At 67.6% G+C, this 43,068-nt stretch carries 30 protein-coding genes; 19 read left to right on the top strand and 11 right to left on the bottom strand.

The window, feature by feature from the left end; translation table 11 throughout:
* The 4 genes from V6M37_RS04925 to gabD form a co-directional block, all read left to right on the top strand.
* A partial coding sequence (locus V6M37_RS04925; protein ID WP_332671408.1) for an NYN domain-containing protein occupies positions 1 to 1,581 on the top strand: 1,581 nt, incomplete at its 5' end.
* A gap of 223 nt (positions 1,582 to 1,804) precedes the next feature.
* Entirely contained in the window at positions 1,805 to 2,965 is a 1,161-nt protein-coding gene (locus tag V6M37_RS04920; protein ID WP_332671407.1) for an HD-GYP domain-containing protein, read from the top strand.
* A 10-nt stretch (positions 2,966 to 2,975) separates the two neighbouring features.
* Complete coding sequence (locus V6M37_RS04915; RefSeq protein ID WP_332671406.1) at positions 2,976 to 3,392, top strand: bacteriohemerythrin; 417 nt, start codon at positions 2,976 to 2,978, stop codon at positions 3,390 to 3,392.
* A 262-nt stretch (positions 3,393 to 3,654) separates the two neighbouring features.
* A complete protein-coding gene (gene gabD / locus V6M37_RS04910) occupies positions 3,655 to 5,115 on the top strand; it encodes an NADP-dependent succinate-semialdehyde dehydrogenase (protein ID WP_332671405.1) in 1,461 nt (486 codons plus the stop codon).
* Positions 5,116 to 5,141: 26 nt separating this feature from the next.
* Here gabD and V6M37_RS04905 read toward each other — a convergent pair whose 3' ends face one another.
* The gene (locus V6M37_RS04905) at positions 5,142 to 6,053 is read right to left on the bottom strand and encodes a LysR family transcriptional regulator (RefSeq protein ID WP_332671404.1); all 912 of its coding nucleotides are present in this window, start codon (positions 6,051 to 6,053) and stop codon (positions 5,142 to 5,144) included.
* Between the two features lie 358 nt (positions 6,054 to 6,411).
* Here V6M37_RS04905 and V6M37_RS04900 point away from each other — a divergent pair, with 358 nt between their 5' ends.
* The 5 genes from V6M37_RS04900 (at position 6,412) to V6M37_RS04880 (ending at position 15,418) form a co-directional block, all read left to right on the top strand.
* Complete coding sequence (locus tag V6M37_RS04900) at positions 6,412 to 7,599, top strand: acyl-CoA dehydrogenase (RefSeq protein ID WP_332671403.1); 1,188 nt, start codon at positions 6,412 to 6,414, stop codon at positions 7,597 to 7,599.
* Positions 7,600 to 7,991: 392 nt separating this feature from the next.
* On the top strand, positions 7,992 to 8,972 hold the full coding sequence (locus V6M37_RS04895; RefSeq protein WP_332671402.1) for an ABC transporter substrate-binding protein: 981 nt from the start codon (positions 7,992 to 7,994) through the stop codon (positions 8,970 to 8,972).
* Entirely contained in the window at positions 8,969 to 11,617 is a 2,649-nt protein-coding gene (locus V6M37_RS04890) for a PAS domain-containing protein (protein ID WP_332671401.1), read from the top strand. The genes V6M37_RS04895 and V6M37_RS04890 overlap by 4 nt, the downstream gene beginning before the upstream one ends.
* Entirely contained in the window at positions 11,614 to 12,042 is a 429-nt protein-coding gene (locus V6M37_RS04885; protein WP_332671400.1) for a response regulator, read from the top strand. The genes V6M37_RS04890 and V6M37_RS04885 overlap by 4 nt, the downstream gene beginning before the upstream one ends.
* Positions 12,043 to 12,046: 4 nt before the next feature.
* A complete protein-coding gene (locus V6M37_RS04880) occupies positions 12,047 to 15,418 on the top strand; it encodes an EAL domain-containing protein (RefSeq protein WP_332671399.1) in 3,372 nt (1,123 codons plus the stop codon).
* Positions 15,419 to 15,467: 49 nt separating this feature from the next.
* Here the strand turns inward: V6M37_RS04880 and V6M37_RS04875 are convergent, their stop codons facing one another.
* Positions 15,468 to 16,421 (bottom strand): recombination-associated protein RdgC, encoded by a 954-nt coding sequence (locus tag V6M37_RS04875; protein WP_332671398.1) that lies wholly within the window; start codon positions 16,419 to 16,421, stop codon positions 15,468 to 15,470.
* 83 nt (positions 16,422 to 16,504) lie between these two features.
* The gene (locus tag V6M37_RS04870) at positions 16,505 to 16,975 is read right to left on the bottom strand and encodes an SRPBCC family protein (RefSeq protein WP_332671397.1); all 471 of its coding nucleotides are present in this window, start codon (positions 16,973 to 16,975) and stop codon (positions 16,505 to 16,507) included.
* 195 nt (positions 16,976 to 17,170) lie between these two features.
* On the opposite strand from V6M37_RS04870, the gene V6M37_RS04865 reads away from it, so the two are divergent.
* The 3 genes from V6M37_RS04865 (at position 17,171) to efp (ending at position 20,299) form a co-directional block, all read left to right on the top strand.
* The gene (locus V6M37_RS04865; protein ID WP_332671396.1) at positions 17,171 to 17,884 is read left to right on the top strand and encodes a 16S rRNA pseudouridine(516) synthase; all 714 of its coding nucleotides are present in this window, start codon (positions 17,171 to 17,173) and stop codon (positions 17,882 to 17,884) included.
* Between the two features lie 637 nt (positions 17,885 to 18,521).
* Positions 18,522 to 19,682, top strand: a complete 1,161-nt coding sequence (gene earP / locus V6M37_RS04860) for an elongation factor P maturation arginine rhamnosyltransferase EarP (protein ID WP_332671395.1) — start codon at positions 18,522 to 18,524, stop codon at positions 19,680 to 19,682.
* A 59-nt stretch (positions 19,683 to 19,741) separates the two neighbouring features.
* Positions 19,742 to 20,299 carry an elongation factor P gene (efp, locus tag V6M37_RS04855; RefSeq protein ID WP_332671394.1) on the top strand — a complete coding sequence of 186 codons (558 nt, stop codon included), beginning with the start codon at positions 19,742 to 19,744 and terminating at the stop codon, positions 20,297 to 20,299.
* Between the two features lie 68 nt (positions 20,300 to 20,367).
* Here efp and V6M37_RS04850 read toward each other — a convergent pair whose 3' ends face one another.
* Positions 20,368 to 20,637: a hypothetical protein gene (locus V6M37_RS04850; RefSeq protein ID WP_332671393.1), complete on the bottom strand. Its 270-nt coding sequence runs from the start codon at positions 20,635 to 20,637 to the stop codon at positions 20,368 to 20,370.
* 408 nt (positions 20,638 to 21,045) lie between these two features.
* Here V6M37_RS04850 and V6M37_RS04845 point away from each other — a divergent pair, with 408 nt between their 5' ends.
* Together V6M37_RS04845 and V6M37_RS04840 are read left to right on the top strand one after the other, a co-directional pair.
* Positions 21,046 to 26,829: an excinuclease ABC subunit UvrA gene (locus V6M37_RS04845; protein WP_332671392.1), complete on the top strand. Its 5,784-nt coding sequence runs from the start codon at positions 21,046 to 21,048 to the stop codon at positions 26,827 to 26,829.
* A 63-nt stretch (positions 26,830 to 26,892) separates the two neighbouring features.
* Positions 26,893 to 27,582 (top strand): cytochrome b/b6 domain-containing protein, encoded by a 690-nt coding sequence (locus V6M37_RS04840; RefSeq protein ID WP_332671391.1) that lies wholly within the window; start codon positions 26,893 to 26,895, stop codon positions 27,580 to 27,582.
* A 187-nt stretch (positions 27,583 to 27,769) separates the two neighbouring features.
* On the opposite strand, the gene V6M37_RS04835 is transcribed toward V6M37_RS04840, so the two are convergent.
* The 3 genes from V6M37_RS04835 to V6M37_RS04825 all read right to left on the bottom strand — a co-directional run bounded on the left by V6M37_RS04835 (position 27,770) and on the right by V6M37_RS04825 (position 32,259).
* A complete protein-coding gene (locus V6M37_RS04835; protein ID WP_332671390.1) occupies positions 27,770 to 28,249 on the bottom strand; it encodes a c-type cytochrome in 480 nt (159 codons plus the stop codon).
* A 369-nt stretch (positions 28,250 to 28,618) separates the two neighbouring features.
* Entirely contained in the window at positions 28,619 to 30,097 is a 1,479-nt protein-coding gene (locus tag V6M37_RS04830; RefSeq protein ID WP_332671389.1) for a DegQ family serine endoprotease, read from the bottom strand.
* Between the two features lie 128 nt (positions 30,098 to 30,225).
* Positions 30,226 to 32,259: a TonB-dependent receptor plug domain-containing protein gene (locus V6M37_RS04825; RefSeq protein ID WP_332671388.1), complete on the bottom strand. Its 2,034-nt coding sequence runs from the start codon at positions 32,257 to 32,259 to the stop codon at positions 30,226 to 30,228.
* Between the two features lie 290 nt (positions 32,260 to 32,549).
* Between V6M37_RS04825 and V6M37_RS04820 the strand changes: the two genes are divergently transcribed.
* From V6M37_RS04820 to V6M37_RS04805, 4 genes are all read left to right on the top strand, one after another.
* Positions 32,550 to 33,626, top strand: a complete 1,077-nt coding sequence (locus tag V6M37_RS04820) for a hypothetical protein (protein ID WP_332671387.1) — start codon at positions 32,550 to 32,552, stop codon at positions 33,624 to 33,626.
* Positions 33,627 to 33,768: 142 nt separating this feature from the next.
* Positions 33,769 to 34,623, top strand: coding sequence for a cytochrome c3 family protein (locus V6M37_RS04815; RefSeq protein ID WP_332671386.1), 855 nt, complete (start codon positions 33,769 to 33,771; stop codon positions 34,621 to 34,623).
* Between the two features lie 107 nt (positions 34,624 to 34,730).
* Positions 34,731 to 35,675 (top strand): hydrogen peroxide-inducible genes activator, encoded by a 945-nt coding sequence (locus V6M37_RS04810; RefSeq protein ID WP_332671385.1) that lies wholly within the window; start codon positions 34,731 to 34,733, stop codon positions 35,673 to 35,675.
* Positions 35,676 to 35,793: 118 nt separating this feature from the next.
* The gene (locus V6M37_RS04805; protein ID WP_332671384.1) at positions 35,794 to 36,933 is read left to right on the top strand and encodes an FAD-dependent oxidoreductase; all 1,140 of its coding nucleotides are present in this window, start codon (positions 35,794 to 35,796) and stop codon (positions 36,931 to 36,933) included.
* A 34-nt stretch (positions 36,934 to 36,967) separates the two neighbouring features.
* On the opposite strand, the gene V6M37_RS04800 is transcribed toward V6M37_RS04805, so the two are convergent.
* From V6M37_RS04800 to V6M37_RS04785, 4 genes are all read right to left on the bottom strand, one after another.
* Positions 36,968 to 39,532 (bottom strand): DNA topoisomerase III, encoded by a 2,565-nt coding sequence (locus V6M37_RS04800; protein WP_332671383.1) that lies wholly within the window; start codon positions 39,530 to 39,532, stop codon positions 36,968 to 36,970.
* A 106-nt stretch (positions 39,533 to 39,638) separates the two neighbouring features.
* A complete protein-coding gene (locus V6M37_RS04795; RefSeq protein ID WP_332671382.1) occupies positions 39,639 to 40,106 on the bottom strand; it encodes a DUF494 family protein in 468 nt (155 codons plus the stop codon).
* A gap of 18 nt (positions 40,107 to 40,124) precedes the next feature.
* On the bottom strand, positions 40,125 to 41,291 hold the full coding sequence (gene dprA / locus V6M37_RS04790; RefSeq protein WP_332671381.1) for a DNA-processing protein DprA: 1,167 nt from the start codon (positions 41,289 to 41,291) through the stop codon (positions 40,125 to 40,127).
* A gap of 6 nt (positions 41,292 to 41,297) precedes the next feature.
* Positions 41,298 to 42,332 carry a LysM peptidoglycan-binding domain-containing protein gene (locus V6M37_RS04785; RefSeq protein ID WP_332671380.1) on the bottom strand — a complete coding sequence of 345 codons (1,035 nt, stop codon included), beginning with the start codon at positions 42,330 to 42,332 and terminating at the stop codon, positions 41,298 to 41,300.
* A 172-nt stretch (positions 42,333 to 42,504) separates the two neighbouring features.
* On the opposite strand from V6M37_RS04785, the gene def reads away from it, so the two are divergent.
* The gene (gene def / locus V6M37_RS04780; RefSeq protein ID WP_332671379.1) at positions 42,505 to 43,008 is read left to right on the top strand and encodes a peptide deformylase; all 504 of its coding nucleotides are present in this window, start codon (positions 42,505 to 42,507) and stop codon (positions 43,006 to 43,008) included.
* Positions 43,009 to 43,068 lie beyond the last annotated feature (60 nt).

The raw sequence follows: 43,068 nt of genomic DNA, 5'->3' as shown, positions 1-43,068 counted from the left end.
CGCGACGCGAAATACGAGAAGTTCGACATCAAGCGCGTGCTCGAACGCCTGCTCCTCAAGGGCAGCATCGTCGTCAAGAAAGCCTACTGCGACTGGGAGCGCTACAAGGGCTTCAAGGCGACGATGCACGAGGCGAGCTTCGAGCTGATCGAGATCCCGCACGTGCGCCAGTCCGGCAAGAACTCCGCCGACATCCGCCTCGTCGTCGATGCGCTCGATCTGTGCTACACGAAATCCCACGTCAATACCTTCGTGATCATCAGCGGCGACTCCGATTTTTCGCCGCTGGTGTCGAAGCTGCGCGAGAACGCGAAGCAGGTGATTGGCGTCGGCGTGAAGCAGTCGACGTCCGACCTCCTGATCGCGAACTGTGACGAGTTCATCTTCTACGACGACCTCGTCCGCGAAAGCGAGCGGGCGGCGGCGAAGCAGGACACGCGCGAAGCGCAGCCGGCCGCGAAGCGCTCGCCGGACGAGGAGAAGCGGCGCCGCGAAGAGCAGGAAAAGCGCAAGACGCAGGCCGTCGAACTCGCGGTCGAAACGTTTGACGCGCTCGTCGCCGAACGCGGCGACAGCGGAAAGATCTGGGCCTCGCTGCTGAAAGAGGCGATCAAGCGCCGCCAGCCGGGCTTCAACGAGTCGTATTACGGCTTTCGCGCGTTCGGCAACCTGCTCGAAGAAGCGCAGGCGCGCGGCCTGCTGGATCTCGGCCGGGATGAAAAATCCGGCGCTTACGTTTACCGCCATAACGGAGGCGCGGATGCGGCGGCCGCGGAGACTTCACCCCATCGCGAACCTTCCGCTGCAGTGACGGAGGGAGCCGCCGAGGACGCCGCCGTCCGCTCGGGCAGCCGACGTCGCCGCGGCGGACAGCCGCCGGCGGAGCAGGCCGTCCCGTCCGAACCACCGCCGACCCCGGACATCGAGCCCGCGTTGCAACACGGGCAGCTCCCGGAACCGGACCGGATCAGCGCCGCGCCGGCCGCTTCGACCGAGCGTCCCCACCGTTCCGGGCGCCGCGGGCATGGCCGGAAGCCGGCAACGACCGCGCCGGGCGAGCGGTCGCACCAGCCGGAAACGCCGCCGACCGCCGAAGCCCGCGGTCCCGTTCCAGCCGCCGCTGCGCTGCCTGCCACAGCCCCGGCTACCACTGCGCCGACTGGCATTGCGCCGACTGCCGAAACGCGTACCGTCGCACCACGGGCTATCACCGGGTCCGAACGCCGGCCCGCCGCGGCCATCCCGTCCCCGCCGCCCCGGCCCGTCGGCACCGGCGCGAGCAGGACCGGCGAACAGCCGTCCGCCACCGAAACCGGATCCGCGACAACGCTTGCCGAAGCGCCACCCGCCGAGCAGCCCGCGGCGCGCGACCGTCAGCGTCGCGGTCGCAAACCGGCCGCGTCGAACGCGGAGCACGGGACGGCGCCCGCGGCGTCCCCCGAGCCCGCCGCGAGCGCCCCGGGGGACGCCGGATCCGCCGTGGCCACGGAGGCCGCGACCGCGGAAACGCCCGCGCCGCAACGCAAACCGGCCCGGGCGCGCCGCCCGCGCAAGGCCGAGACGACGCCCGACGAAGGTTAGGACCGTCCGCAACGCTGCAAGCAGGCTGCGGCACCGTCGCGACCGGATTTCCTCGTCCACAGTGTGGCTTTTTTCACCGGTTACATCGGGTCGTAACTGTTAGCCTCATCCCGTCACGCATACCGGCACGGAACCGGGTGCCGGCCTGCGCGCGATCGGGCGGCGGGTTTTTCCTGCGAGTAACGAAATGACCCTGGAGACGACCGCGACGGGGCGGGGGAGCATGTCCAAGTTACCTGGCCGCGGCTTCTGCCGCGTCGCACCGACCGATCTTCGCCTCGGCGAACCGCTGCCGTATGCGGTCTATGACAGCAGCGGAATGCTGCTGCTGAAGGCCGGCTTCGTCATCAATACGCAGAAGCAGCTCGACGTACTGGTCCAGAACGGCAGTTGTCGCGCTGAGGATGCGCCGCGGGCGCGCCCCGCGGCGGCGCTGCCGATCGCGACGGTGAACGAAGAGCACAACACGTTCGAGATTCTCGACCTGCTCAAGATCCGGCTGAAGCGGACGTTCGACCTCTACAAGGCGGGCAGCCTGAACGCCGATTTCGTGCCGCGGATCGAAGGTATCGCGCTGACGATCCAGGAAGCCTGCACGCACGACACCGATTCGGCGCTCGCGAACCTGCATCTCGACTACGACACTTCGTACGCGGTGATTCATCACCTGCAGAGCGCGATCCTGTGCGAACTGATCGGCAAGAAGATGGGCGTCCGGGAGGACTCGCGGCTGCCGCTCATCAAGGCCGGCCTGACTCACGACATCGGCCTAATCGACATCCAGGACGAACTCGACCGGCAGCACACGCCGCTGACGCCGCTGCAGCGCGAGCGCATCACGCGGCACCCGGCCGACAGCGAGTGGATCCTCGCGAGCCTCGGCGCGACCGCGGCCGCGTGGCTCGATCCGGTGCGCCACCATCACGAACGTCTCGACGGCACCGGCTATCCGGACGGCGCGGCCGGCGACGCGATCGGCACGCCGACGCGGGTGCTCGCGATCGCCGACATCTACAGTGCGATGGTGCGCGATCGCCCGTACCGCAAGGCGATGGTGTCGGGCGAGGCGATGCGCAAGCTGATGCTCGAGCAGGGGCAGAAGACCGACAACCGCCTGATCCACATGATGATCAAGGAAATCGGCGTCTTCCCGCCTGGCGCGATCGTACGGCTCGCGAACGGCGAAGTCGCCGTCGTCAAGAAACGCACCGCGAGCAGCGCCAGCCCGCTCGTGTGCGCCTTCATCAAACCGGACGGCATGCCGATGCTCACGCCGCTGCGGCGGGACACCGCCGACGAGAAATTCCGCGTCGAAGGGATCGTCCCGTTCTCGAACTACCGCGGCTCGATCGTCGTCCTCCGCAGTCTGTGGAACCGGCCCTGAGGCCCCGCCCATGCCCCGCTTCGAATGGAAAGCCGAGTATTCGGTCGGCGACGCGATCATCGACGACCAGCATCGCCAAATGCTCGCGATCCTCGATGAACTCGCCGCTGCGCTGCACGGCACCGCGGCGCCGGAAAGCGGCGGGCCGCGCGCGGTTTTCGACGACCTCGCCGCCTACGTGACCGGGCATTTCGCGTACGAGGAACAGCGCATCGCCGACGCGGGCTATCCCGAAAATCTGCTCGTCGCGCACCGCAAGGAGCACAACGCACTGCTGCGCAAGGTGCAGGAATTGGAACAGGTTTTCGAGCAAGGCGACGCGGGGGTGCTCGAAGACCTGATGCCCTTCCTCTACGGCGACTGGCTGATCCATCACATCTGCGAAACCGATCGGGATTACGTGTCGTATCTGGCGGCGACACGGTGACGGTCACCGGCAAGGCGCCCTTGAGCGGCGTGTCGGCCTCCGGGCCCGCCTTCACCCGTCGGCACCCCGGTCTTGCCGAAACCCCGCGGTTTCCGATCCCGTTCAGCCGCAGCGCTCGCGTTCGGGTAAATTGACGGTCCCCGCGACGCCCCACGCTTTCAGTGCGCTTCCCCGCTTCCGTCGCCGGGGATCGACACCCCCGATCGTAGCCGGCTCCGGTTGCGGGCCGAGCCACGCGATCCGGACCAAACGGAGATCGCTCATGACCCTACAGCTCAAAGACCCGGCACTCTTCCGCACCCGCTGCTTCGTCGGCGGGGAATGGGCGGACGCGGACAGCGGCGACACCGTCGCGATCCACAACCCCGCGACCGGCGAGCAGCTCGGCACGATCCCGAAGATGGGCGCCGCCGAGACGCGTCGCGCGATCGAAGCCGCAAACGCCGCGTGGCCCGCCTGGCGCGCGCTCACCGCCGGCGCCCGCTCGCGCGTGCTGCGCAGATGGTTCGAGCTGCTCGTCGAGCATCAGGACGACCTCGCGCTCTTGATGACGAGCGAACAGGGCAAGCCGCTCACCGAAGCGCGCGGCGAAGTCCTTTACGCCGCGTCGTTCATCGAATGGTTCGCGGAGGAAGGCAAGCGCATCTACGGCGACGTGATCCCGGGCCATCAGCCGGACAAGCGCATCGTCGTCACGAAGGAGTCGATCGGCGTGTGCGCCGCGATCACGCCATGGAACTTCCCGCTCGCGATGATCACGCGCAAGGCGGGCCCGGCGCTCGCCGCCGGCTGCACGATGGTGCTGAAGCCGGCGACCCAGACGCCCTATTCGGCGCTCGCGCTCGCGGCGCTCGCCGAGCGCGCCGGCGTGCCGAAAGGCGTCTTCAGCGTCGTCACCGGCTCCGCGGCCGAGATCGGCGGCGAACTGACGTCGAACCCGATCGTGAGGAAGCTGACCTTCACGGGTTCCACGGAAATCGGCGTGAAGCTCGCCGAGCAATGCGCGCCGACCGTCAAGAAGCTGTCGCTCGAACTCGGCGGCAACGCGCCGTTCATCGTCTTCGACGACGCCGACCTCGACGCCGCGGTCGAAGGGGCGCTCGCATCGAAATACCGCAACACCGGCCAGACCTGCGTCTGCGCGAACCGGCTGCTGGTGCAGGACAGCGTCCATGACGCGTTCGCCGAAAAGCTCGCCGCCGCGGTCGCGAAGCTGAAAGTCGGCAACGGCCTCGACGAAGGCGTCACGCAGGGACCGCTGATCGACATGAACGCGGTCGGAAAAGTCGAGGAGCACATCGCCGACGCGCTGTCGAAAGGCGCCCGCGTCGTCACCGGCGGCCGTCGCCACGCGCTCGGCCGCAGCTTCTTCGAGCCGACGATCCTCGCCGACGTGACGCCGGCGATGATCGTCGCGCGCGAGGAGACCTTCGGCCCGGTCGCGCCGCTGTTCCGCTTCAAGGACGAGGCCGACGCGATCCGCATGGCGAACGACACCGAGTTCGGCCTCGCCGCCTACTTCTACACATCGGGGATGAATCGCGTGTGGCGCGTGTCGGCGGCGCTCGAATACGGCATCGTCGGCGTCAACACCGGCATCATCTCGACGGAGGTCGCGCCGTTCGGCGGCATGAAGTCGTCCGGCCTCGGCCGCGAAGGCTCGAAGTACGGCATCGAGGACTACCTCGAGATCAAGTACCTGTGCATGGGCGGGGTCCGGTAGCGCGGACTTCCCCGCGCCGCCGCGACCTAGTCGAGCCCCGCGGCGGCGCGGTATTCCGCCGCCACCTCCAGCAGCCAGTCGCGGAACGCCGCGAGCGCCGCGGTCTCGGCCTTGCGCTCGGGAATGATCAGGTAGTACGCCTTGTTGCTGACCAGCGCATGGTTCAGCGGGACGACGAGCCGGCCGCTGTCGAGTTCGTCGCGGATCAGGAACGGCGGGATCAGCGCGACCCCCATGTCGTGCATTGCCGCCTGCGCGAGCATCGTGAAAAGCTCATGGCGCGCGCCGGTCATGTCGTGCGCGATGCGCATCCCGAGCGACCCGAACCAGTCGCGCCATGCGTAGGGCCGCGTCGTCTGCTGCAGCAGCGGCAGCGCGGCGATCGCGTCGGGCGTCAGCGCCGATGCGCCGCCGAGCAGGCGCGGACTGCACACGGGCACCGGGTTCTCGCGCATCAGGAAGTGCGCTTCGGTGCCCGGCCATCCCGCGTCGCCGAAATAGAGCGCCGCATCGAGTTCGGTCTCGGCGAACAGGAAGGGCCGGCTGCGGTTCGTCAGGTTCACCGTCACGCCCGGGTGGCGTTCGAGAAAGCCCGACAGCCGCGGCAACAGCCAGCGCGTCGCGAACGTCGGCACGACCCCGAGCTCGATCGTCGCACCGAGGCCGTGATGCGCCATTACCGACAGCGTGTCGCGCTCGACCGCGTCGAGCCGCGCGCTGATCTGCCGGCTGTACGACAGCCCGGCTTCGGTCAGCGTCACACCGCGCTTCGTGCGCCGGAAGAGCCGCAGCCCGAGAAAGTCCTCGAGCCCGGCGATCTGGCGGCACACCGCGCTCTGCGTCAGCGACAGCTCTTCGGCGGCGCGCGTGAAACTCTCGTGGCGCGCAGCCAGTTCGAACGCGAGCAGCGCGGTGGTGCTCGGAATCTTGCGGCGCATCGAAAGCTCTCCCGACAAAATGCGTAAATTGCACGAACGCCCGTCGCTCGAGCGCCGGTCCCCAGCGGCACGGCGGGCGGCCACGCCACGCCCGGGGCGCGATCTCGGCGCAACCCGACTCGTCAGCAGGGTTCGCGGCCGCGGCCTGTCCCGCGCACCGCGGGCCTCGTCCACGCCGGATGGTAGACGAGCTTCGACGCGATGTGGCCGACGAAGTGAGTTTATTGCACAGTGCAGGACCGATTTTTCGTTTGTGCCCGCGTCTCGCAGTTCGCTACAGTGCGTCTACCCGAAGCGCCGGCGCGCAGCTCGTGCCGGCCCTCGCATTGAAAATCCGCTGCACCAAGGAGACACCGACATGGCAACGAACCGAGTGACTTTCGACTGGGCCGACCCGCTCCACCTCGACGGACAGCTGACCGAAACCGAACGCCTGGTGCGCGACACGGCGCGCGCGTACAGCCAGGAGCGCCTGCTGCCGCGCGTGCAGGAAGCCTTCCGCCACGAGAAGACCGACCCGGCGATCTTCCGCGAGATGGGTGAACTCGGCCTGCTCGGCCCGACGATTCCCGAGCAGTACGGCGGCTCGGGAATGAACTACGTCAGCTACGGCCTGATCGCGCGCGAAGTCGAGCGCGTCGACTCCGGCTACCGCTCGATGATGAGCGTGCAGTCGTCGCTGGTGATGGTGCCGATCAACGAATTCGGCACTGAAGAGCAGAAGCAGAAGTACCTGCCGAAGCTCGCGACCGGCGAGCTGATCGGCTGCTTCGGCCTGACCGAGCCGAACCACGGTTCCGACCCCGGCAGCATGGTCACGCGCGCGAAGAAGGTCGACGGCGGCTACAGCCTGTCGGGCTCGAAGATGTGGATCACGAACAGCCCGATCGCCGACGTGTTCGTCGTCTGGGCGAAGGACGACGAAGGCCAGATCCGCGGCTTCGTGCTCGAGAAGGGCTGGAAAGGCCTGTCGGCGCCGGCGATCCACGGCAAGGTCGGCCTGCGTGCGTCGATCACCGGCGAAATCGTCATGGACGAAGTGTTCTGCCCGGAAGCGAACGCGTTCCCGACCGTGCGCGGCCTGAAGGGTCCCTTCACGTGCCTGAACTCGGCGCGCTTCGGCATCGCGTGGGGTGCGCTCGGCGCCGCCGAAGCGTGCTACGAGACGGCGCGCCAGTACGTGCTCGACCGCAAGCAGTTCGGCCGCCCGCTCGCCGCGAACCAGCTGATCCAGAAGAAGCTCGCCGACATGCTGACCGAAATCACGCTCGGCCTGCAGGGCTGCCTGCGGCTCGGCCGCCTGAAGGACGAGGGCAACGCGCCGGTCGAGCTGACGTCGATCATGAAGCGCAACTCCTGCGGCAAGTCGCTGGACATCGCCCGGGCCGCGCGCGACATGCTCGGCGGCAACGGCATCTCGGACGAGTTCTGCGTCGCACGCCACTTGGTGAACCTCGAAGTCGTGAATACCTACGAGGGCACGCACGACGTGCACGCGCTGATCCTCGGTCGCGCGATCACCGGCATCGCCGCGTTCTCGAACTGAGCGCGACGCGGCGGGCGGGCAGCCGGGAAATTCGGCCCGGCGCCCGCCCTTCGCGTTAACGTGTCTGCGGGCGCCGGCGGGTCGCTCGCCGCGAGCCGCGCGGCTTCGTTCCGGACGCGGCGTACGCGGCCCGGGCCGCCCTTCGCACGCGCCGCCACGCGGTCTTGCGTCTGGCGCGGCCGCCAGTCCGCTGGCCGTCCCGCCGCGGCGTGCGTCCGCGTCTCCCGTCCGGGGGTGCCCGCCGGCTCCCGGCACCGGCACCGTCACGGCGCGGCATGTCCGACGGTCGGAACGCCTTTCGCTTGTAGAATCCGTCCCTCGCCCGGCACCCGCACGGGCGGAGTTGAGTTCGCGTGCCCGTCGGGCTCGTACACCGCGTCGACGGAGGGTGAATGCGGAAGGGCTGGCTCGCCGTTGCTGTCGGCTTGATTCTTGTCGTCCTTGCGGGCTGCGGCAAACCCGTCGCCTACCCGCTCGCCGTCGGCGTCAACCCGTGGATCGGTTACGACCCGCTCGTGCTCGCGCGCGAACGCGCGCTCGTCGACCCGGCGCAGGTGAAAGTTGTCGAACTTTCATCGAGCTCGCAAATCGTGCGCAACCTGCACAACGGGGTGCTCGATGCCGCGGCACTGTCGCTGGATGAAGCCCTGCGGCTCGCGCACGACGGCGCGGCGATCCGCATCGTCGCCGTTCTCGGCGCCTCTGCCGGCGGCGACGCGGTACTCGTCCGCCCGACGATCACGACGTTGTCGCAACTGAAGGGCAAACGCATCGGCGTCGAACAGAGCGCGGGGGGCGCGCTTGTGCTCGCGCGCCTGCTGCAGGCCGCCGGGCTGAGCCACGACGAGGTGTCGCTGCTGCGGATCGAAGCGTCGCTGCAGGAAGGCGCGCTGCGCGCCGGCTGGATCGATGCGGTCGTCACCTTCGAGCCGACAAAGTCCCGGCTGCAAGCCGAAGGGTATCGGGTCCTTTTCGACAGCACGGAGATGCCCGACGAACTCATCGGCGTGATGGTCGTGCGCACCGCCGCGCTCGCCCAGCGCCCCGACGACGTCGTCGCGTTGCTCGCGGGCTGGGAACGGGGCGTCGAGGCGCTGCTCGCCGCCCCGGCGGCCGCCGCCGGACTGCTCGCGCCCGGCGCGAACCTCGACCCGGAAACATATCTCGCGAGCCTGCAGGGATTGAAGTTCGAGACGCTGGAACACAGCGCCCAGCTGCTTGCGGGCGATCCCGCGCCGCTCGCGAAACGGCATCACGGGCTCGGACGGCTTCTGATGCAGCTCGGCCTGATCCGCAAGCCTCCCGACTGGAGCGCGCTGCTGACGCCGGAGCCGGCGCTTCACGCGTTGCTGTGGCTGGAGGCGCAGCGATGAGGTGCCGACTTTTCCAAGCGCTGCCGGCACATATCCTCGCACCGCTGCTGCTCGCAACCTTCGCGCTCACGACGGCCGCGCTGAATTACTTCCTGCAGCAGAGCGACCTGCGCAACGAGGTCGCGGCCGAGCAGCGCGCGCGGATCACCGAGATCCTGAGCACGGAGGAGTCCCGCCTCGAAGTCCAGTTCGGCCTCGGCAATGCGCTCGAGATCAGCCGGCTCGTCGCCAGCCTGGGCCTGCGTGCCGGCATCACGCACGCGCTGCTCGTCAATTCCGAAGGCATGGTCGTCGCGGCGATGTCGCGGACGCAAATCGGCTGGCCGCTGACCGAAGCGATCGCGTCCGAGCCGCCCGCGATCCGGACCGGAATCCTCGAGATCGCGACGTACGACCCCAAAGGCATCCGGACGGTCCTCTCGGAAGGCGACGAGGACGGCCTGCTCGCGCAGGTCGCCGTCTATCCCGACCACAAGCTGATCGTCCGCGTCGATCTCGGGCCGTCGCTGACCGCGCGCGCCGCCGGCAATCGCTACGAGGTCGTCCGCGAAACGCTGATGATCATTTTCGGCGCGGCCCTCCTCGGGACCTTGCTGCATTTCCTGTGGTTCCGTCGCACGGCCCAGCTCACCGCCGCCGTCACGGCGATCGGCGAAGGGCATCTCGACGTGCGCGCGGGGCTGAGCGGACGCGACGAGCTCGCCCGCATCGGCCTCGCGGTCGACCGCATGGCAGCCGACGTCCAGGCGCGCCAGGCGAAATTGCAGCGCTTGTCGGCCCTGATTGACCGCTCCCCGGTCGTCGCGATCGAGTGGCGCAACACGCCGGGCTGGCCGGTCAGCTTCGTCAGCGAGAGCATCAGTCAGTGGGGCTACACCGTCGAGGAACTGCTTGCCGACGACGTGCTTTATACCGAGCTGATCCACCCCGACGATCTGCCTCAAGTCGAGGCGAGCGTCGCAGCGCGCCTGGCCGGTGGAGGAGACGAATATCGCCACGAATACCGTTTGCGAACGGCGGACGGAAACTGGACGTGGGTCGAAGCCCGGACCTGGCTGAGCAGTGATCCCTATGGCGTCGTCACCGCGTGTCGAGGTGTCCTCGTCGACATCACGAAGCGAAAACGCGCCGAAGACGTGCTGCGCGAGCAGGCCGACCTGTTGAGCCTGTTCTACGACCTGCCGTTCATCGGCATGGCGATCACGTCGCCGATGACGAAGCGATGGCTGAAGACGAACGCCCGGCTGTGCGAAATTCTGGGCTATCCGCGCGAGGAACTGTTCGAAAAGAGCTGGGTGGAAATCACTCATCCTGACGACGTCGAGGGCAGCCTGGCCAATTACGAACGGGCCATGCGTGGCGAGATCGACGGCTACCGCATCGAAAAGCGGTTTCTGCGCAAGGACGGCTCGGTGGTGTTCACGACGCTCGACGCGCGCGCGGTGCGGCGCGACAACGGCGAGGTGGAGTACTTCATTTCCACGGTCCAGGACATCAGTGAATTCAAGCGCATCGAACTCGATCTGCAGCAGCAGAAGGAGCGCCTGGAACGCGCCGAAGCGCACGCGAAGCTCGGGAGCTGGGAATTCGAACTCGACACGCAGCGCGTCTGGTGGTCGCCGCAGCTGTACGTGCTGCTCGGCGCCGACAGCACGCGCGAACGAGCGACCTTCGACACTTTCCTGGAGCACGTCCATCCGGACGACCGCAGCTGCGTCGTCGCCGCGTTCCACGAACTGCTGCACGGCCGAATCGTCGATGTCGCGCCGTTCCGCAGCAGCCCCGAACATACGGCGCTCAGTTGGTGGTTCTCGACCGTCGCCGTCGAAACCGACAGCGACGGGGCGCCGCGCAAGGTGTCGGGCACGCTGCTCGACGTCACGGCGCTCAAACACGGTGAGGAAGCGCTGCGCCGGCTCAACGCGGATCTCGAAACCCGCGTCGCCGAGCGCACGCAGCAGCTCGAAGACGCCAACCGGGAGCTCGCATCCTTTTCGTACGCGGTGTCGCACGACCTCAAGGGGCCGTTGCGCGGCATCGACGGCTACAGCCAGATCCTCCTCGAGGACCACCGCGAGCGGCTCGACGACGAAGGGCGGCGATTGCTCGCGAACGTCCGCCGCGGCGTCGCGCAAATGCACGAGCTGATCGAAGACCTGCTCGCCTATTCGCGCATCGAACGCCGCCCGCTCGACAGCTCCGTCGTCGCGGTGCCGGAACTCGTGCACGAAGTGCTCGACGGCCTCGCGCACGAAATCGCCGCGAACGGCAGCGACGTGAAAGTCGAGATTCCCCCGCTCGAACTCTCGCTCGATCGCAACGGCCTCGCCCTCGTGCTGCGCAACCTCATCGGCAACGCGCTGAAGTTCAGCGGCAACGCCGCGCCGCCGCGGATCGAGATCGGCGCAGACCTCGACGACAGGCGCGCCCGCCTCTGGGTGCGCGACAACGGGATCGGATTCGACATGAAGTACCATGACCGCATCTTCGATATCTTCCAGCGGCTGCACCGTGCGGAAGACTATCCGGGCACCGGCGTCGGCCTCGCGCTGGTCCGCAAGGCGATGCAGCGCATGGGCGGGACCGTGTGGGCGGAAAGCGAACCCGGACGAGGATCGACGTTCTTTCTGGAATTTCCCCGATGACGACAGCGACCCCGAGTCTGATCCTGCTCGTCGAGAACGAGGCGGTTGACCTCGACCTCGCGCTGCGGGCCTTCGCGCGCCGCAGCAACGCGAACCGGATCGACGTCGCCCGCGACGGCGAGGAAGCGCTCGCGTTCATCGCGCGCTGGGAGAACGGCCACCCGCTCCCCGCGGTGATCCTCCTCGACATCAACCTGCCGCGGGTCGGCGGTCTCGACGTGCTGCGCCAGCTGAAGGCGCACCCCCGCTTCCGGCGCATACCCGTCGTCATGCTGACGTCGTCGGCGCACGAATGCGACGTGACGTCCGCGTACGACCTGGGCGCGAATTCCTACCTCGTCAAACCGCTCGATTTCGCGAAATTCGTCGATGTCGCCGAACACATCGAGCGGTACTGGTGCCAGTTGAACGAGGCTTCGGGCTAAAACCATGCACATCCTCTACGTCGAGGACTCCGATGCCGACGCGGACCTGACGCGCCGTGCGCTCGCGCGCGCCGCGCCGGACATCACGATCGAAATCGCGAACACGCTCGCCGCCGCGTCGCAGCGGCTTGCCGGCGAAACCCGCTTCGACCTCGTCCTCTCCGACCTGAACCTGCCCGACGGCAGCGGCCTCGACCTGCTGTCCCACGTCCGCATGGAGCAACGCCCGCTCGCGTTCGTACTGCTGACCGGCTCCGGCGACCAGGACGCGGCCCTCGCGGCGCTGAAGGCGGGTGCCGACGACTACCAGGCCAAGCGCAGCGACTACCTCGCGCACCTCCCCGACACCCTGCGCTCGGCCCTCGCCCGGTTCCGCGGCGCGACCCTCGCGCGCGTGCGTCCGCTGCGGGTGCTGTACGCCGACATCGACGCGCGCGACGCCGAGCGCACGCGCCTGCACCTCGCGCAGCACACGCCGCATATCCGTCCGACGATCGTCCGCGACGCCGCCGCGGTGCTGTCGCGGCTGCCCGCCGATGCCACGCCGTGCGCATTCGATGTGCTGTTGCTCGCGCTGCAGCTCGACGGCGACCTCGACGGGCTGGAACTCGCCCGCGTCCTGCGTCACGAACGCCGGCTCGACCTGCCGATCGTGCTGATCGCCGCGCCGGGCAGCGAGGACGCGGTCACCGGCGCGCTGCGCCTCGGCATCGACGATTACCTCACGAAATACGAAGGCTACCTGCACGCGCTGCCGGCGACCCTCGAAAAGGTCCGCGAACGCGCCGGGCTGATCCGCGAGCGGGCGGAGTTGCGCCAGACGAGCAAGCACCTGTCGCATCTGCTGTCGGCGAGCCCGACCATCATTTACACGTCGCGAATTCGCGACGGGGCCTTCGGGCCGGTCTGGGTCAGCGAAAACGTCAGCCGCATCCTCGGCGTCCCGCTCGCCGAAGTGCTGGCTCCCGGCTGGTGGAAAGCGCACGTCCATCCCGACGATCTCGACGTCGCCCTGACGATCCGTGCGAGGCTGCTCGCGAACGGCTTCTGCAACGAGGAATATCGCCTCGTCCGCAACGACGGCGGGGTGTTCTGGATCCGCGACGAGTCGCGCGCGACGCGCGTCGAGGACGGCACCGCGCTCGAAGTCGTCGGCATCTGGACCGAGATCACCGCGCGCAAGCACGAGGAATTGCTGCAGGCCGCGCGCAACGCGGTGCTCGACCGCCTCGTCGCCGGCGATCCGCTGCCGTTGATCCTCGACGACGTCGCGCGCCGGCTCGAACAGCTCGTCCCGGAAATGCGCGCGTCGATCCTGCTGCTCGACGAGGCCAGCGGTCGCCTCGTCCATGGCGCCGCGCCGAGCCTGCCCGATTTCTACAACGATGCGGTCGAGGGACTGGAGCCGCGCGAAGGCAACGGCACGTGCGGCACCGCGGTGTTCCGGCGCGAACCGGTGTTCGCCGAGGACGTCCGGTCGGATCCGGGCTGGTCGCAGTACCGCAACGTCGCCGCGCGCGTCGGATTCCGCGCGTGCTGGGCCTTTCCGTTCCACGATGCCGCCGGCGCCGTGCTCGGCACTTTCGGCGTGTATTTCGACCGGCCGCGAAAACGCGATCCGGAGACCGTCGCGCTGCTGGAGGCGTTTTCGGTCATCGTGCAGCTCGCCGTCGGGAAATACCGCGCGAACGCGGCGTTGCGCCAGGCCGCGGCCGTGATCGAGAGCACGCGCGACGGCGTGATGATCACCGACCTCGCGCGCCGCATCGTCCGCGTCAATCGCGCGTGGTGCGAGATCACCGGTTTTTCGCGCGACGAAGTCATCGGCAAGACGCCGCAGCTGCTGAAGTCCGGTCTGCAGGACGACGCGTTCTACCACCGGATGTGGACGAGCGTCGCGCGCACCGGGCACTGGCAGGGCGAAATCTGGAACCGCCGCAAGAACGGCGAACTGTACCCGCAGTGGCTGAGCATCAGCACGGTTTTCATGGAGGAGAACGTCCCGACGCATTACGTCGGCGTGATGACCGACATCAGCGAGCTGAAGCAGTCCGAAGCCCAGCTCGAGCGGCTCGCGCATTACGACCCGCTCACCGACCTGCCGAACCGCCTGCTCGTCCAGCTGAGGCTCACGCACGCGATCGCGCAAGCAGAGCGCCACGGGGCGGGCCTGGGCGTGCTGTTCATCGACCTTGACCGTTTCAACAACATCAACGACAGCCTCGGCCACGAGACCGGCGACGAACTGCTGATCGCGATCTCGTGGCGCCTGCGCACGCGGCTGCGTCCTGAGGATACGATCGCGCGCTGGGGCGGGGACGAATTCCTCGTCATCGTCGAGAACCTCCACAAGCCCGACGAAGCCGCGAGCGTCGCGCAGAACCTCATCGACGTGATGCGCGAGCCTTTTACGCTGGCCGACGGCCCGACCGTCTACGTCGGCGCGAGCATCGGCGTCAGCCTCTTTCCGCAGGACGGAGACAACGCGTCCGAACTCATCCGGCACGCCGACGCGGCGCTGAACCAGGCAAAGACGCAGGGGCGCAACACGTACCGCTTTTTCACCGAAGCGCTGAGCCTCGCCGCGCAGCGCCACCTGGATCTCGACCGGCGCCTGCGCGCGGCGCTCGAACAGCGGTCATTCGAGCTGCATTACCAGCCGCGCATCGACATCGCCGATGGGCGCATCGTCGGCTGCGAAGCGCTGCTGCGCTGGCACGACGCGGAAGAAGGGGACGTGCCGCCCGCCCGTTTCATCCCGTTCGCCGAGGAAAGCGGACTGATCGTGCCGATCGGCGAATGGGTGCTCGACACCGCGTGCCGGCAGGCGCGCGCGTGGCTCGACGCCGGCCTGCCGCCGGTGGTCGTCGCGGTGAACCTGTCCGCGCGCCAGCTGTGGCACGCCGACCTGCCGGACCGCATCGCCGCGACCCTCGCGCGCACCGGCCTGCCGCCGGAGAACCTCGAGCTAGAACTGACCGAAAGCATGATCATGGGCCACGAGGCGCAGGCCGAGCAGCGTCTCCGCCTGCTGAAATCGATGGGCGTCCGGCTCGCGATCGACGACTTCGGCACCGGCTACTCGTCGCTGTCGTATCTGAAGAACCTTCCGATCGAACTGCTGAAGATCGATCAGAGCTTCATCCGCAACCTCCCAGACGACCGCAACGACATGGAAATCACCGCCGGCATCATAGCCCTCGCGCACAAGCTCAAGCTCAAGGTGCTCGCCGAAGGGGTCGAAACCGACGCGCAGCTCGGATTTCTCGTCGAACAGGGCTGCGACGCGTATCAGGGCTACCGCTTCAGCCGTCCGCTGCCGGCGCAGGACTTCGTCCGGTTGTTGACGGACCCGGCGGGCGCCCGGTCGAAGTAAGCGCGGATTCGCCGACGCCGGCAGTCCGCCGGCTTCGGCGCCGCGGCGTTCAGGCGGCCGGCCGCAGTTCGGCGGGCATCGCCCCCGCCGCCGGTGCATCCCCGCCTTTCAGCTCCCCGCCGAGCACTTCGAGCAGCGCCGGCAGCAAGCGGCCGAGCTCGCCGGTCATCAGCGCGAAGCCGGCGTCGAACAGCGCGCGCGCGTCCTCCGCGCCCTGCTCGTCGAGCTTGTCCTTGACGATGTCGAGGAAGTCGAGCCGCTTGATCTCGAGCTTTTCGGTGAGCACGAAGCTGATCCGGTCGTCGAAAGTCAGCGCGAGCCGCGTCGGCAGCTTGCCCGCCTCGAGGTGCCCGCGCACCTCTTCGCCGTCGAGCGCATGGCGCACGTAGCGCACCGCGGCCTTGTCCTCGCTGACCGACCGCAGCTCGCAGTCCTGGTCGATCGTGAACCCGGCCGGCGCTTCACCGCCCGCGAGCCACCCGGCCATCGCGCCCGTCGGCGACAGCTCGGTGCGCACGAGGCCGAGCGGCAGGACGTCGAGCGACTGCCGCAATACCTCCAGAACGTCCTCCGCACGCGCCTGGCTCGGCGCGTCGATGCCTAGCCACCCCCCGGCAGGGTCGATCCACGCGAAGGCCTTGCGGCGCCGTGTAAACGCGCGCGGCAGCAATTCCTGCATCACCTGCTCGCGCAGGTCCTTCATCTGCTTGCGGCCGAGCTTGTAGCCCTGGCGCCCGGCGAGCTCCTCCGCGCGCTCCTCGGCCTCCTGCTTGACGACCGACGACGGGAGCAGCTTCTGCTCCATCCCGAGCGCGATCAGCCACTGGCCGCCGACGCGGTGGACGAGGAATTCGTCCCCCATCGGCGACACCCAGCCGCGGGTTTCCTGATCCTGGCTGCCGCACGGGACGAAACGCTTCTTCGCGAGCTGATCCTCGACGGCATCCGCGCCGACGTCCCAGCCGACGGGAAGGCGATAGAGCTGCAGGTTTTTGAACCACATGGGAATTTTCCGGATTTTCGGGATGACGGGAACCGTCCGCGCGATCGGGGCGCGGGCCGGCGTGACATTCGTTGGCCGCGGCGCTACTGGAAGCGGGTGGACTCGGCGATCATCCGGATCACCCGCACGGTGTCGAGGTCGGACTGATGATAGGCCGACTTCACGTATTCGACGTAGGCCCGGTCGGGGCTCCCGGCGTCGTCGGGAAGCGTCGTCAGGTAGCGGAAGCGCAGCACCAGCTGGCCCGGCGCCGGCTCCTCGATCGCGATCGTCAGGGTGCCGCCGGCATGCGATTCGGTGCGCTCGGACTCGAAGCGGACCGACTCCATCGGCACCAGCGTCACGCGGTCGCGGATCACCGCAGCGCCGAACTTCAGCTCGCGCACGAGCTCCATGTCGCTGCGCTCGACGATCGTGCAGGTCTCGAGCCCCGGCAGGAACGCGCGCGGATCTTCGGCGCGGCACAGCAGCCCGAACCACAGTTCCTCGCGCGTGAGCTCGCCGAGCGCCGGATCGGCGGGGTCGTTGATGACGACCAGATGTTCAAAATTCAATGGTCCGCTCCGTTACGACCCCGGCCGAAGTTTAGCCGTCCGCATCGCGGATATCGATTCGGCAATCCCGCTTTCCGCCGCGACGGCGTCGTGTCCCCCGGCCGTCCGAATGCCGCGCTTCGTCGCCCCGACTCCAGCGCGTGGCCGCCGGACCGATCGGCAGACCGCCTTCCGCGCTTCGGTTAGCATCCGCTCATGCAACTCGAACGAATTCTCCATTCCCAGGGCTTCGGCAGCCGCAAGCTGTGTCGCGCCCTGGTCCGCAGCGGTCGCATCTCGGTGTCCGGACAGCCCATCGACGACCCGTTTTCCGACTTCGCGACGACCGGCCTGGTCTTCGGCGTCGACGGCGAAACTTGGCAATTCCGCGACCAGGCGTATCTGCTGCTCAACAAGCCCGCCGGATACGAGTGCTCGCGCCAGCCGCAGTTCCATCCGTCCGTCTTTGCGCTGTTCCCGGACGCGATCGCCAACCGCGGCGTGCAGTGCGTCGGGCGGCTCGACCAGGACACGACCGGCCTGCTCCTGCTGTCCGATGACGGCCAGTTCATCCACACCTGGAGCTCGGGCAAGAAGCGCATTCCGAAGGTCTACGACGCCGTCGTCCGCCACCCGGTCAGTGATCAGTTGACCGCGGCGCTGCTCTCCGGCGTTCAGCTTCACGACGAACCCGCCCCGATCGCCGCAGCGTCCTGCGAGCAAACGGGGGAGCGGAGTCTACGGCTGACGATCACCGAAGGCAAGTACCACCAAGTGAAACGGATGATCGCGGCGGCCGGAAACCGTGTCGATGCGCTGCACCGCAGCCGCGTCGGCGGCCTCGCGCTTCCCGACGCCCTCGCGCCCGGCCAATGGCGCTGGCTGGAAGACGCGGACCTTGCGCAGCTCGCCGGGTCCGACTTCGACTGAAACACCCATCGCGGCGGCGGTGCCGTTACCGGCGCCCGGTCGCCGCGAGCCGCAGGGTTTGTTCTTCCTGTTTTTTCTTTATTAAATAAATAAAGAAGTAAACAGTGCCAGACTTTCTGTGGATAAGTGCATTTTCGATCATCCGCTCAACGGCTTGGGCGTTGAACAAGGCGGTAGACAGAACCGCGGTTCACCTGTGCGTCGAATGTGGCCGGTTTTTCCGCCAACCGGAATTCGCTGCCTTGTCCCCAGCGAATCCACCTTTTCTCCCCGGACTTGTTCGCCGAAAGAAATTCCGCCGACGTGATTCACTCTGCCGTGGACTGTCGCAACCGCAGCCTGCGGCGTGGTCGGAGACGCCAGCGGCCAGCGGAGCGAAGCCGGGCGAGCAGGATCGGCCGCCGGTTTTGTTCTTCTGTTTTTCTCTTAATTTAAGAGATAAAGAAGTATACAGTGGGCGACTTTCTGTGGATAAGTCCGCTTTCCCCAATCGCTGCAAGCACTTCGTCAAGGGAAAAAGCCGTAGATAAGCCACCGGTTCACTTGTGCATGGAATGTGCCCCGTTTTTCCGCTGACGGTCGTAAACGCCTTTCTCCACAAAGCATTCCCGCCCTTTTCCTGCATTTGTCCACGACCATGAGCGCCTTGCCTGACGATCCGCGATTTGCGTGGGACATTTTCTGCAGGGTTGTGGATAACTTCGGGGATATCGGCGTCACTTGGCGGCTGGCACGAGGCTTTGCGCGCGATCACCACCTCGCGGTGCGGCTGTGGGTAGATGACTGGGAGGCGTTCTCGCGCCTGTGTCCGCGCGCCCGCGGGATGTCGGGCCGGATCGAAATCGACGGCATCGAAGTCCGGCAGTGGGGCGAGCCGTTTCCCGCCGTCGTGCCGGCCGAAAACGTCATCGAGGCTTTCGGTTGCGACCTGCCGCCGGCTTACGTCGCGGCGATGGCGGCCTGCAACCCGAAGCCGGTGTGGATCAACCTCGAATACCTGTCCGCGGAGCCGTGGGTGAGCGAATGTCACCAGCTGAGCTCCCCACACCCGCGGTTGCCGCTGCTCAAGCACTTTTTCTTTCCAGGCTTCGTTGCGGGCACCGGCGGCCTGCTGCGCGAGCCCGGGCTGCTCGCCGCCCGCGACCGCTTCCAGGCCGGTGCCGGTGCGCAAGGCGCATACCTGCGGACGCTCGGCATCGCCCCGGCGCCGGCGGGAGCGCGCGTCGTTTCGCTGTTCGCCTACGAGAACCCGGCCCTCGGCGCGCTGCTCGACGCGTGGGCCGAAAGCGATGAGCCGACGCTGCTGCTCGTGCCGGAAGGACGCGTCGTCGCCGGCGTCGCGCGTCATTTCGGCCTGTCGGCGGCGCCGGCCGGCAGTCGCTTCCAGGACCGTGCGCTCGACGTACGGATCCTGCCCTTCGTCGAGCAGGACGCCTACGACCGCCTCCTGTGGGCGTGCGACGTGAACTTCGTGCGCGGCGAGGACTCCTTCGTCCGCGCGCAGTGGGCCGGCCGGCCGTTTGTCTGGCACATCTATCACCAGGACGAGGAGGCGCACCGGGTGAAGCTCGACGCGTTTCTCGATCTCCACGTGGAAGGGCTCGACCAGCAGGCGTCGGCGGCGCTGCGCGGCTTCTGGCAGGCGTGGAACGGCCGGGGCGACGTGGCGTCGAGCTGGAAGCATTTTTGCGCCGCCCGGCCGCAGCTGCTCGCGCACGAACAGCGCTGGGCGCACACGCTGGCCGCGTCCTCGGAACTCGCCTCGACCCTGGTCCAATTTTCCAAAAACGGCGTATAATTTCGGGTTTTTTTAAGTTTTACGGCCGTTGCCGTAAGCGTTCTATTCCAGGAAACCGCATGAAAACCGCACAGGAACTCCGCTCCGGCAACGTCATCATGGTGGGCAACGACCCGCTCGTGGTGCAGAAGGCCGAATACAACAAGTCCGGCCGCAATTCCGCGGTCGTGAAGATGAAACTCAAGAACCTGCTGACCGGCGCGCCGTCGGAGTCGGTCTACAAGGCCGACGACAAGTTCGAAGTCGTGCAGCTCGACAAGAAGGAAGTCTCGTACTCGTACTTCGCCGATCCGATGTACGTGTTCATGGACGCCGACTACGAGCAGTACGAAGTCGAATCCGAGAACATGACCGACGCGCTGAAGTACCTCGAGGACGGTCTGCAGTGCGAAGTGGTGTTCTACAACGGCAAGGCGATCTCGGTCGACCTGCCGAATTCGGTCGTCCGCGAAGTCATCTATACCGAACCGGCGGTCAAGGGCGACACGTCGGGCAAGGTCATGAAGCCCGCGAAAATCGCCAGCGGTTTCGAGCTGCCGGTGCCGGCCTTCGTCGAGATCGGCGACAAGATCGAAATCGACACGCGCACCGACGAATACAAGAACCGAGTGAAGTAAGCGGTCACCGCCGCCGCCGCATGGGCTCCGAAAGGAGCCCTTTTTTTTTCGGCTGCGTGCGCTGGCGCCTACATCCGGCGCGGTACCGGATATTTCCGGCTGAACGCGGCATAGATGCGGCGGAGGTCCTTCTCGTGACCGAGCTGATCCCGCCTGGCCGCGTCCTCGATCAGCGCACGGTGCATCAGGTGCAGTTGCCAGATCCCGCGCATGTCGGCGAGCAACTGGTTGCCGAGCTGCGCGGCGAGCATCGCCGGCAGGCGCTCGTGCCGGGCGATGACGTCGATGGTGTCGCTGTCGAGGTCGATGAAGTCGAGGCAGTCGGTCAGGCTGAGCATTGTTGTCTCCTCTGAAGTGGACGACGCGCCATTTTGGTGAGGTCCTGCACCACGACGGCGCGGTTCGCTTCGGCGGCTTCCGGTTCCGACGTCGAGAGTCGACGGCCGTGAAGTCTCAAGTATTTGTATTGTCGAACATTTCTTGCCGCTTTGGAACGCTTTCGGCGCCCGATCGGGCGCCGCGGTGAACAACGACGCAAGGGGTGTGCCCTCGAACCGGTCGATGTCCGGGGAACCGGCACGTCGGTCGGCCGGTCCCGCGTATCGAAGCGTCGGGTGCATGCCGCAGTTGCGTGTCGCGGCGGCGAACAGGAACTTCAGCTCGCCGGTGCGTCGCCTCGTCCGCGCCGACGGACCGTTAGAATCTCTCGCCTCCGTCTGATCGTCCCCCCAACCCGAGTCCCCCTCATGTCCGACCGCATCCGCATCTTCGGCGCGCGCCAGAACAATCTGAAGAACCTGACGCTCGACTTCGCGCTGAACGAGATCACGGTCGTCACCGGGGTGTCGGGCTCGGGCAAGTCGTCGCTCGTGTTCGACACGCTGTACGCCGAAGGCCAGCGCCGCTACGTCGAGACCTTCTCGCCGTACGCGCGGCAGTTCCTCGACCGGATGGACAAGCCGCAGGTCGACCGGATCGAAGGCGTGCCCCCGGCGATCGCGATCGACCAGACGAACCCGGTGCGCAGTTCGCGTTCGACGGTCGGCACGATGAGCGAGCTGACCGACCACTTCAAGCTGCTTTACGCGCGCGCGGCGCGCCTGTACTGCCGCGGCTGCGGCCGCGACGTCTGCCGCGACGACCCGGACAGCGTCCACGACGCGCTCGCCGGGCGCTGCGCCGCCGGGGACCCGCGCCTCGTGCTGACGTTCGAAGTGCCCGTCCCGGCCGGTTTCAGCGACGCGGAAATCGCCGAACTCCTCGGCCGCCAGGGTTACACGCGGATTCACGCGCGCGAAACGCTCGCGTCCGGCGACGTGCTGCACGTCGTGCAGGACCGCTTTCGCCTGTCGAACGCCGGGCGGCCTCGCGCGCTCGAAGCGATCGAGACCGCGATGCAGCACGGCCACGGGCGGCTCGCGGTGCGCGCGCAGCGCGACGATGGCGAGTCGGTGTGGCGCTTCAGCCGCGACCTGCACTGCGCCGACTGCGACATCGCCTACGCCGATCCGACGCCCGGCCTGTTCTCGTTCAATTCGCCGGTCGGTGCGTGCGAGACGTGCCGCGGTTTCGGCCGCGTCATCGGTGTCGACTTCTCGCTCGTGATTCCCGACGAGTCGAAAACGCTCGCCGAGGGCGCCGTCAAACCGTGGCAGACCGCCAGCTACCGCGAGTGTCAGGACGACCTCGCGAAGATGGCGAAGAAGTACGGCGTCGCGATGGACATTCCGTTCCGCGACTTGCCGCCCGAGGACCGGCGCTGGGTGCTCGAAGGCGACCCGGAATGGAAGAGCTGGGAGGCCTCGTGGCCGCGCAAGTGGTACGGCGTGAGGCACTTCTTCGACTGGCTCGAGACGAAGGCGTACAAGATGCACATCCGCGTGCTGCTGTCGCGCTACCGCAGCTACACGGAATGCCCGGCGTGCAAGGGCGCACGGCTGAAGCCGGAAGCGCTGCTGTGGCGCCTGGGTGAGCGGAGCGGGTGTCTCCCGGCAGAAGCTGTTCCCGAGAATGTTCAGGCTGCCCCGCAGCAGGCCGCCGACGCGGGGACTTCCGGAGCGAGGCGTCCGCCACGCGTCCAACGAGCCCCGGAAGCCCCGGTGGCGGCGGCGGATTCGCGCCCCGGAACCTCGCCCGCGGAGCGCGCCGGCCCAATTCCACGACCGGATTTGCCTGGCCTCGCGATCCACGAGCTGATGGCGCTGCCGATCGGCCGCGTGCGCGACTTCATCACCGACCTCGACCTGCCGGGCGGCGTCGACGAGGCCGCGGCACTGCTGCTTGGCGAGATCCGCAGCCGCCTCGACTATCTCGCGAACGTCGGTCTCGCGTACCTGACGCTCGACCGCCAGTCGCGCACGCTTTCCGGTGGCGAAGTGCAGCGCATCAACCTGACGACCGCGCTCGGCACTTCGCTCGTCAACACGCTGTTCGTCCTCGACGAGCCGTCGATCGGCCTGCACCCGCGCGACATCGACCGCATCCTCGGCGTCATGACGCGGCTGCGCGACGCGGGCAACACGCTCGTCGTCGTCGAGCACGATCCGCAACTGATGCGCGCCGCGGACCGCCTGCTCGACATCGGCCCGGGCCCCGGCGAGCGCGGCGGCGAAATCGTCGCGTACGCGCCACCCGCCGAACTCGCGGCCGATCCGGCGTCGCTCACCGGCGCCTACCTCGCGGGTCGCAAGCGGGTCGATGCGGGGAGACGGATGCGGACGGTCACCGACGACGTCCCGCTGCTGCGCCTCGTCGGTGCGCGCGAGCACAACCTGCGCGAACTCGACGTCGCGTTTCCGCTCGGCCAGCTCGTCTGCGTCGCCGGCGTGTCCGGATCGGGGAAATCGACGCTGATCCGGGACGTGCTGTACCCGGCGCTCGCGAAGCAGTTCGGCGCCGCGGCCGAGGCGCCGGGCGCGTTCGAGCGGCTCGACGGCATCGAACACCTCGCCGGCGTCGTGATGGTCGACCAGTCGGCGATCGGCAAGAGCGCGCGCTCGAACCCGGTCAGCTACGTCGGTGCGTGGGACGCGGTCCGCGCGCTGTTCGCCGCATTGCCGGACGCGAAGAGCCGCGGCTACACGCCGGGCACATTCAGCTTCAACGCCGGCACCGGGCGCTGCCCGACCTGCAACGGCTCGGGTTTCGAGCATGTCGAGATGCAGTTCCTGTCCGACGTGTATCTGCGCTGTCCGGACTGCGACGGCCGGCGCTACCGCCCGGAAGTGCTGGAGTTGCGCTGGCGCGGCAAGTCGGTGTCGGACGTGCTCGAGCTCACCGTCTCCGAAGCGCTCGCGTTCTTCGCGGACCAGCCGCCGGTGCGCGACGCGCTTGCGCCGCTCGCCGACGTCGGCATCGACTATCTGCGGCTCGGCCAACCGGTGCCGACCTTGTCGGGCGGCGAGGCGCAACGCCTGAAGCTCGCCGGCCACCTCGTCGAAGCCGCGAAACTCGCGGGGAAGAAACCGCGGGCAGGGCGCAGCGATGCGCCGGGACGCCTGCTGTTCCTGTTCGACGAGCCGACGACCGGGCTTCATTTCGAGGACGTCGCGACGCTGCTGCGCGCGTTCGACAAGCTGCTCGACGCCGGCCACGCGCTGATCGTCATCGAACACAACCTGGACGTGCTCCGCGCCGCCGACTGGATCGTCGAGCTCGGCCCCGACGGCGGCGAGGACGGCGGACGGCTCGTCGCCGAAGGGCCGCCGGCGTTCGTCGCCGCGTGCGAAGCGTCGGCGACCGGGCGCGCGCTGCGCGAATACGAGCACGACATCAAAGGAAATAGGGGACAGACCCCGATTTCTCCCGGGAAATCGGGGTCTGTCCCCTATTTCGAGGCCCCCCATTTCGAGGCCGCCGAGCCGGTCGCCCGCTACCGCGCCCTCGCCGCGCCCGCGATCGAGATCCGCCACGCGCGCGAGCACAACCTGAAGAATGTCAGCCTGTCGATCCCGCGCGACCGCTTCACGGTCGTCACCGGCCTGTCCGGGTCCGGCAAATCGACGCTCGCGTTCGACATCGTGTTCGGCGAAGGCCAGCGCCGCTATCTCGAATCGCTGAACGCGTACGCGCGGCAGTTCGTCCAGCCGGCGGCGAAGCCCGACGTCGACGCGCTGTTCGGCATCCCGCCGACGGTCGCGATCGAGCAGCGCACGAGCCGCGGCGGCACGAAGAGCACGGTCGGCACGCTGACCGAAGTGCAGCCCTTCCTGCGCCTGCTGTACGTGAAGCTCGGCACGCAGTTCTGCCCGCAATGCGACGTGCCGGTGTCGCCGCAAAGCTTCGACGCCATCGCCGCGCAGATCCTGCGCGATTTCCGCGGCGCGTCGGTCGAGTTGCTCGCACCGCTGGTGACGAACCGCAAAGGCCTGTACTCCGCGCTCGCGAAATGGGCGAAGGGCAAGGGTTATTCGCAACTGCGCGTCGATGGCGATTACCTGCCGACCGCGAAATGGCCGCGCCTCGACCGCTACAAGGAGCACACGATCGAGCTGCCGGTGGGGATGACGGTCGTCGCGCCCGAGCACGAGACGGTGCTGCGCGCGCACCTCGCCGATGCGCTCGAACATGGCAAGGGCGTCGTCCGCGTGCTCGAGCTCGGCAAGGTCGGCGCGGCGCTGACGACGTTCTCGACGCTGCGCGCCTGCCCGTGCTGCGGCGACAGCTTTCCGGAGCCGGATCCGCGCCTCTTCTCGTACAACGCGAAGCACGGCTGGTGCCCCGCGTGCTACGGCACCGGACTGTCGATCACCGGCCGCGTCGAGGATCCCGATGCGCTCGACGTCGCGGAGCCGGACGATGCGCTCGCCGACGGCGAAGTGTGCGGCGTGTGCAGCGGCGCCCGCCTCAATCCTGTCGCGCGCGCGGTGCGCTTTCGCGGCCTCGGCATCCACGAGCTGTCGGCGCGGCCGGTCGAGGCCGTTGCGGCGTTCTTCGACACGCTGCGGCTCGAAGGCCGCGAGGTCGATATCGCGCGCGACCTCGTCGCCGAGATCCGCGGCCGGCTCGACTTCCTGCAGCAGGTTGGCCTCGCCTACCTCGCGCTCGACCGCGGCGCGCCGACGTTGTCCGGCGGCGAGGCGCAGCGCATCCGCCTCGCTGCGCAGCTCGGCTCGAATCTGCGGGGGGTCTGCTACGTGCTCGACGAGCCGACGATCGGCCTGCACCCGCGCGACAATCGCCTGCTGCTCGATACGTTGGAAGCGCTGCGCGACCGCGGCAACACGCTGCTCGTCGTCGAGCACGACGAGGAGACGATCCGCCGTGCCGACCACGTCATCGACCTCGGTCCCGGCGCCGGCGTGCGGGGCGGCAAGGTCGTCGCGCAGGGCCACCTCGACGACCTCATCGCGTCGCCCGAGTCCGCGACCGGCGCGTACTTGCGCGCGCCGCTGCGGCACCCGCTGCACCCGCGCCGCGCGGTCGAGGACGCCCACCCGTCGATCGTCGTCCGCGACGCGCCGCTGCACAACCTGAAGTCCGTCGACGCGCGCGTGCCGCTCGGACGGCTGACCGTCGTCACCGGCGTGTCCGGCTCGGGCAAATCGACACTCGCGCGCGACGTGATCCACGCGAGCCTGCGTGCGCGGCTCGGCGACCCGGATGCGCAGAAGGCGCGACGCCGCGGCGTGCCGCAGACGAGCGACGCGGCGCCCGTCGGCTGCCGTGCGATCGACGGCTGGGAGGCGGTCGGGCGCGTGCTCGAAGTCGACCAGACGCCGATCGGCAAGACGCCGCGCTCGTGCCCGGCGACCTACGTCGGCTTTTGGGACACGATCCGCAAGCTGTTCGCCGAGACGTTCGAGGCGAAGACGCGCGGCTGGAATGCGTCACGCTTCTCGTTCAACACCGGCGCCGGCCGCTGCCCGGTCTGCGAGGGTCAGGGCCAGACGACGGTCGAAATGAGCTTCCTGCCCGACGTCAAATTGCCATGCGATGCGTGCGGCGGCGCGCGCTTCAATCCGGAGACGCTGACGGTGCGCTGGCGGGAGAAAACGATCTCGGACGTGCTGGCGATGCCGATCGACGAGGCGGTCGAGTTCTTCGCTGCGCATCCCGCTATCGCGCATCCGCTCGCGCTGCTGCAGGACGTCGGGCTCGGCTACCTGACCCTCGGGCAGCCGAGCCCGACCTTGTCGGGCGGGGAAGCGCAGCGGATCAAACTCGTCACCGAACTCGCGAAAGTGCGCGGCCGCGCGGGCGAAGCGGCCGCGAGCGGCGGACGCCCGCTGCCGCCCGAGAAGCACACGCTGTACGTGCTCGACGAGCCGACCGTCGGCCTGCACATGGCCGACGTCGACAAGCTGATCCGCGTGCTGCACCGCCTCGCGGACGCGGGCCACACCGTCCTCGCGATCGAGCACGACCTCGACGTCATGGCCGAGGCCGACTGGCTGATCGACCTCGGACCCGAAGGCGGGGACGGCGGCGGAAGGATCGTCGCGCAGGGGGCCGTGGCCGTGGTCTGCGCTGCCGACGGATCGCATACCGGCCGCATTCTTCGGGAATTTCTCGCGACGCGCGCGGTATAAACCGTGTCATCGGGACGCCGCCCGCGTGGGCGGCGGATGTTGGATCAGGGAGGAAATCCGGGCATGAACGAACACCTCATCCGCGTCTGGGATCTGCCGACGCGCGTCGCGCACTGGTCGGGCGTCGCGCTGTTCGCGGCGGCGATCGTGACCGTGAAGATCGGCGGCAACGCGATGGTATGGCATGGCCGGGTCGGGCTCGCGCTGCTCGGCCTGGTCGTGTTCCGCATCGTCTGGGGCCTCCTCGGCTCGACCTACGCGCGTTTCGCCGACTTCGTGCCGCGGCCGCGCGCGGTCGCCGATTACCTCGCGGGCCGCTGGCGCGGCGTCGGCCACAATCCGCTCGGCGCGCTGTCGGTCCTTGCGCTGCTCGCCCTCGTCGCGTTCCAGTCGTCAGCGGGACTGTTCGCGAACGACGACATCGCGTTCTACGGCCCGCTCGCGACGCTGGTGTCCGACGAGTTCGGCGCGCTCGCGAGCGGCTTGCACCGCCAGGCCGAATGGCTTCTGTACGCGATGGTCGGTCTGCACGTTGCCGCGGTGATGTTCCACGTGCACGTGAAGAAGGACAACCTGATCGTGCCGATGATTACCGGATTGAAGCGCGTGCGCGACCCGGCGATCGACAGTGCGCGCGGCGGCGGCATCCAGGCCTTCGTCGTGGCGCTCGCGATCGCGGTCGCCGCGGTATGGGTTGCCGCGGGCGGCATCCTGCCGCCGCCGGAACCTCCGCCGCCGGTGCCGGGCTGGTGAAGGCAACGCGGCGCCAGGAGAGAGGCGGGACGGGCTTCGCGCGAGAACCGCTGCCCCGGCTCCGGCCCTGCACCCCGACCCGGGTCGTCACGGCGGCGGAGCGGAGGGCGCGAGAGTCCCGCACAGATAGAAATAAGCCGCCCGGACGGGCGGCTGCAGCGCTTGCTCGCGAAGCCGCGGTTCGCGCTTATTCCTCGAGGCGGTACTTGTCGTGGCAGGCTTTGCACGCCTTGCCGACTTCGCCGAACTGCGTCTTGATCGCCGCCTGATCGCCGCTTACGGCGACCTGCTGCAGCTTGTTCGCCTGCTGCACGAAATTCACCGCGATCTTGCCGACTTCGTCCTGCTCCTTGAAGAAATCGGATTTCACGCGGGTTTCCTTCCAGCCCTTGCCCTTGTCGGTGCCCGGTGCGTACAGCGCGCCCATGCCCGAGTTCGCCGTCGCGGCGATCAGGTTGGCGGCCGCGGCGACCTGGTCCTTGTTGTACGGCGCGGTTCCTTCGACGACCTGCGCCTTGATCTTGCCCATGTTCCAGGCCATGAAGCTGTATCCCGACTGGCGATACTTGATCAGGTCTTCGGGTTTCGTCTGCGCCTGCGCCGACGCGCTCGCGGCGAGCGCCAGCGCCGCAAGGCTGACGCTCAGGTGCTTGAGGCTTTTTCTCATTCTCGGTCCCATTGGAAGTTGGTGGAAGGCCGGCAGCCCGCGCGGGCCGTCGCCGGAGATATCTCGGGAAGCTGGAGTTTCGGCGAGATTGGTCACGGGGAAAAGACGGATGTGACCGAGGTCACGAACGGCACGAGTTCGTCGGGCCATGCAATCGGCAGAAAACGAGGGCAGGGGAACGGCATGAGGCTTCCCCGACCCGCGCGGCCCCGCGAGCCGCTCCCAGCCGGGTCACCGGCTCTACGTTTCGGGGTGCCTCGACATCCGGATTCGACGTAGGTCGGCGTGAGCGAAGGCGAATGCCGACGCGAAAAGCGTCCGGAAGCGGCGAGCGCGGCGTCCGCCGCGCTCGACCCGTCAGGCGCCTGTTCAGTCGATCCGCACCGGGACGAAGATGCGCGTGCCGCCGCGCTGCACGAGCAGCGCGAAGCGGTTCCCTGCTTTCTCGAGCAGATTGCGGAACGATGACGCGTTCGTGACCGGCTGGTTGTTCAGCGCGAGGACGACGTCGCCCGGTTGCAGGCCCGCGCGTTCGGCCGGCCCGCTCGCGCGCTCGACGACGATGCCGCCGCGCACGCCGAGCTGCGCGGCCTCCTCGGGCGTCAGCGGCCGCACGACGAGGCCGAGCTTGCCGCCGGCGTCCTCGCCGCCGCCGTTCGGGCCCGCCGGCCCCTCGGCGATCGCCTCGTTGCTCATCTCGCCGAGCGTCGCGGTCAAGCTGCGGCTGCGACCGTCGCGCCACACTTCGAGCTTGACGGCGGTGCCGGGCCGCTTGTCGCCAATGATGCGCGGGAGGTCGGCCGAGTCCTTGACCTTCGTCCCGTCGACGCCGAGCACGACGTCGCCCGCCTTGAGGCCGGCCTTTTCCGCCGGACTGCCCGGCTCGACGTTCGACACGAGGGCGCCGGTCGGCTCCGAAAGCCCGAACGACTGTGCGAGCTCGCGATCGACGCCCTGGATCGTCACGCCGAGCTTGCCGCGCTGGACGCGGCCATACTTGATGATCTGGTCCTTGACGTTCAGCGCGACGTCGATCGGAATCGCGAACGAGATTCCCATGAAGCCGCCCGAGCGCGAGTAGATCTGCGAATTGATGCCGATGACTTCGCCGGCGAGGTTGAAGAGCGGTCCGCCGGAATTGCCCGGGTTGATCGCGACGTCGGTCTGGATGAACGGCACGTAGTTCTCGTCGGGCAGGCGACGCGCCTTCGCCGAGATGATGCCGGCGGTGACCGTGTTGTCGAAGCCGAACGGCGAACCGACCGCGAGCACCCATTCGCCGACCCGCGCCTTCTCCGCGTTGCCGGTGCGCACGACGGGCAGGCCGCTCGCGTCGATCTTCAGCAGCGCGATGTCGGTGCGCAGGTCCTTGCCGATGACCTTCGCTTTGAACTCGCGCTTGTCGGTCAGCCGCACCGTGACTTCCGACCCGTCTTCACCGACGACGTGCGCGTTCGTCAGCACGTAGCCGTCGCCGCTGACGATGAAGCCCGAGCCGATGCCGCGGCTGATCCGCGGTCCGCGGTTGCTCGGCATCCCCGGCATTCCGGGCACGGGCACGCCGAAGCGGCGCAGGAAATCGTAGAACGGGTCCTCGGCGAGCGCGCGCTCGTCGGTAGCCTCCTGCCGCTGCACGACGCTGATATTTACGACCGCCGGACCGACCCGTTCGACGAGGTCGCCGAAGTCGGGGAGCCCGAGCCGGTTCGGAGAAACCATCGGCGTGGCGCTTTCGGCCGCGCTGGCCGGCGACGCGGCGAGGGTGATCCCGAGCGGCAGAAGCGTGGCGACGGCCAGGCTGAGAATGCGGGTACGCGCGCCGATGCAGCTGAAGAAGGAGGGGTTCATCGTGTTCCGGCTTCCCTGAGAAATATGCGTGCGCAAGTGGACTTTCGGGCGGCCCGAATTGTTCCCCGAACGGGTTCGGACATCAAGCCATGGTCATGGCCGGAATATTCCGGATGCAGCCGCCGGCATCAGAGGGCGATGCGGATACCGAGATGGACCTGCCGGCCGACCTCGTTCGCCGGCTTGTCCCCGATCCGCTGCTGCAGCGGACGGTTCGCGACTTCCTGGTGTTCGCCGAACAGATTGATGCCACTCAGACTGACCCTGACCGGGTTGCTGGCGATGCGCCGTTCCCACGCGATGCTCGCATCGACCGCCGTGTAGGCATCGACCTTCCGGTCGTAGCCGGGGATGAAACCGGTGCCGAAATCCACCGGCCCCATGCGCAGCACCGTCAGCATCCCTTGCCAGTCGCCGATCCGCTGGTGCCAGCTCAGCGACGCGATATAGGGCGCGACCGAGCGCGCCGCCCGCGCCTCGTCCGATTTCGCGTCGATCAGCGTGTGGCTGAAGATCACCTGGCCGTTCCTGACCGGTTCGTAACGCAACTGGTATTCGAGGCCGGTGAGCGTGACCGCTTCGGACTGGTTTTCCCAGCGGCTCGAGCCGAGCAGACCGCGGAATTGCCGGATGACGGGATTGGAAGTCGGCTCGGGCGTGACCGTTTCGCGGCGGATCAGGTCGGTCACGCGCTCGCGGAACACGCGTACGTCGAGCATTCCCTTGTGGTCGCTGCTCTGGCCGAGGTAGCCGACTTCGAACGCATCGACGCGCTGCGGCTGCAGATCGGGGTTGGAAACATGGCGCCGCAGGACGTCGCCGAGGAACGGGATCTGGACGTCCGCGTTGCGTTCGAAGAAGGAGGGGTAGCGGTACGAGCGCGAAAAACCGGTGCGCCAGGTATGAGCCGGGCTTGCGAGCCAGCTGAGTGCCACCCGCGGCACCCAGCGGGTGCGGTAGCCTTCGACGCGTTCGATGGTCGCACCGGTGTTCAGGAGCCAGTCGGGCAAGAAGCGCCATTCGAGGCTGCCGTACAGGCGCCGTTCGGACTGCCGGTGCTCGCCGCGGTCGTGGAACAGGAAGGGAGCCTCGATCGTGTCCGAACGCCACTCCGCGCCCCACGCGGCGCGGATATCCCGCAAAGGCGCCGACGTGTGCTGGAAGTGCACGGCGTCACCGACGAAGTCGGCGTTGTTATTGACCGGTATGGTTACGATGCCGACACCGGGGATCGGACGAAGCGGGTCGCCTCCGAGCCACTCGTCGCGGTACTCGTCCGCGGTGCGGGAATACGACAGCGTGATTTCCTCCTCGGCGCTGCGGGCGAGACGCCATTCGACGTCGACGAAGTTGCTGTCGTGCCGGCCGTCGCGCAGGTCGTCGGTGTTGAACGGTGTACCGGGATTGCCGAGTCCCCGTCGGCCCTCGCTCGCGCCCGCCCGGACATTGATTTCGTCATTGTCGCCAAGCCGCAGGCTGCCATTCAGGTTCGCCCGATTGATGTCGAGATCGTCGCTGATCCCCGACGTTCCGTCATCCTGCTGATGCTGCGCGGTGAGGCGCAGACCCAGCGGTCCGGCGCTGCTTGCGACCCGGGCGGTCGCATCCAACAGGCCGTCGCCGGCATTGAGCCCGACGTTGCTGCCGGTTTCGGCGCGGGGGTGGCGAGTCCGGATGTTGACGACGCCGAGAAAGGCGTTCGACCCGTATGCCGCCGAATTCGGTCCGCGCACGACTTCGATGCGTTCGATGTCTTCGACGGCGATCGGCATGCCGCTCCAGTCGGCACCGCCGGTCCCGCCTCCCGACGAAATCACCGAGCGTCCGTCGATCAGCACCTGGATCTGATTCGGGTAATCGATGCTCAGTCCGTGATACGTGACCCACTGGTCGTGCCCGCGTGACTGGCCGATCTGCATGCCGGGAACGAGGCGCAGCAGGCGGGCGACGTTGCGGTACCCGGTTGCGAGGATCAGGTCCTCGTCGAGCACCGTGACGGAGCCCGGCGTCTCGCGCAGCGGCTGCGGCAGACGCGAGGCGGTCAGCACGATCGGCAGCGGCTCGAGGAAGTCTTCTTCGGAGACTTCTGGCGCGGCGATTGCTTGTGCGCACAGCCCGGCGAGTGCGACAGGGACGAGGTAAAGCGAGCGTCGAGGCTTCATGAATCCATTCATGTTGTCGCTGTCCGCGCCGTCGCGAATGCGCAAAAAGGCGAAATTGTAACGTCGCTCTCCGGCTAGTTCGAACGATATCCCCACGGTTTCGAACGATCTGTCCGACTTTAGCAAAGAAGATCGGCGCGGTAGTGCCGCGAAGCGACGTCCCGAGTCAACCGTGCCTGAATATGACAAACGAAGTATTTCGGAAATTCGACCGGGCCCATTGTCCGGCTTCGGCCACCCCAGCTTACGACGTCCGCGCTTCGCGCAGACCCCGATATCATTCACCGGCAATGCGTTCATACGCAATGTTCAGCGCGGCGGCGATGGTCTTCGTGCTCGCCGGATGCGCGGCGAAGATGTCGACCGCAGAGAATGCACCCGAAATCCAGCTGCAGTGGCCGGCGCCGCCCGACGCGCCCCGCTATGTCTACGAAACGCAGCTCCGTTCCCCGGCCGACATCCGGCCCGAGAAGGAAGACGAGCGCGTTCGCCGCCTGCTCACGGGCCGCGGCGCGGTGTCGAGCGATCCCGTCTATCGGAAGCCTGCTGCTCTTGCCGCCCGCAAGGGGCGGATCTACGTCGCCGACCCTCCGACCGCGTCCATCGTCGTGTTCGACGTGCCGCGGCAGCGCGTTTTCCAGGTCGGCGTCCGTGAGCCGAATCAGGTCCGGAAACCCGTCTCGATCGCGCTCGACGCGAGCGACCGTCTCTACGTTCTCGACGCCGGCCGCCGCGCGGTGATGGTCTACGATTCGCTCGGACTGTTCCTGTTTTCGGTCGGCGATCCGGCGGTGCTCAATCAGCCGTCGGGCGTCGCGGTGAGCGCGGACGGACAGAAGATCTTCGTCGTGGATCGCGGCAGCCTCGAGGGGGACGATCACAAGGTCGTCGCGTACGCGCCGGATGGAAAGGAACTGTTCCGCCTCGGCCCGCGCGGTTCGGGACCGGGTCGGTTCAACATCCCGCTTTCGGCGACGGTATCGCGCGAGGGCACCCTTCTCGTTCTCGATTCCGGGAACTTCCGTGTGCAGGGTTTTGACCTGGAAGGCCGACAACATATGATGTTCGGGAGCGTCGGGACGGGTCTGGGCCAATTCTCACGACCGAGAAGCATCACGACCGGGCCCGACGGCACTATCTTCGTTTCCGACGGTTCGTTCAACAACGTCCAGATCTTCAATCGGGAAGGCCAGCTGCTGATGTGGCTCGGCAAGCCCGACCTGCGCAACGGACCCGGGCAGTTCGGACTGGTCGCGGGCATCGCGACCGACGAAACCGGCAGGCTCTATGTGTCGGACCACTATCACAACAAGATCGAGGTCTATCGCCCGGTCGGGGCGGCGGATGCACAGGCTCCGGCCCGTTGACGAACGATGCTGGCGCAGTAATTGCTTTAATGCCATCGCCTTATTTGCGTTTCATCGGAGCGGGCGCTGCCCAACAACACTCGAAGGCGGGAGCCAAGCGGTGCATTTCAGGAATCTTGTAATTCTTTCGGCGGTCGCCATCGTGCTGCCCGTGCAATGGGCGGGCGCAGACGGCGACCTGCCGACGAAGTTCTCGAACCAGGGCACGATCGGCAATACACGCCACAATCTCACCCAGCGCCAATCGAGCGGGGGCGGCCCGAGCGGCGCCAGCATGGACCAGTTTCGCAACGATTACCGCGAGGTGTGCGTGTACTGCCATACGCCGCACGGCGCCAACACGAACATCGCGGCGCCGTTGTGGAACCGTACGATCAAGGAAACGAATTACACGCTTTACAACCAGGCCAGCCTGTCGGGCACGATCAGCCAGCCAGGCGCGAACTCGCTCGCATGCCTGTCCTGTCACGACGGACAGACGGCGGTGGACTCGGTCGTCAACATGCCGGGCTCGGGCGGGTACAAGGACGCGCAGAAGACTTCCCAGGACAACGCCTTCCTGAACACATGGACCAACACCCGCGGCGGGCCGGACGCGACTTCGCATTTCGGTCTCAAGGAAGGCAAGGAATGCCTGGGCTGCCATGCACCCGGCGCCGAAATGGGGGCAGGTGCGACCAGTTTCACGACGTTCGCGCTCGGAACCGACCTGTCGAACGATCATCCCGTCGGCGTCAAGCTGCCGAGCGGGAGCGACTGGAACGTGCCGGGCGGGACGAAGGACAACATCAGGTATTTCGACGCCAACAGCGACAACCGGCTCAGCAAGGGCGACATCCGCTTCTACGACACCGGCGAAGGGCCGGAAGTCGAGTGTGCGTCGTGCCACGACCCGCACGGCGTGCCGAGCGGCGGCGCCGGATCGACGTTCAACACGACCTTCCTGCGCGTCGAGAACACCGGCAGCGCCGTCTGTCTGACCTGCCACAACAAGTAGCAGGCGCTCCGCCGGGTGCGGTTGCCGGCGAAGCGTGCCCGTCCCGGTGCAAGCGGCGTAATATCTTTCCGATATTCACTTCGACGTCGACCGGGCAGACAGGCGCGATGACTCTCACCGACCTCCGTTATCTCCTTGCACTCGCGCGCGAACGACATTTCGGTCGCGCCGCCGAGAAATGCCATGTCAGCCAGCCAACGCTGTCGGTCGCGATCAAGAAGGTCGAAGAGGAACTCGGCGTCCAGCTGTTCGAGCGCGGCGCGACCGAAGTGAAGATCACGGCGACCGGCCAGCGCATCGTCTCGCAAGCCGAAAAAGTCCTGCTCGAAGCGGCCCAGATTCCGGAAATCGCGGCCGCCGGCAAGGATCCGCTCGCCGGTCCGCTGCGTGTCGGCGTCATCTACACAATCGGGCCTTACCTGCTGCCGCGGCTCATTCCCCGGGTGCACCAGCTCGCGCCGCGGATGCCGCTGATCATCCAAGAAAATTACACGACGCGGCTCGTCGAGGCCCTGAAGCGCGGTGACCTCGACGTCATCATCCTGTCACTGCCGTTCGAAGAGGCCGGCATCGTCGCTCAGCCCGTCTACGACGAGCCGTTTCGCGTACTGATGCCGGCGAATCATCCCTGGACCGACCTCGAGCGAATCGAGCCGGAGAGGCTCGCGGAGGATCAGCTGCTGCTGCTCGGTGCCGGCAACTGTTTCCGCGACCAAGTGCTGGAAGTCTGCCCGCATTTCCGCAATGTCAGCGGGCTGCAGCGGACGCTTGAAGGCAGCTCGCTCGAGACGATCCGGCACATGGTCGCGACCGGCCTCGGCGTTACCGTGCTGCCGAGTTCCGCCGCCGACGAGCTGCCGGTGCAGAACCCGCTCGTCGCGGTCCGCCCGTTTTCCGAACCACAGCCGACCCGCAGAATCGCGCTGGCATGGCGGGTGACCTATCCGCGCAGCGGTGCGATCGACATGCTGCGGGCAGCCGTTCTCGAAAGCGGGCTCCCCGGCGTGCTGCCGATCCGACGCGCGATGGCGGAGGCGGCTCCCGCGCAATAGCGCGCTGCGGGGCCGGCGTCCGTGCATTGCCGTCGGACACGGGCGACCGTGACCGATTGCCACGCGGGGCGGTTCGAGCGGCGGTAGCGTGTGCCTTCACCGGTCTTCGGGAGGGATCATGGGCGCCCCGCTCGTCATCGTCGGAACGGGAACCGCAGGTTATGCGCTGCTGCGAGCCGTGCGCCGCGTCGATCCCCGCCTACCCGTGCTCCTGCTGACCGCGGACGACGGTCTGGTCTACGACAAGTTCGGATTCGCGTCCGCGTTGGCACACCGGAAGGACGCGGCCGAACTCGTGTTTGCGACGGCCGAACAGATGGCGCACCGCTACGGGACGACCGTTCTCACGCAGCGGCAAGTGCTGAGTGTGGACCGGGCCAGCCGGCAGGTCGTAACCGCGGGAGGTGCTCAGCCCTATCTCCGGCTCGTCATCGCGACCGGCGCCGTTCCGCGCCTCGCCCCGGCGTTGCGCGGAACGGCGGCCGGGAAGGTCCTGCGGGTCGGCGGGATCGCGGACTATGCGTACCTGCGCCATCGCCTCGTCGGCCGGAACCGGGTCCTCGTGCTCGGCGGCACGATCTCGGGCTGCGAGTTCGCAGACGGCCTGGCGCGGGCCGGGTTCGACGTCGACTTGCTCGAGCCCGCAAACCAGCTGTTCGCGGACGCTTGGCCGGGATTGTTCGCCGGGCGGATCGAGCAGGCGTTACGGGAAGCGGGCGTGCGGCCGATGATCGAGGACGGCCTGCAGCGGCTCGAACAGGGGCCGGACGCGCTGGTCGCGACGACGCTGGCCGGCCTTCATCTCTCGCCTGAGGTGGTGATCGCTGCGCTGGGGTCGCACCCTCGCACCCGGCTCGCGACCGATTGCGGACTCGCTGTCGCGTCGGGAATTGTCGTTGACGCGCGTTTCCGTACCGCCGACCCCCACATCCACGCCTTCGGTGAATGCGCGGAGTTCGAGCGACGAACGTTCAAGCTGGCGGAGGACATCGACGCGGGGGCAGCGGTCCTCGCGGCAATCCTCGCGGGCAACCTCGGGCAGATGCGTTGGCAGCCGCGAGTGCGGCATCTGCAGATCGAACGATGCGCGGCGGTGGTGTGCGAGCCGCCGCCGGTGGCGGGTGAATGGCACGAGCGCCGGACCGCGCGCGGCGTGCGTTCCGTATTCCATGACGACAAGGGGCGTCTGCGCGGTTTCGCACTTGCCGGCGAAGCTGCGCCGGAGGCGGACCGCCTCCTGAAACACGTCGTCCGCTGAGCCGACCCCGTCGCCGGGTGGTCCTTGCGTGAGTTCAGCCGGCGCTTCGCTTGCGCGCGGTCGACTTGGCGGGCGACGCGGTGTTCGCTTCCGGTTTTTCCGCGGCGGGCTTGGCGACAGCCTTGCCTTTCGCGGCGCCGGTTTTCGGCACCTTCGCTTCGAACTCGAAGCCGACCTTGCCATCCTCGCCCTGAACGAGAAACGCCGAGAACTTCCGCCGGGTCCGAGTCGACACGAAGCCTTTCAGCAAGTCGGTGCGGCCTTCGGTCAACAGCTTGCTCATTTGTTCGCGCTCGACGGGCTGCTGCAGGATCACCTTTCCGGAGCGGAAATCGCAGCTCTTTTCGGGACCGACCGATTTCTCGCACACGTAGGCCATACCGTGTTCGAACACGCGCGCGCGGCACTTCGGGCACGACCCCAGGGGTTCCTGCCCGGAAAAATCGACCGCCTCGCCGCCTTCGCCGTCGTCCTTCGGCTGGCCGAAGTCGAACTCGGGCTGGTGCTCGTCGTTGAGGCGGATTTCGGCGCTGAAGAGTCGGCCCATCTTGCTGCGGAAGCCGGTCAGCGGGCCGACGTGGCGCTCGCGCAGCAGTGTCTCGATCTCGTCGATCTCGAACTGGCGTCCGGCGACGATCTTCCATGCCGACCAGTCGCAGGCCTGGCAGGCGAACTTCTTGTAGTTCTCCTTCACGAGCCCGCCGCACTTCGGGCAGGGCGCCGACAGCGTCGCGAAATCGCCGGGCACCGTGTCAGATTCGTAGCGCTTCGCGTGTTCGACCATCTCGCGCGCCATCTCGGCGATCTCGCGCATGAACGCTGGTCGCGACAGCTGCCCGCGCTCCATCTGCGCGAGCTTGTGTTCCCATTCGCCGGTCAGCTCGGGCGACGTCAGCGCGGTGACATCGAGGCCTTTCAGCAGCGTAATCAGCGAGAACGCCTTCGCGCTGGGAATCAGCTCGCGCCCTTCGCGATGCAGGTACTGCTCCGCGATCAGGCCTTCGATGATCTGCGCGCGCGTCGCCGGCGTACCGAGGCCGCGTTCGGCCATCGCCGCGCGCAGTTCCTCGTCGTCGACCATCTTGCCGGCGCCTTCCATCGCCGACAGCAGCGTCGCTTCGTTGTAGCGCGCGGGCGGCTTCGTCACCAGCGCCTTGACGACGATGTCGTCGGTCGACACGGTCTCGTTCTGCTCGACCGCGACGAGCTGCGCGCCGCCTTCGTCGTCGGCCTTCGCGGCCTCCTTGCCATACACCGCGAGCCAGCCGGCATTCACGAGGACCTTGCCCTCGGTCTTGAACGCTTCGCCCTCGACGCGCGTGATCCGGGTCGTGATGCGATATTCCGCGGCGGGATAGAACACCGCGAGGAACCGTCGCGTCACGAGGTCGTAGATCTTCTGCTCGGCCTCCGACAGGCTCTTCGGCACCGTCCCGGTCGGGATGATCGCGAAGTGGTCGGAGATTTTCGCGTTGTTGAAGATCCGCTTGTTCGGCTTCACCCAGTCCTGTTTCGCGATCGCGTTCGCGAACGGCGCGTATTCGATCGGCAGCGCGCGCATTACGTCCTTGACGGTGCCGACGTAGTCTTCCGGCAGCGCCCGCGCATCGGTCCGCGGATAGGTCAGCGCCTTGTGCTTCTCGTACAGCGCCTGCGCGATCTGCAGGGTGACGCGGGCCGAAAAGCCGAAGCGGCCGTTCGCCTCGCGCTGCAGGCTGGTGAGATCGAACAGCAGCGGCGACAATTGCGTCGACGGCTTGGACTCTTCGCTGACGCGGCCCGGCTTGCCGTCGCACTTCGCCTTGATCGCGTTGGCGCGCGCGCGGTCCCACAGCCGGAACGCGGTCGCGTGCTCGTCGCCATCGGGCTTACGGAAGCCTTCGTCGAACCATCGGCCGGCGTAACTCCCCGCCTTGCAGCCGAACGTCGCTTCGAGCTCCCAGTAGTCGCGCGGTTTGAACTGGCGGATTTTCTGCTCGCGCTCGACTACGATCGCGAGCGTCGGCGTCTGCACGCGGCCGACGGTCGTCAGATGAAAGCCGCCGGTCTTCGAGTTGAACGCGGTCATGGCGCGCGTGCCGTTGATGCCGATCAGCCAGTCGCTCTCGGCGCGGCACACTGCAGCCGAGCGCAGGCCCTCGACGTCCTGCGCGGAGCGCAGCTGCGCAAAGCCGTCGCGAATCGCGCTCGCGGTCATCGACTGCAGCCACAGCCGCGACACCGCCTTGTCGGTCTTCGCGTGCTGGACGATGAAATTGAAGATCAGCTCGCCTTCGCGGCCCGCGTCGCAGGCGTTGATCAGGCCGGTGACGTCCTTGCGCTTGATCAGCCGGGTCAGCAGCTTCAGGCGGTCGTCGGTCTTTTCGATCGGCCGCAACGCGAAGTGCGGGGGAATAACCGGCAGGTGCGCGAAGGTCCATTTGCCGCGCTTGACCTCGTACTCCTCCGGCACGACGAGTTCAAGGAGATGGCCGACGGCGGACGAGAGCACGTACTCATCCGACTCGAAGTAATCCTTCTCCTTCGTGAATCCGCCGAGCGCGCGGGCGATGTCCTGCGCGACGGAGGGTTTTTCCGCGATGATGAGTTGCTTGCTCATGCCAATGACGGCTGCCTTGGAAAACCTCGACGGTTTTCATTTTGAGGATGATCGAGCGGCGCATGATAAGCACGCCGCCACGACCGCTGCAAGCCGCGCGGAGTCGCTACTGCAGAACGAACGCGTCTTCCCCGGCTTCGTCGGCCAGCAGTTCGTCGAGGATCAGGCTGTCGAGCGGCTGGTCCTGCTGCCACATCACCATCAGGACGATGACCTTGAAGCGGTGCAGGTTCACGCTGAATTTGGACAAGGCCATCGTGCGTTCGACGATGCGCTCGCGAGTCGTCGCGTCGAGCGCGCCGGCATTCTCGAGGAAGGCGAGAAAGCCGCGGCAGTTCGCGTCGAGCTTCGCCTGTTCCTCCGGTGCATACAGGCGGATCGAACCGGGCTGCGGCGCGCGCGCAAGCGGCGAGACGTCGGCGCGTTCGCGCAGGCCGGACAGCCACTCGAGTGCTTCGCTGATCTCGTCTTCCTCGAATCCGGCGGCCGAGAGCTTGCGTGCGAGCTGCTCGGATTCGGGACAGGCGCCGGCGTGGACGTAGTTCTCGAACAGGTAGACAAGGATGTCGAACATGGCGGCGCACCAGGGAAGTCAAAGGCGCTGGAATCGGCCTCCCGGCAGTCGGGTCAGGTGCCCGTCGAGTTCCAGTGCAAGCAGAATGGCGTAGAGCGTGTCGACCGTCAAGCCGGCCCGGGTCACCAGCGTGTCGACGTCGAGCGGATCGTGGCCGAGCGCGTCGAGCACGCGTTTTTCGTCCGCCGACGCATTCTCGAACGCGAGCTCGGCGTTGCTCCGTTCGGTCGAAGGGGCGGGTGCGCCGCGCGGCGCGCGCTTCGTCCGACCCGCCGGCGCGCGTGCTGCCCGCCTCGGCGCCGGCGGGTTCAAGTTCAATTCCTCGAGCACGTCGGCCGCGGTTTCGACGAGCTTCGCCCCGTCCCGGATCAGCCGGTGACAACCGCGGGCGAGCGGAGAATGAATCGAGCCGGGAATCGCGAACACTTCGCGGCCGCATTCGGTCGCGAGCCGCGCGGTGATCAGCGAGCCGCTGCCGACCGCCGCCTCGACGACGAGGACGCCCCGGCTTAGGCCGGCAATGATGCGATTGCGGCGCGGAAAGTTGGCCGGCAGCGGAGGTGTGCCGAGCGGGTATTCGCTGACGATCACGCCGCGCTCGGCGATCTCCAGCGCGAGCGGGCGGTTCTTCGCCGGATAGACGCGATCGGCGCCGGTCCCGATCACCGCGATCGTGACGCCATCGGGGTCGGCGAGCGCGCCGCGATGTGCGGCGGTATCGATGCCGAGTGCGAGGCCGCTGACGATGGTGAGACCCGAGCCGGCGAGACTTCGCGCGAAGGCCTCCGCGTTGCTGGTGCCGGACGGGGTCGCCGAGCGGGCCCCGACGATCGCGAGCGACGCGAGGGAAGAAAGCCGTGCCGGGTCACCCTTGACGTAGAGCAGGACCGGCGGATCGGCGATTTCGAGCAGCGCCGCGGGATACTCCGGATCGCCGAGCGTGAGGAGGCGGTTGTCAGGCTCGGCGGCCCAGGCGAGCGTCGCGTCGATACGCAACTCGTCGGGAGGGGCGAGCAGGCGATCGGCGATGTCCGCGCCGACGACCGACGCGATCGCGGTCCGGCCCGCGCCGAAGACCCGGTCCGGCAGGCCGAACGCCGCGAGCAGCGCGCGCTGACGTTCGGGCCCGACGCCGGGAACGAGCGTCAGCCGCAGCCAGGCGGCGAGATCGTCCTCGGCCCGCACCGGTCGTCAGGGCTGGCGGACGCTGTCGCCGACCGCCACCGGTCCGTCCGATTCCATCACCAGGGCGTAGGCGACGCGATCGAACACGCGGAACACGAAGGCGATGCCGTAACGCTGTTGCGGAAGTTCGAAGGTTTCCTTGCCGCCGGCTTCGTCCTTGTACACGACGCTGCCGCGATTGCGGTGCAACGCGAGCACGTGACCGCGCTCGACGCCGGCGTTGCTGCCGATGTTGAGCGTCACGACGTTGAGACGGCCGGTCTCGCTCAAGCCCTGGTGAATGCCGATCAGCCACCCCGCGAGCGGCGCTTCGGGCGCGTGCGGGACGAACGAGAAGACTTCCGGGCGTTCGCTCGCGACGAGCCGGTCGCCGACCCCGATCTCCTCGACCGCGGACAGCAGCTTCAACGTCGCCGGCCGGCCGGGCTCGGTGATGCGGGCTTGACCGAGGAATGCGGCTTCGTAGCCGAGAACCTCGCCGGTCAGCGGATCGACGAGTGGCTCGACAGGACGGAACACTTCCCAGACCTCGTTGCCGCCCTGCACGTCCTTCGCGAAGATCGTATCGCCGGCGCCGGTGAAGACGCGGCTCGCCTCGGTCGCGACCACCGTCCCCGCTTGCGCGAGGTCGGCTTCGTCGACGACGAGCGAGCGGGACAGGAAGGGCTCGATCGCCTGCATCGGAATGCTCGGCACCGCGCCATCGACGGGTTCGGAATAAGCCTGCGGGAAGCGTTTTTCGTACAGCGGTGCACCGACGCGCCGGCCGATCGACAGGTACGGGCCGCTGCGGTCGAGCAGGATCACCTGACCGGGATAGATCAGGTGCGGATTGCGGATTTCCTCGCGATTGAGCCGCCAGACTTCGGGCCAGCGCCACGGCTCCTTCAGGAAACGACCGGAAATGTCCCACAAGGTGTCGCCGCGCACGACGGTGTAGCTGTCCGGCGCGTCGTCCGCGAGCGCAGCGGGTGCGGCCCCGGCGGGCCCGGCGAGAAGCGCCGCGATCGTGAACAGGAGAGGGAATATAATGCGGATCATTGCTCGCTTCCGATTGGCCCGGACCGGAGCCCGCGGTACCGGAACACCACGCGCCGGTCGAAGGTCCAATCCGCAGTCTCGATTCTGTCTCGACTCACTTACCCGGCACGCGCGACGAGCAATGCCAAAGCATTGAAATTCTGCACGCAACGAGCTAACCCGGCAAGCATTCATGGCCCTATTACCGATACTCCGCTATCCCGATCCCCGACTCCACAAACATGCGGCGCCCGTGGCCGTCGTCGATGACTCGATCCGCCAGCTCGTCAAGGACATGGCCGAGACGATGTACGAAGCGCCCGGCATCGGCCTCGCCGCGACCCAGGTCGATGACCACCGGCGCGTCGTCGTCATCGACGTCAGCGAGGACAAGTCCGAACTGAGGGCCTTCATCAACGCGGAGATCATCGAAAGGTCCGGCGAGCAGACGTGCGAGGAAGGCTGTCTGTCGGTGCCGGGCATTTATGAGAAGGTCACGCGGGCCGAGCGCGTGCGAGTGAAGGCGCTCGACGAGCGCGGCGAGCCGTTCGAACTCGAGGCCGAGGGCCTGCTCGCGGTCTGCATCCAGCACGAACTCGACCACCTCGACGGCAAGGTGTTCGTCGAATACCTGTCGCCGCTGAAGCTCAACCGGATCAAGACGCGGCTCCTCAAGAAAGCCCGGATCACCGCCTGATGCCGGTGCCGCTGAAGGTCGCCTTCGCCGGCACGCCCGAGTTCGCCGCGGCCGCGCTCG

The sequence above is a fragment of the Aromatoleum sp. genome (genome assembly GCF_036675785.1).
Classification (GTDB): Bacteria; Pseudomonadota; Gammaproteobacteria; order Burkholderiales; family Rhodocyclaceae; genus Aromatoleum.
The sequence above is the reverse complement of the archived record's forward strand: the minus strand, read 5'-3'. Positions and strand labels throughout refer to the sequence as shown.

Bases quoted from the DNA above. Each gene is read 5' to 3' on its own strand.
- V6M37_RS04920 (WP_332671407.1), top strand. From the start codon at position 1,805: ATGTCCAAGTTACCTGGCCGCGGCTTCTGCCGCGTCGCACCGACCGAT.
- V6M37_RS04915 (WP_332671406.1), top strand. From the start codon at position 2,976: ATGCCCCGCTTCGAATGGAAAGCCGAGTATTCGGTCGGCGACGCGATC.
- gabD (WP_332671405.1), top strand. From the start codon at position 3,655: ATGACCCTACAGCTCAAAGACCCGGCACTCTTCCGCACCCGCTGCTTC.
- V6M37_RS04905 (WP_332671404.1), bottom strand. From the start codon at position 6,053: ATGCGCCGCAAGATTCCGAGCACCACCGCGCTGCTCGCGTTCGAACTG.
- V6M37_RS04900 (WP_332671403.1), top strand. From the start codon at position 6,412: ATGGCAACGAACCGAGTGACTTTCGACTGGGCCGACCCGCTCCACCTC.
- V6M37_RS04895 (WP_332671402.1), top strand. From the start codon at position 7,992: ATGCGGAAGGGCTGGCTCGCCGTTGCTGTCGGCTTGATTCTTGTCGTC.
- V6M37_RS04890 (WP_332671401.1), top strand. From the start codon at position 8,969: ATGAGGTGCCGACTTTTCCAAGCGCTGCCGGCACATATCCTCGCACCG.
- V6M37_RS04885 (WP_332671400.1), top strand. From the start codon at position 11,614: ATGACGACAGCGACCCCGAGTCTGATCCTGCTCGTCGAGAACGAGGCG.
- V6M37_RS04880 (WP_332671399.1), top strand. From the start codon at position 12,047: ATGCACATCCTCTACGTCGAGGACTCCGATGCCGACGCGGACCTGACG.
- V6M37_RS04875 (WP_332671398.1), bottom strand. From the start codon at position 16,421: ATGTGGTTCAAAAACCTGCAGCTCTATCGCCTTCCCGTCGGCTGGGAC.
- V6M37_RS04865 (WP_332671396.1), top strand. From the start codon at position 17,171: ATGCAACTCGAACGAATTCTCCATTCCCAGGGCTTCGGCAGCCGCAAG.
- earP (WP_332671395.1), top strand. From the start codon at position 18,522: ATGAGCGCCTTGCCTGACGATCCGCGATTTGCGTGGGACATTTTCTGC.
- efp (WP_332671394.1), top strand. From the start codon at position 19,742: ATGAAAACCGCACAGGAACTCCGCTCCGGCAACGTCATCATGGTGGGC.
- V6M37_RS04850 (WP_332671393.1), bottom strand. From the start codon at position 20,637: ATGCTCAGCCTGACCGACTGCCTCGACTTCATCGACCTCGACAGCGAC.
- V6M37_RS04845 (WP_332671392.1), top strand. From the start codon at position 21,046: ATGTCCGACCGCATCCGCATCTTCGGCGCGCGCCAGAACAATCTGAAG.
- V6M37_RS04840 (WP_332671391.1), top strand. From the start codon at position 26,893: ATGAACGAACACCTCATCCGCGTCTGGGATCTGCCGACGCGCGTCGCG.
- V6M37_RS04835 (WP_332671390.1), bottom strand. From the start codon at position 28,249: ATGAGAAAAAGCCTCAAGCACCTGAGCGTCAGCCTTGCGGCGCTGGCG.
- V6M37_RS04830 (WP_332671389.1), bottom strand. From the start codon at position 30,097: ATGAACCCCTCCTTCTTCAGCTGCATCGGCGCGCGTACCCGCATTCTC.
- V6M37_RS04825 (WP_332671388.1), bottom strand. From the start codon at position 32,259: ATGAAGCCTCGACGCTCGCTTTACCTCGTCCCTGTCGCACTCGCCGGG.
- V6M37_RS04820 (WP_332671387.1), top strand. From the start codon at position 32,550: ATGCGTTCATACGCAATGTTCAGCGCGGCGGCGATGGTCTTCGTGCTC.
- V6M37_RS04810 (WP_332671385.1), top strand. From the start codon at position 34,731: ATGACTCTCACCGACCTCCGTTATCTCCTTGCACTCGCGCGCGAACGA.
- V6M37_RS04805 (WP_332671384.1), top strand. From the start codon at position 35,794: ATGGGCGCCCCGCTCGTCATCGTCGGAACGGGAACCGCAGGTTATGCG.
- V6M37_RS04800 (WP_332671383.1), bottom strand. From the start codon at position 39,532: ATGAGCAAGCAACTCATCATCGCGGAAAAACCCTCCGTCGCGCAGGAC.
- V6M37_RS04795 (WP_332671382.1), bottom strand. From the start codon at position 40,106: ATGTTCGACATCCTTGTCTACCTGTTCGAGAACTACGTCCACGCCGGC.
- V6M37_RS04785 (WP_332671380.1), bottom strand. From the start codon at position 42,332: ATGATCCGCATTATATTCCCTCTCCTGTTCACGATCGCGGCGCTTCTC.
- def (WP_332671379.1), top strand. From the start codon at position 42,505: ATGGCCCTATTACCGATACTCCGCTATCCCGATCCCCGACTCCACAAA.